Here is a 57,671-nt window from a genome sequence, read left to right on the forward strand (position 1 = left end):
AGTGATTCGCGCAAACAGCCGGTTAAGCGGCAAACAGAATGCAACACTACACTAGATTATCAAAGCCGATTGAAACGATCAGATCCCACTTCGAAAGCTCTTCGTAATCCAGGAACACCTTTACGCCTTCCATCCGTCTAAGTCCCGGAATGGCATCGCTGCCGTTAAGCATTCTCGACATCAAAGCCCTTTCGTGCAGCCCGATCTGAGGTCCATTTGTTTTCATTGCAATAACTGACGGTAGGAAAGCGAGCGCTGGCGTGAGGGAAACATACCAGCACCAATTTGGAAGCCCGCAGCCGAAAGGTTAGCGGGCTTCTTTTTTCCGCGTTCCCTCGTATTGACCAAATTGGGTTACACAGTGGTTACATGGAGCGACGAACGAAACAGAAATGAAAAAAGGATTACAAGCCGAAGCCTGTAACCCTTTGATTTTTATTGTTATTCCTGGTGCCGTTGGCCGGAATCGAACTGGCGACCTTCACATTACGAATGTGCTGCTCTACCAACTGAGCTACAACGGCACGACTTCTACAAAACTCTTGTCAGAAGCGAAGACGGGATTCTACCAGCTAGTTGCAGATTGTGGAAGTGTGCGGGTCGCGCACAACCCGCAATCCCTTCCTGATCAAGCCTGGTGGTAACTGGTCACCAGCTCGACTTCCGCCTTCGAGCCCAAGAACACCGGAACCCGCTGGTGCAGCTTTTCCGGCTGAATGTCCATGATCCGCTGCTGGCCGTTGGTAGCTGCGCCGCCGGCCTGTTCGACGATGAAGGCCATCGGGTTGGCTTCGTACATCAGGCGCAGCTTGCCCGGCTTGTCCGGTTCGCGCTCGTCGGCCGGATACATGAAGATGCCGCCTCGATTGAGGATGCGGTGCACGTCGGCCACCATCGACGCGATCCAGCGCATATTGAATTCCTTGCCACGCGGACCGGTGCCGCCGGCCAGCATTTCGTCGATGTAGCGCTTGACCGGTGGCTGCCAATGGCGGGCGTTGGACGCATTGATCGCAAACTCCTTGGTCTGGTCCGGGATCTGCATGTCGCGCTGGGTCAAGACCCAGGACCCCATCTCGCGATCGAGGGTGAAGCAGTTGACGCCGTGACCGGTGGTCAGCACCAGCACGGTTTGCGGGCCGTATACCGCATAACCGGCGGCGACCTGCTTGTTGCCCGGTTGCAGGAAATCTTTCTCGGTCGGCGTTTGCATGCCCTCGGGCGCCTTCAGCACCGAAAAAATGGTGCCGATCGAGACGTTGACATCGATGTTGCTGGAGCCGTCGAGCGGGTCGAACAACAGCATGTATTCGCCCATCGGGTAGCGGTGCGGGATGAGATGGATGGTTTCCATCTCTTCCGATGCCATCGCGGCCAGATGACCGCCCCATTCGTTCGCTTCGAGCAGGATCTCGTTGGAAATCACGTCGAGCTTCTTCTGCACTTCGCCCTGCACGTTCTCGCTGCCGGCGGTGCCGAGCACGTCGCCCAGCGCGCCCTTGCCGACCGCGTGACTGATGGTCTTGCAGGCGCGCGCGACCACTTCGATCAACAGCCGCAGCTCGGCCGGGATGGTGTTGTTCAGTCGCTGTTCTTCGACCAGATGTTGCGTGAGACTGATGCGTTTCATGTTCGTCCTTTACTTGTCTATGGCGCTCAGGCGGCCAGCGATTTTGACACGACTTCCTGCACGTCTTTCGACAGCTTCTTGCTGTTCGCGACCTTTTGCAGCGCCAGCAGCATCAGCTCCTGCGCCTTCGGTGCGTACTTGCGCCAGCGATCGAGGCTGCGTACCAGGCGCGCGGCCACTTGCGGGTTGATGGCGTTGAGCGCGATCACCTGCTCGGCCCAGAACGCATAGCCGGAGCCATCCGCCGCATGAAAGCGCGCAGGATTGGCGTTGCAGAAGCTGAAAATCAGGCTGCGCGCACGATTCGGATTCTTCAGCGTGAAGGCCGGATGCGTCATCAGCGCGCGCATTGCGGCGACGTCGGTGGCGTGCGCCATGCCTTGCAGCATGAACCACTTGTCGATCACCAGCGGCTCATTCTTGAAGTCCTTGTAGAAACGCTTCAGCGACTTGCTCGCTGCCTTGGTCGCCGCTTTGGATTCGGCATTCAGCAGGGCGCTCAATGCCGCCTGGCGGTCGGTCATATTGTGGGCCGTATCGAACTGCGCCAGCGCAAGCTGGCAGGTCGATTCGTCGGCCCATTCCAGCAGATAACTCAGCGCCAGATTTTTCAGACCGCGCTTACCGCTGGCCTCTGCATCGGGGCTGTACGCGTCCGGCGTCAGGTTGGTTTCGTAGGCATTCAGCAATTCTGTCCTCAGACCTTGCGCCACCATGCCGCGCATGAATTGACGCGCGGCGTGAATCGCTTGCGAATCGACCACGCTGAACTGCTCGGCCACCATCGCTTCCGACGGCAAGGTCAATACCAGTTCGCGGAAAGCCGGGTCGAGCGTGTCGTCCATCAGCACGCCGCGCAGCGCGTCGATGAACATCGGGTCGAGCGTCAGCTGCTCGTTGTTGCGCGCGGCATCGGTGAGCTTGACCAGGCGGCGCATCGCCAGCCGCTGACTCGCTTCCCACCGGTTGAACGGATCGCTGTCGTGCGCCAGCAGCAAGGCCAGCTCGGCGTCGCTGTAGTCGTATTCCAGCACCACCGGCGCCGAGAAGTCGCGCAGCAGCGACGGCACCGGTTGTTCATTGACCTGGGTGAAGCGGAAAGTCTGCTTTGCCTTGGTCAGTTCCAGCACCAGCGTGCCGGCAACGCCCGCGCTGGCGCCATCGTCGCAGTGCAGCACCAGGTCCTTGCCTTCGGCGTCCAGCAGGCCGACCGCCACCGGAATATGGAACGGCAATTTCTTGGCCTGTCCCGGCGTGGCCGCGCAGGTTTGCGACAGCGTGATCTCGAAGGTCTTCGCGAGAGGATCGTAGCTGGTTTCGGCCTTGACCTGCGGTGTGCCGGCCTGGCTGTACCAGCGCTCGAACTGCTTCAGGTTGCGGCGATTGGCATCGGCCATCGCAGCGCGGAAATCGTCGCATTCGACCGCCTGGCCATCGTGACGGGCGAAATACAGGTCCATGCCCTTGCGGAAACCGTCACGCCCGACCAGGGTCTGGACCATGCGCACCACTTCCGCACCTTTTTCATAGATGGTGACGGTATAGAAATTATTGATTTCGACATACGAATCGGGGCGTACCGGGTGCGCCATCGGACCCGCATCTTCGGCAAACTGAACCTGGCGCAGCAGCCGCACATCTTCGATCCGCTTGACTGCGCGACCCGATGCGGTGCCCACCATGTCGGCCGAGAATTCCTGATCGCGGAACACGGTCAGGCCTTCCTTCAGCGACAGCTGGAACCAGTCGCGGCAGGTCACGCGATTGCCGGTCCAGTTGTGGAAGTATTCATGGCCGACGACCGACTCGATGTTGGCATAATCGACGTCGGTCGCGATGCGCGGATTGGCCAGCACGAACTTCGTGTTGAAAATGTTCAGGCCCTTGTTTTCCATCGCGCCCATGTTGAAGTCGCCGACCGCCACAATCATGAAGCGGTCCAGATCGAGCTCCAGGCCGAAGCGCTCTTCGTCCCAGCGGATGCTGTGCTTCAGCGATTCCATCGCGTGCTGGGTCTTGTCCAGATTGCCTTTCTCGACCCACACCTGCAGCAACACCTTGCGACCCGATTTCAGCTGGTAGGTTTCTTCCTGGCACACCAGTTTGGCGGCGACCAGCGCGAACAGGTAGGACGGTTTCTTGAACGGATCTTCCCATTTGGCGTAGTGGCGGCCATCGCCCAGATCGCCCTGCTCGACCAGATTGCCGTTCGACAGCAGCACCGGATACTTCTTCTTGTCGGCGCGCAGCATCACGGTGTATTTCGCCATCACATCGGGACGGTCGGGGAAGAACGTGATCTTGCGGAAGCCTTCGGCCTCGCATTGGGTAAAGAAATTCCCGTTCGATACATACAGGCCCATCAGCGAGGTATTTTTCTCGGGATGCGTCAGCGTTTCGATTTCCAGCACGACCTGATCCGGCGCATCGGGAATCTGCAGGATGCCGCCCTGCAGGGTGTAGCCGCGCTTGGTCAGCAGCTTGCCGTTCATGCGCAATTGCACCAGTTCCAGCGCTTCGCCGTTGAGCACGATATTCTGGTTCACGCTGTCCGGATTGCGCGTCATTGTCAGTCGCGTCGCGACCCGGGTCGTAATCGGATCAAGATCAAAACCGATATCGACTGTATCAACAAGAAAGCTCGGTGCTGTGTAGTCTTTACGGTAAATCGCCTGAGGTAGGTCTGTACGCATGAGTAGGGATCGAAATGTGGAAAGGTAAGAGCGGCATTTTACCAATTAAACTGCCAGCGCCAGCAGAATGTCATTCATCGCTGATTGTGCAATTAAATTGCATCAAAGATCAGGATCGATACCGACGGTCGGGCACCCAATGCGGCACCGATTAATCCGCCGCCTGGATTTAACCGACGCTGGGCATGCCGCGCAAGGCCCGATCGACTACCGGCGCCGGCAGCACGAAATGCGCGGCCTGACGGCGCAACATCTGCGCCAACTCGTCGACACTCACCGTGCAGTGCTCACCGCCCTGACGGTCGGAGAAAATCAGCAGGCTGCGCAATGGGCTGATCCACGCCAGCCTGCGTTTGATCGGCACGCCGTGGCCGGCGAAGGTGACCCAGGCTCCCGGCTCCAGTGCGCTCACGCGTTGCGCGAATTGGTCGAATGGCGCGGCCCGCCGTTCTCGCGCGTGCTTGTCGAGCCGTCGTTCGCTGGCTTTCTGCGCGATATTGACGGCATTTTCAATCTGCAGGCGCGGCGACAGTTCAAACGCGGTGCGCACGTTGGAGGCGTGCCGTTCCGCCAGTTTGGAGAAGAACAAGGTTCGCTCGCTAGCGTCCCAGTCGAGCCCATTCAGCGCCGCGTTCAGCGCCGCGTTCAGCAGCGCCAGCATGGCCGGCAGTTTCCCGATCAATTCCTTGCGTTCGGCCGCCGTGTTCTTCGGCTTCACGCTCCAGATCAGTTCGTCCATCGTGCTCAAGGCGCGCTCGAGTAGCGCCGGCTGCGCATGCTGCACGCGATACGCGTGCGCCAGGATCGGCAACCATTTGGTCTCCAGAAATTGCTCGACGAAACCGGCCACTTCGCCGCTTTCGATGCGGGTCGCGACATCGGTCTCGGCGCGGTCATGCGCGCGCGTCATTTTTTCCTGGCGCAGTGCGGCGGCGATCGGTGCGCGCAATGCGTCCTGCACGGCGCGTTGCTCGGCGGCGATGAAGCATGCGATGTCGGCCACCAGCGTCGAGAACAGCGCGATCTGGCGATCGAATTCCTGCTGCAGCCGGGCGGCCAGGCGCTGGATCAATTGATACAGTGGATCGTCGCGGCCGCGCACAGGGTCCCAGTCGACACCTGCGCTGACCAGCGTTTCGAGCAGGCACCGGGCCGGATGGTCTTGCCGGAAGAAAAAATCCTTGTCGATCAGTGCCGCTTTCAGGGTCGCGATTTGCAGCGGCGCGACCAGGTTGCGGATCTCGGCAGGGATATTGCTATCGCTGAAAATGAGATCGAACACCCGCGCCACCAGCTCGACACTGTTGTTATCGCTCTCGGTCAGCATGCCGGCCGGCGCCTGATCCCTGATCTGGCGCAGCACGGCGCGGGCCGGGGCCGGGACCGGCGCGTCCGGCCCGCTGTCGGTCGCAACCGGTGCCTGCCGCTGCAACCGGTCGAGATAGGCCAGCAGCGCGACATTGAGATCGCCGCCTGCCTGCTGAAATTCCGTCGTCATTGCTGGGTGGTCACCGTGGTGTGCCCGTCTATAGGGTGCCTCTATTAATTCAAATTCCGAGTCGTTCCAGCGAACGCTGGGACAACAAACCAATTAATAGAGATACCTATAGTCTTTCATGGCCGGGAGTTCGGCCATCATTATAGAGCGGCGGCGCGGCGTGGATAGTGTCAGGATAATGTCAGGAGAAATACGCCTGCGAGCCGAAGGTGACCGCGACCACCAACATCACCGCCAGCAACAGCACGATCAGCAGCCGGCCGAATTTTGGCTGGCCATCGGTGTCACGCTGGTGTTCAAGCTTGGGGTCTTTTGCGGGATGTGTCATCGGTCTGCCTCAGGGAACAATTCAGGGAACAAGTATGCTGGAGCCGGTCGTCTTGCGCGACTCCAGGTCGATGTGCGCTTGCGCCGCATCCTTCAACGCATAGCGCTGGTGGATCTCGATCTTGATCTTGCCGCTCTCGACCATCTCGAACAACTCGTGCGCCCTCGCCTCCAGATCCTCGCGCTTGGCCACGTACGAGAACAGCGTTGGCCGCGTGATGAAGAGCGAGCCGCGCGACGCCAGTTCGGACAACGCAAACGGCGGCACCGCTCCGGACGCATTGCCGTAACTGACCATCATGCCGCGCGGCTGCAGGCAATCGAGCGAACCGATGAAGGTGTCCTTGCCGATCGAGTCATACACCACCGGCACGCCCTTGCCGCCGGTGATCTGGCGGACCCGTTCGACAAAATTCTCCGTGTTGTAGTTGATGACGTGGGTGCAGCCATGCGCCTTCGCCAGCGCCGCCTTGTCAGCCGAGCCGACGGTGCCGATCATGGTCACGCCCAGCGCGCGCGCCCACTGGCAGGCGATCAGGCCGACGCCACCGGCCGCGGCGTGGAACAGCATGGTTTCGCCGCTTTTCAGCGGATAAGTGCTGCGCAGCAGATATTGCGCGGTCAAGCCCTTTAGCATCATCGCGGCGGCGGTGTCGAAGCCGATTGCATCCGGCAGCTTGACCAGCACGTCGGCCGGCAGATTGCGCAGTTCGGCATAGGCGCCGCTACCGCGCGCGGCATAGGCAACGCGATCGCCCGGCTGCAGATGCGTGACGCCGGCACCGACCGCCTCGACGGTACCCGCGCCCTCGCCGCCGAGACCAGCCGGCAAGCTCTGCGGATACAGGCCGGTGCGGAAATAGACGTCGATGAAATTGACGCCGATCGCGGCGTGCCGTACCTGCGCTTCGCCGGGACCGGGGGCAGCGACCGCGACGTCGACATATTCCATCACTTCCGGTCCGCCGGTTTTGCTGATCCTGATTGCTTTTGGCATGGTGAATGTCCTTATGCTGAGCTGAGTTTAATCGGATTCCATCGGATTCTAATGCGCATATTGTCCTAACAAACTACGGAGTATATGTTCAAGTACATTTAATTATGCGCGGATGCAGAGATTGATTATGTGAGTATATGGCGGCGCCGTTATGCCTTCTTCGTCGACAACAGATAAATCCCGGTCAGCACCAGCGCCGTGCCGAGCAACTGCCAGCCGGTGATCGGTTCGCCCAGCACCAGCGCGGCCAGGAACAGCGTCGACACCGGGCCGATCATGCCGGCCTGCGACGCCGTCGGCGCGCCGATCCGCACCACTGCCACCATGGTCAGAAACACCGGCATGATGGTGCAAAAAATGGCATTGACCAGCGACAACCAGTACACAGGCATCGGCTGCACCAGCATCGCGGCTGGCCGCAGCACGAAGAATTGGGCGATACAGGCCGCGCTCGAGACGCACATCGCATACGCGACCAGCCGCGTCGAGCCGATGCGCTTAACCAGTTCGCCGGAAAAAATCAGGTATAGCGCGTAGGACGCCGCCGCCCCCAGCACGAACAGCGCGCCAAGCGCGACATTGCTGCCGCCCGCCTTCAGGTCATGCAGGAATACCAGCACGATACCCAGGTAAGAGGTCGCCAGCGCCAGCCATTCGACGCGGCTGACGCGTTTTTTCAGAAAGGTGGCGGCGATCAGCAACACGAAGGATGGCGTCAGGAACAGGATCAGCCGCTCCAGCCCGGCCGTGATGTACTGCAGGCCAAGAAAATCGAGAAAACTCGACAGGTAATACCCGATCAGCCCGAGACCGACCAGACGCCAGCGATCGGCCACCGACAGCGGCGGCGCATGGCGCATCTGCCACAACGCCACCGCCGCGAACACCGGCAATGCGAACATCATTCGAAACGTGATCAGGGTGACCGCATCGATATGATAACGGTACAGCAGTTTGGCGACGATGGCCTTGGTGGAAAACAGGATGGCGCCGGTGATCGCGATCGACAGCCCGACCAGAAAAGCCTTGCGCTGCGCCGCATCGGTCGGCGTGGCGGCAATGGGAGCGGAGGAAATCATGGAGCAGATTGTAAGGCGGTTTGGCGATCGCTGCCGGGGGCGGGAGCGTTATGCATGGTTCGCAGAGGCTCGTTCAAATCAGAAAATCGGAGGAGTATTGGCAATAATATAGATTCAAGCCCTAACAATCATTGGGACTTTAAAAATACTGCGCCTAGTATTATTTCAGCCATTCATGGGCGCTTGGTTGGCAAGGCACTTTGCGAGCAAACGACGCTGGGCCCCAGCGCGGCCGCTGGCCAGCAAGTAGGATGGGTGCAACCCATCATTGCGGATGTGGATGATGGGTTACACCCATCCTACCGTGCCACCCCATCCCAACCTTGCCTTGCCCCAGCAGGGGAAAGGCGCGAGCGGCCCTATCAAGCAACGATCTTCACGCACAGCCGGAGCTATCGCTTCAGAATCGACCCCAGCACACCGCGGATGATCTCGCGCCCGACCTGCGAGCCGATGCTGCGTGCGGCTGACTTGATGACGGCCTCGACCACCGTGTCCTTGCGCCGCGCGATGCCGCTGCCGCCGAACAGGCCGCCCAGCGCATCCCGAAACGAATCGCCCAGCGATGGCCCGGCCGGCGCTTGAGGCGCTTGCCGGGCTTGCGGCGATGGCGGCGCGGCCGGCGCCGGCGCATCGGCAGTGCCGGACGACGCGGGCGGTGCCGGCTGGCGCGCCGCCACCCTGCCCTTGATCTTTTCATAGGCCGATTCGCGATCGACCGTGGTCTCGTAGACACCGGCCACCAGCGAGCCGGCGATCAGCTGTTTGCGCTCATCCAGCGTGATCGGGCCGATCTGCGACGCCGGCGGCAGCACGAAGGCGCGCTCGACGATGCCTGGCCGGCCCTTTTCATCGAGAAACGAGACCAGCGCCTCGCCGACTTCCAGCTCGGTGATCGCGGTGGCAGTATCGAGCGCCGGATTGGCGCGGAAGGTCTGCGCCGCGGCCTGCACCGCTTTTTGGTCGCGCGGCGTGTAAGCGCGCAGCGCGTGCTGGACCCGGTTGCCGAGCTGGCCGAGCACGGTATCGGGGATGTCGAGCGGGTTTTGCGTGACGAAATAGACGCCGACGCCCTTTGAACGGATCAGCCGCACCACCTGTTCTATTTTTTGCAGCAGCGGTTTCGGCGCTTCGTCGAACAGCAGGTGCGCCTCGTCGAAGAAGAAGACCAGCTTCGGCTGGTCGAGATCGCCGACTTCCGGCAAATGCTCGAACAGTTCCGACAGCAACCACAACAGGAAGGTCGAGTACAGCCGCGGCGCATTCAGCAGTTTGTCGGCGGCCAGGATATTGACCACACCGCGGCCTTGGGCGTCGGTCTGCAGCAGGTCGTCGATATTGAGCATCGGCTCGCCGAAGAAGCGGTCGCCGCCCTGCTCGTCGATCCCGATCAAGCCGCGCTGAATGGCGCCGATGCTGGCGGCCGAGATGTTGCCATATTCGGTCTGGAAATCGGCTGCGTTGTCACCCACGTGCTGCAGCATCGTGCGCAAATCCTTGCTATCGAGCAGCAACAGCCCGTGATCGTCGGCGATCTTGAAGACCAGCTGCAGCACGCCTTCCTGGGTGTCGTTCAGATTCAGCATGCGCGCCAGCAACAGCGGGCCGAGATCGGAAATGGTGGCGCGCACCGGATGGCCGAGTTCGCCGAACACGTCCCAGAACGTCGTCGGGCAGCCGGCCCAGGCCGGTTCGGCGATGCCCAGCGTTTCGATGCGGGTCTTGAGCTTCGGCGTCAGCGCGCCGGCTTTTGCCAGGCCGGACAGATCACCCTTGACGTCCGCCATGAAGACCGGCACGCCAATCTCGGACAAAGCCTGCGCCATGACTTGCAGCGTGACCGTCTTGCCGGTGCCGGTGGCGCCGGTGATGGCGCCGTGGCGATTGGCCAGCGCCGGCAACAACACCAGTTCCTGGTCGTTGTTTTTGGCAATCAAAAGGGGTTTGGGCATGGGTTTATGCGCTTTTCGGTGATTTTTGCGGAATTTAGGGGTGGAACGCTATGGTAAAATCTGGAACTTATTATAGCTAACTCGTAAGAAAGATTTGCCATGGCTGGACACAGTAAATGGGCCAATATCAAACATAAAAAAGCCGCCACCGATGCCAAGCGTGGCAAGGTCTGGACCCGCTTGATCAAGGAAATCACAGTCGGCGCCCGCATGGGCGGCGCCGATATCGCGGCCAACCCGCGGCTGCGGCTGGCGGTTGAAAAGGCGGCGGACGCCAATATGCCGAAGGAAAACGTGCAGCGCGCGATCCAGCGCGGCAGCGGCAGTCTGGAAGGCGTCAACTACGAAGAAATCCGTTACGAAGGGTACGGCATCGGCGGCGCCGCGATCATCGTCGACTGCATGACCGACAACCGGGTGCGCACGGTGGCCGAAGTGCGCCACGCGTTCTCCAAGTTTGGCGGCAACATGGGCACCGAAGGTTCGGTCGCATTCATGTTCAAGCACTGCGGCCAATTCTTCTTCGCGCCCGGCACCAATGAGGACGCGCTGATGGAAACTGCGCTCGAGGCCGGCGCCGAGGACGTGATTGCCGACGACGAAGGCGGCTTTGAAGTGCTGTGCCCGCCGCACGATTTTTCGGTGGTCAAGGAGAAGCTGGAAGCCGCCGGCTTCAAGGCCGAAGTCGCCGAAATCGTGATGAAACCGAATACCGAGACCGTATTTACCGGCGAAGACGCGCTCAAGATGCAAAAGTTGCTCGACGCGCTGGAGAACCTGGACGACGTGCAAGAGGTCTACAGCAACGCGATTATTGAGGAATGACAAGATTCGCCCAGCACCGGACGGGCATGCTGATTCTTGCGTTTCTGGCGAGAATTTCTGACCACTCGCGGCCTCCACCATCGGGTTCCGCAGCACCATTTGTAGCCACCCGTCGTTGCCACCCTTTGTAGCCGCGCTGCTCACCGAACAGATAGACAACCGATAGACGCAATCTCATGAAAATTCTGGTAATCGGCTCAGGCGGCCGCGAACACGCCCTGGCCTGGAAAATCGCTCAATCCGAACGGATACAGGTGGTCTATGTTGCCCCCGGCAACGGCGGCACCCAGCTCGACCCGCGTCTGGTCAATGTCGCCATCGACGACCCGGTCGCGCTGGCCGAGTTCGTGCAAAGCGAGCACATCGCGCTGACCGTGGTCGGGCCCGAAACCCCGCTGGCGGCCGGCATCGTCAATGTATTCCGCGATCGCGGCCTGAAGATCTTCGGCCCGACCCGCGAGGCGGCACAACTGGAAAGCTCGAAGGATTTCGCCAAGGCCTTCATGCAGCGCCATGCGATCCCGACTGCCAAATCTCAGACCTTCTCCGACGTCGCTGCCGCGCATGCCTACATCGATCAGAACGGTGCGCCGATCGTGATCAAGGCCGACGGCCTGGCTGCCGGCAAGGGCGTGGTGGTCGCAATGTCGCTGGATGAAGCGCATCGGGCGGTCGACATGATGCTGTCCTATAACAAATTGGGCGATGCCGGCGCCCGCGTCGTGATTGAAGAGTTCCTGGCCGGTGAAGAAGCCAGCTTCATCGTGATGGTCGATGGCAAGAACATTCTGCCGCTGGCCACCAGCCAGGATCACAAACGCCTGAAAGACCACGACGACGGTCCGAACACCGGCGGCATGGGCGCCTATTCCCCGGCGCCGATCGTGACGCCGGCGCTGCATGCGCGCGTGATGCGCGAGATCATCGATCCGACCGTGCAGGGCATGGCGAAGGACGGCATTCCGTTTTCGGGTTTCCTGTATGCCGGTCTGATGATCGACGACCAGGGCAATCCAAAAACGCTGGAATTCAATTGCCGCATGGGCGACCCGGAGACGCAGCCGATCCTGGCGCGCCTGAAAAGTGATCTGCTGTCCGTGATGGAACATGCAGTCAACGGCACGCTCGATAGCGTCGAACTGGAATGGGACCGTCGCACCGCGCTCGGCGTGGTGATGGCTGCGGCCGGCTACCCGGATGCGCCGCGCAAAGGCGATGTCATCTCCGGCATACCGGCCGAAGCGTCCGATTGCGTCACATTCCACGCCGGCACCACGATGGTCGAAGGGAAATTGAAAACTTCCGGCGGCCGCGTGCTGTGCGTGGTCGGTCTCGGCGACAGCGTCAAGATGGCGCAGAAGGTAGTGTACGATGCGGTCGACAAGATCCACTTCGACGGCGCCCAGTACCGCGGCGACATCGGCTGGCGCGCGATCAAGCATCACGGTCATTAATTAGTTACCAACGGACCGATGCATTATCGGTCCGTTTTCACCGCCAGACACGGCCACCGCAGTCCGCCGTGTCTTTTTCATCCCCGATTCGAGTCAGCTGATGTCGTCGCACCCCGATCCTTCCACCGTTAAGACCTATCTGCTGGCGCTGCAAGCGCGCATCGTCGGTGCGCTCGAACAACTGGACGGCAAACCGTTTGCGCGTGACGCGTGGGACCGGCCGGAAGGCGGCGGTGGCATCACCCGCGTGATCGAGGACGGCAATGTGTTCGAACGCGGCGGCGCCAATTTTTCACACGTCACGGGCAACAGCCTGCCGCCGTCGGCCGCGGCCGGGCGGCCGGAACTGGCTGGACGCAGCTGGGAGGCGATGGGCGTATCGCTGGTGCTACACCCGCGCAACCCGTATGTGCCGACGGTGCACATGAACGTGCGCTTTTTTACCACCAGCGCAGCAGACGCGGAGCCGGTCTGGTGGTTCGGCGGCGGCATGGACCTGACGCCTTACTACGGCTTTGAAGAAGACGCGCGGCATTTCCATCAGAGCTGCAAGGATGCATTGACCCCATTCGGCGCCGACCTGCATCCGCGCTTCAAAGAATGGTGCGACGAGTATTTTTACCTGAAACATCGCAAGGAAGCGCGCGGCGTCGGCGGCATTTTCTTCGACGATTTCAATGCGCTCGACTTCGCCCACAGTTTCGCGATGATGCAAAGCGTCGGCGACCGCTTCCTGGACGCCTATCTGCCGATTCTGCAGCGGCGCCAGGCGATGCCGTACGGCGAGCGTGAGCGCGACTTTCAGGCCTACCGGCGCGGCCGCTATGTCGAATTCAACCTGGTATACGACCGCGGCACGCTGTTCGGGCTGCAATCCGGCGGCCGCACCGAATCGATCCTGATGTCGATGCCGCCGCTCGTCAAATGGCGCTACGACTGGCAACCGGACACCGGTAGCAACGAAGCGCGGCTGTACAGCGACTTTTTACCGCACCGGGACTGGGTCTAGTGAAACCGTGTGTTGCCCTGCTAGGCGGCAGCTTCGACCCGGTTCATAACGGTCACATTGCACTCGGCGTTTTTTTCGGACAACTGCTGCAGGTCGACCAGCTGCGCGTGATCCCAGCCGGCAATCCGTGGCAAAAGCAAGGGCTGCAGGCGTCGGCGGCCGACCGGGTTGCGATGCTGCAGCTCGCGTTTGCGACCCAGCCGCTGCCGTTTGTGATCGATCAGCAGGAAATCGCGCGCGCCGATCACACCAGCTACACCATCGACACGCTGCGCGCGATACGCACCGAACTGGGGCCGCAAGCCTCGATCGTGTTCCTGATGGGCGCCGACCAGCTGCAGCAATTTCACACCTGGCGCCAGTGGCAGCAGCTGTTCGACTACGCGCATATTTGCGCCGCGTCGCGGCCGGGCTTTTCACTGGAAGCGGCACTGTTGCCGTCGACGGTACGGCAGGAATTTGCCCGCCGCGCCGCCACGCCGCAGCAGATCCGCGCCGCGCCGCAGGGACTGACTTATCTGGCAACAAACCTGGCGGTCGATATTTCGGCCACAGACATCCGTACCGCATTGCGTGACGGTCACAAGCCAATCTCGCTTGTGCCGCCTATAGTGCTAGACTATATTGAACAACATCATCTATATAAAAGCTAAATAAATGGACATCAAGAAACTGCAAACCCTGGTTATCGACGCGCTGGAAGACGTCAAGGCCCAAGATATCCTGTTGTTCGACACCGTGCATCTGACCAGCCTGTTCGACCGCCTGGTGGTCGCATCCGGTACCTCGAATCGTCAAACCAAGGCGCTCGCGGCGTCGGTACGTGACAAGGTCAAGGAAAACGGCGGCCACATCATCGGCATCGAAGGCGAAGACACCGGCGAATGGGTACTGGTCGACTTGGGCGACATGATTGTCCATATCATGCAACCGGCAATCCGCGCCTACTACCGGCTGGAAGAAATCTGGGGCGACAAGGAAATCAAGCTGGGCGCCGCCAAACGTGTCTCCAAGCGCACCGCGTCCGAGCCAATCGACGGCGCCGACGCGCCGAAAAAAGTAGCACGGCATCTGACCGTCAGCCAGGCCACGACCGACGACACACCGACGAAAGCCGTACGCAAGCCTGCCACCCGCAGCGCCACGACCAGCACGAAGGCCAAGACCGGAACCGCAGGCAGTGCGCCGGCGCCGAAAAAGATCGTCAAAAAAACCGGCACTGCGGTCAAACCGGTCGGCAAAACTGTGAAGGTCGCCGCCACCAAGACCGCCGTCGCCAGCGCCGCTGCCAAAAAAGCAACAGTCAAGCGCGCCCCTGCCAAGACCAAAGCCGCCGAGTAAGCAGGCTCCACGATGCAGCTCATCATCGCTGCAGTCGGGCACAAAATGCCGGCCTGGATTGAAGACGGGTTCGGCGAGTATGCGAAACGCATGCCGCCGGATTGCCGCATCCATCTGAAGGAAATCAAACCGGTCGAGCGCTCCGGCAGCAAGACTGCAGAAACCGCGATGGCGCTGGAACGCAGCAAAATCGAAGCGGTGTTGCCGAAGGGTGCGCGCATCATTGCGCTGGACGAACGTGGCAAGGATGTGACGACGATGCAGTTGTCACAGCTGCTGACGCAGTGGCAGCAGGACGGCCGCGACGTCGCTTTCATCATCGGTGGCGCCGACGGACTCGATCCCGAGTTGAAAAGTCGCGCCGACAATTTGATACGTATTTCAAGCTTGACCTTGCCGCACGGCATGGTTCGGGTATTATTGGCCGAACAATTATACCGAGCCTGGTCGATTACCCAGAATCATCCCTATCATCGGGTCTGATATTCTGCCCATCGAGGCTTCGAGACAGCCAGGCCACCACTGATGAGAGCACGATGAAACCAGCAGATCAAAAAATATATCTGGCATCGAAGAGTCCGCGCCGGCGCGAACTGCTACGGCAGATCGGCGTCGATTTCATCCTGCTGATGTTGCGCGATCAGGGACCGCGCGGGCCGGATGTCAGCGAGGAAATGTATGCCGGCGAAGCGCCGGAAGACTATGTGGTGCGGGTCACGCATGAAAAGGCCGCCGCCGCCTGGCAGATCCTGTTGGCACGCAGATTACCGCAGCGGACAATTCTTGCCGCTGACACCACCGTGGTGCTCGACGGCGACATCCTCGGCAAGCCTGCCGGCCGCACAGAGGCAGTCACGATGCTGCAGAGCCTGTCCGGACGCACGCATCAGGTCTTGACCAGTGTCGTGGTGCACCATGACGGCGAGGCGCAGCAACTCACCCAGACCTCGACCGTGACCTTTGCAGCGCTGTCGGATGACATGATTCGCGCCTACTGCGCGACCAGCGAGCCGTATGACAAGGCCGGCGGCTACGGCATCCAGGGCTTGGCGTCGATGTTCATTACCGACATCACTGGCAGCCACTCCGGCATCATGGGCCTGCCCTTGTTCGAAACCGCACAATTACTGAAACAGGCCGGCATCAAGCTGCTGTAGGCCGCCTGTCCACACCCAATATTCAACGCCAGCCCGACTGCGGCGCGCGTGAACGGAGTTGCATGAACGAAGATATTCTGATCAACATCACCCCGCAGGAGACGCGGGTCGCGCTGATCCTGCAAGGTGCGGTGCAGGAATTGCACATCGAGCGCACCCTGTCGCGCGGCCTCGCCGGCAATGTGTATCACGGCAAGGTGGTGCGGGTGCTGCCCGGCATGCAATCGGCCTTCATTGACATCGGGCTCGAGCGTGCCGCGTTTCTGCACATCGCCGACATCTGGGATGCGCGTTCGCACGACGGCCAGAACGCGCCGCCGACTCCGATCGAAAAGATGCTGTTCGACGGCCAGGCCATCACGGTCCAGGTCATCAAGGACCCGATCGGCACCAAGGGCGCGCGGCTGTCGACCCAGATCTCGATTGCCGGCCGCATGCTGGTCTACCTGCCGCAGGATTCGCATATCGGCATCTCGCAACGGATCGAGAATGAAGCCGATCGTGAACTGCTGCGCAGCCGCGTACAAAGCATGCTGCCGCCCGAGGAAAAGGGCGGCTACATCGTGCGCACCATGGCCGAGGACGCGTCGGACACCGACCTGCAATCGGACGTCGATTACTTGCGCAAGACCTGGGGCGTGATCAGCCAGACCGCGCGCAGCAAACCGGCGCCCAGCCTGCTGTACCAGGATCTGAATCTGGCGCAGCGGGTATTGCGCGACTTCGTGCATGACGAGACGGCCAGCATCCAGGTCGACTCGCGTGAAAATTTCGTCATGCTGTCCGAATTCGCCGCCGCGTTTACCCCCAGCGTGCTGACCCGCCTGCAGCATTACACCGGCGAGCGGCCGCTGTTCGACCTGTACGGCGTCGAGGATGAAATCGAACGCGCGCTGGGACGCCGCGTCGACCTCAAATCGGGCGGCTACCTGATCGTCGACCAGACCGAAGCCATGACGACGATTGACGTCAACACCGGCGGTTACGTCGGCGGCCGCAATTTCGACGACACCATTTTCAAGACCAACCTGGAAGCGGCGCACGCGATCGCGCGCCAGCTGCGGCTGCGCAACCTGGGCGGCATCATCATTCTCGACTTCATCGACATGGGCAACACCGAGCATTGCAGCGCCGTGCTGACCGAGTTGAAGAAGACCCTGTCGCGCGACCGTACCAAGGTCTCGGTCAGCGGCTTCTCGGCGCTCGGCCTGGTCGAGATGACGCGCAAGCGCACCCGCGAATCGCTGGCCCACATCCTGTGCGAGCCCTGTCCCGCCTGCAGCGGCAAAGGCATGGTCAAGACTTCGCGCACGATCTGCTACGAAATCCTGCGCGAGCTGCTGCGCGAAGCCAAGCAATTCAACCCGCGCGAATTCCGCATCCTGGCCTCGCAGCTGGTGGTCGATATGTTTCTGGAAGAAGAATCGCAACATCTGGCGATGCTGGGCGACTTCATCGGCAAGCCGATCTCATTGCAGGTGGAAACCGGCTATCCGCAGGAGCAGTACGACATCATATTGATGTAATGGAATTATTTGTTCAGGATCAATGACTTGATTGATCCATTGATCTTTACTGAATGGTGCCGGATGATAATCTCCAACCTTCAAAGGTAACGATATGATCAATCCATTCGATTTCGACGGCAAGACGGTGTTCGTTTTTGGCGGCACCAGCGGCATCAATCTCGGCATTGCTGACGCTTTCGCTGAACAGGGCGCGCGAGTGGCGGTCGCCAGCCGCTCGCAAGACAAGGTGGATGCAGCGGTGTCTGCATTATTGCGGCACGGGGGCGAGGCCACCGGATTCTGTGCCGACGTACGCAATCCCGATGCGGTCGCGGCTGCATTCTCCGGCGCGAGTCAGGCATTCGGCCCGATCGACGTGTTAGTGTCGGGGGCGGCCGGCAACTTTCCGGCAACGGCGCTCGGCATGTCGCCCAACGGCTTCAAGTCGGTGGTCGACATCGACCTGCTCGGCAGCTTCCACGTGCTGCGTGCGGCGTATCCTCACCTCACCAAGCCGGGCGCAGCGGTCATCAATATTTCGGCACCGCAGGCATTCCTGCCGATGGAATTCCAGGCTCATGTATGTGCGGCAAAGGCCGGCGTCGATATGCTGACGCGGGTCCTGGCGATGGAATGGGGCGCGCAGGGCGTGCGTGTCAATTCGATCGTGCCGGGGCCGATTGGCGGTACGGAAGGCATGGAACGGCTTGCCCCCACCCCTGCACTGAAAGCCAGGATTGCCGCCACCGTACCTTTGCGGCGGGAGGGGACGCCGCGTGATATTGCCAACGCGGCCATGTTCCTCGCCTCGCCGCTGGCGAGTTATATTTCGGGCGTGGTGTTGCCGGTGGATGGTGGTTGGTCGCTGGGCGGAGCCACCGCGTTCATGATGGAGGCAACCGCGGCGTTCATGCCAGGCACCAAAGCTTGAGAATGACGCGCTGGATTCGTCGTTGCGCCAGCGTGTGAATTGCGCTGCGCCTCAGCAGCCGTCTGACAGGCCATATGCCCTACTTCTGGATCACGATCTTTAGGATTTACCGGCCCACTTGCACTCCTGAATTCTCAAGGTGCCGGTAAGCCACTCCGTGCCGACCGTCAGTCGATCCGCCCATCAGCTCTGCGCCGGCTTGACCCGCGGCACCCGTCCCATCAGGAAAAATTCATTGTTCGGCCGCATCGAAATCACGTTCGCAGTACGGTTTGACAGCCTGAAGAAGGCGACAAAGCGCTATCGCGCCCTTTGCAGTAAGCGCGCCTTGCTGCAGCCAAAGGCCTTTCATTTTCCAGTTCACAACGATCGTAAAGTTTGCACGCAGAACCACGCAGAATAAATAAATCCATAACATCAGGGACAAAACCGGTATTGATGTCAGCGGTCATCGACGGCCTGAAACATTACCAAGAGTGGATTTGAAAGGCACGTTCACTCCAGAGAATCTGTTACCAGTGTCAGCTTGGGCGATCGGCACACAATATTATTGTTCGCCGTTGAGTCTACCGTTAGGCAAAAACAATCCGATACAAGCAACCACCAACGGAGATTGAATGTGGTGGATCAAACAAGCAGATTTTAAGCAATAGCCGATACACACATAAATATGTGCTACACTTATTTATGTGCAATAACCAAATGGATATTATCATGGCGACAACTGTCAACTTCACCGGCTCTGTGGATCGCGATCTCCTCAAGCGCGCGAAGGTCATCGCCGCCAAGGCTGATACGTCGATCAATGCCATATTCAATGCGGAGTTGCGCTATCTGGTCGAGACCTTTGAAGCAGCAGAGGCAAGCGGTAATCAGAACTACAAGACCTTGCTTGATTTCTCGCTCGGCCGCACTGATGATCTCACTGCTATGCGTCTGTTGGGCATCACCAGTGCGGAAGACTTATTCTTGCTGATGGCACAGTCGCATCTGCCGATGCCACGGCTTCCCGATGAAACTACACAAAACATGGCAGACAGGCTGCATGCGCTTGTTTCCTGAAGGGGCCAAGCAATGTCATCTAATGCGGACATTGTTCTGCTGCCCGACGCCGGTCCGCTAATTACGCTGGCCTATGCGGATGCCCTTGACGTGCTGTTTCGACCCGCCTGGTCGGTACAGCTAGTGGACATGGTTTTGCATGAAGTCACACGCAACCAGACTCCAACTAGCGAAAAGCTGGGGCTGTGGACGAAAGAGAAGCAACTCACGGTCCTGCCGACCAAGATCTTTCAGCACTACCAGCACATACAGGCCACTTCTACCGCGACGCCAAGGAAGAACAACCTCGGTGAACTGGCGACTCAGGAGGTAATGAATGGTTTCGCTCTAATGGAGCCTCCCAAAACTGGCGTGTTTCTGTTCGAAGACCACAAGATCGCTCGTGCCAGCTTCCTGCTCCCGGACAACTGCCGTAAGGTGAGCACACGCGCTTTTTTGCTGTTTCTTGAGCAAAAGGGATGGCTGGAATCGGCAGCAGAAATCGAACGGAAAGCAATACTGGCAGGCCGAGCGTTTTCCAAGCTACGGTTTCCACAAGAGTAGATATCCGCAGGAGACGATGTCTATGTAAGATCGCTGGACTCAGGAGAAATACTTACCTTCACACGATTCAGCTTGCCTTGGATGCCGGCTAGAGCACCGTCTATCTTTTGCCTGTCAGCTTCTAACTCCGCATTGATTTTTCGTAAAGTAAAGGCATCGTCAATAAGTTCCAGGCGACTGGAAATCCCTCATTTCCAGTTCCACATTTCGCGCATAGCAACGTCGCTTCTGGCTTTGTTTCGGTGAGATGGCGACGATATATGCGGGAAAACAACAGATCGAGGCTGAACGACGAATTTATTTCTAAAGGCCACATGGCAAAGCGGTCCCGCTGATTAATCGTCCTTCGACGTAACGGGCACGGCTACGTTGCCTCGCCCATTGCCATGTAGGAAACCGGAAAATTTTCTTCATCGTTGGAATTTATTTTTGAAGCTGCCACCCTTTATCCATGTGGTCTTTCGTGCGGAAGCCCTTGCATTGCGTGCCGTCAAGATTGCTGGAAAGCACCTGTAATGTTATAATCTCTTTCGCGCAGGGTTTTAGCAGCTTCTCAGAGAGGCTGCAATGTACTCGCCTCCCCCTCCCCCTTAGCAGGGAACCCGACAGAAGCCTTTCTGCGGGCTTTGTAGGGGGATTTTTTATGGTGGAGGCGGGTTAGTGAGTCAAGTCAAAAATGAGGCGTTTGCTTCGAATGCAACGCGCTTGGTGAATGACAGCGCTGATTTGGGATTAATCTCCCAGGCGGCAGTTATTTCTTCACGATTACGTCGCTTCTCCTGGCTTGTCCAGGTTGGCACCGCTAACTCACTTCCAGTGCTGGGCAGGAAATAACGTGCAATCGGCCCGCACCTCCACTGCCATTACGCTTTCCGTCTGGAAAGCGCTTTTCCTCCGCGAAACACTGAGCCACCTCTTTGCCGGGCGCGCGTTCTGGTTCTGGCTGCTGGCCGGGCCCATGTTCTATTTCGGCTTTCTGACATTCATCGACACGGTGATTCGAGTGAAAACCGTGGGCGGCATCGAAACCGCCATCTGGCTCATGGCCGGTCGGCATAGTTACTTTCGATAGCACATAAGATGATTAAAAACAGAACTGGCTGGGAAGTCCTGCAAGCAGCCGTATTTGCCCTCTTCCTACGCGAGCTGAAAACCCGTTTCGGCAAATACCATCTGGGCTATCTGTGGGCATTTCTGTCCCCTGCCTTCCAGGCGTATGCGATGGTGGCAGTGTTTGCGATGATGGGACGGACCGAGAAGGATGGAATTTCTCTTCCCGTGTTTCATGTAGTGGCGGTCGTCACCTGGTACCTGTTTTCCTATATCGCGTTTCGCTCGCTGAATGCAATTGAAGCCAATATCGGCTTGTTCAACTATCGGCTCATCAAGCCCATTGACACCATTCTGACCAGAACCATCCTTGAGTCCTGCATCTATGGCGTCGTTTATTGTGTGCTGCTGGGGCTAATCTGGCTTGTTGGTGACCGGTATGATCTGTCACACGGTATCCTGATCATTGCTATTTTGTCGTTGGTGGTTGTCTTGGCTTTTGGTTGCGGTCTGATACTGATGGTACTGGGTCATCACTTCCATGATTTGGAAAAAGTCATTTCTCTGCTCAGGTTACCCATGTACGCTTTTTCTGGGGTGATGTTCTCCTTTCAAAATTTGCCGGACCAAGCTCTCGGATATTTCAGCTGGAATCCCCTCTTTCATGCGGTGGAGCTGGAGCGTGCCGCCCTGTTCCCTACTTACGACAGTCAACCGGCCAGTCTGATGTACTTGGCCGAAGTCGCGCTGACGATACTCACCCTCGGTTTGTTCGTCTACAAGGGTTTTGAAAAGAAAATGCTGCGATCATGATGATCCTGGACGGTCTGACCAAATCGTATAAAACCAAGCATTCCCGGCACTATGTCTTCAAGGATCTGAGCCTGGAAATTCCCCCCGGAAAGAGCGTCGGTTTATTGGGCCGCAATGGTGCAGGAAAATCCACCTTACTCAGGATCATGGGCGGCATCGACCATCCGGATAAAGGCAAGGTGGTTTGCGATAAGTCCATCTCTTGGCCAGTGGGACTCCAAGGCGGTTTTCAAGGCAGCATGACGGGGCGCGAGAATGCGAAATTTGTTTGCCGACTGTACGCAAACCCACACGAAATCGCCAAAAAAATAGACTACATTCAGGATTTTGCAGAAATCGGCAACTACTTTGACATGCCGGTAAAAAGTTACTCTTCCGGCATGCGTGCCCGGCTGACATTTGGCATCAGCATGGCATTTGATTTTGACTACTATCTGCTGGATGAGATCACCGCCGTGGGCGATGCCCATTTCAAAAAAAAATGCGCCGGCCTGTTGGCTCACAAGCGCAGTAAATCGAATTTTTTCCTGGCGAGCCATGACTTGGCAAACATCAAAAAATTCTGTGACATCGCGTTGTTGCTAGGGCATGGCGAAGCACGCATTTATGACAATATCGACGAAGCAATCAAGGTTTATCTGAAAAATGAAGCGCATCCCACCCCGGCTTGAAGCTGTCTGGAGCAAGTATTTTTCCAAGCTCTCACCCATCACCTTCATTGGCATTCCGATGCTGCTTGGTAGCCTATATTTCGGCGTGATTGCCAAAGACCGGTACGTCAGTGAATCACAAGTGATGGTGCGCCGCTCCTCCGATCCGGAAGGTGCCAGCAGCATTTCAGGTTTATCTTCCATTATTTCTGGCGGCAATTCACCGGCACGCGAGGATGTCACGTTAGTACTGGCGTATATCCAGTCCCTCGACATGTTGCAAAAACTGGATGCGCGCCTGCAACTACGTCAGGCATTCAAACGACAAGGGCTTGATTTTTTCAGCGCTTTGCCCGCTGATGCGAATCAGGAGGATTTCCTGATTTTTTTTAATAAGCGCATCGAAGTCAGTATTGATGACAAAACCGGCTTCCTAAAAATTCGCACGCAAGGTTTCACGCCGGAGTTCGCGGAGAAATTCAATCAGACCATCCTTGCCGAATCAGAGCATTACATCAATGAAATCTCCTACAAGATTGCACGAGAGCAAGTAAATTTCATCGCCCAGGAAGTCGCATTGGCACGCAAAAACCTGGATCACGCCAAGGAAGCCGTACTGGCTTATCAAAACAAGCATGGCCTGCTGGACCCGATAGCAAGCGCCGAGGCGGCAGGCAAAGTCATTGCGGAAATGGAAGCGCGCGAGAGCTTGTCACAAGCAGAGCTGCGTAATCTGAAAAGCTACCTGAACGACAATACACCGCAAGTCATCGCTGCGCGCAATGCACTGGATGCATTGCAAGCCCAAATCAACGCCGAAACAACCAAACTCACCGCACCAGGGCGTGACAAACTGAACCGATCCGCCGCCGATTTCATGGAAATCAAGGCCGATGTCGAATTCAAGGCTGACCTGTACAAACTGGCCCTGTCATCGGTCGAGAAGGCGCGCATCGAAACCGCCCGCAAACTCAAAAACCTCATCGTTATTTATTCGCCGCATCGACCGGAAGAAGCAGAATATCCGGGCCGCATAAAAACGCTCATCACAATGTTGGTGGTGATCAGCATGCTCTATGCGGTATTGAAACTGGTACTCGCCATCATTAAAGATCATCGAGAATAAATATTTATATGAAACAATTTTCCACTTTACTGTGCACGCTCGCTTGCGCCGCACTAGTGCTATCGCAATCCATCCACGCCGCGTCCTTGCTGGACACAGGTGCGCTAACTTCAGATGCCATCCCGGCAGCATTGGCGGCTGACTATTCTGCGAAAATAAAAACCAATGAGCCCAAGCCCGCCAGCAGTATCCAGGCCAGCGATTTCAATAACCCGCCACCGCCACCGCCCATCAGCAGCCAGATGTTCGGCGCACAACTCTTCAATGGCAGCTTCCGTGGTGCGCTCGGCCCCGGCTTCAATCCGGATTACCGCATCAGCGTAGGCGATCGACTGCAAATCAGGATGTGGGGTGCCTATAACTTCGAAGGCACCCTGGCAGTCGATCCGCAAGGCAATATTTTCATCCCGAATATCGGCCCTCTCAGCGTAGCGGGCATTAGCAACGGTCAGCTCAACGACAACGTCACATCCAATGTACGCCGGGTGTATCGCAACAACGTCAATGTCTATGCTGCACTCGATGCCGCGCAACCGGTCAAAGTCTTTGTCACCGGCTACATCCGCCAACCAGGGCTCTATGGCGGCGTCGCATCAGACTCCCTGCTGTCCTATCTGGACAAGGCTGGCGGCGTTGATCCGCTGCGCGGCAGCTATGTGGATATTACGGTAAAGCGCGGTACACAAATCCGCCTGCAAGCCAACCTCTACGATTTCCTGCTCAAGGGGACGATGCAACTGGTGCAGTTCGCCGATGGCGATGTCATCGTGGTCGCACCGCGCAAACATACTTTTAGCGTCACTGGCGACGTATTCAATGCCTATGATTTTGAATTTGACCAACCGACGCTCACCTTGGCCCGCGCGCTGGAAGTCGCCCACGCCAAACCCGGCGCCACCCATGTCAGCATCATCCGGCAGCAAGGCAGTCAGCGCCGCAGCGAGTACTACTCCATCAATCAGGCTCAAGATGCCGTCCTGCAGGATGGTGACATCCTGAACGTGACCACCGATCGCTATGCCGGGACGATCCAGGTCCGGGTTGAAGGAGCGCACTCCGGCGAGCATGCCATCGTCCTGCCCTACGGTGCGACTATGAAAGAGGTGCTGACCCAGATTAAAGCCAACAGCATGTCGCGCATCGATGCACTTCAGCTGTATCGGAAATCAGTCGCCACACGCCAAAAAGAAATGCTGAACGTGTCGCTGGACAAGCTCCAGGAAGCCACGCTCGGTGCTCGCTCGGCCACGGCAGAAGAAGCCAGCCTGCGCACCAAAGAGGCTGAACTGATCGGCAAATTCATTGAACGCGCACGCAACATCCAGCCAAAAGGCCAAGTGATCCTGAATGCCAAAAATCTGGAAGGCACGCTATTGGAAGACGGGGACATTATCCAGATTCCAGAAAAAACTTCCCTCGTCATGATCCATGGCGAAGTTCTCTTCCCCAACGCCGTCAATTGGCAATCCGGCAATGATATTGACGGCTACATCAAGCAGGTAGGCGGTTACTCGCAAGATCCGGATAAAGCCCGCATCATCGTCATGCGACAAAACGGGGAATCGATACCGGCAAAATCATCAACGATCGTCGGGGCAGGCGATGAGATCATGGTATTGCCCAATATCGACAGCAAAAATATCGAAATCACACGTGGCATTACACAAATCCTGTACCAGATTGCAGTGGCAGCAAAAGTGGTCTTCGGACTCTGATATGGCCCGCCGGCGCCGTCAGGTAAATTTATTCATGGCGGCACTGGAATTGCCTCGTGTGTACTCTCTTATTGCATAACGTCTGTGGGTAAAGAGTAAATGTGTATTGCATCAATGAGTCGGAGCACAAAAAATGGTCTTGGCTATGCCTTGCGCAGTCTGCAACGGCATCATCAAGTCACGGCGGATAAATACAACCCTGATGGCCACATTCGCCACCTCCAACAGCGAGCTGGAACTCGCCGGCGACAACATACTGCATATGCCGACCAAGGATGATTTGGTGCGGGCAGCGGCGAAGTACTATTCTCCCAAAGCGATAGCTTTCGACAAGGCGCGGAACATGGATGACTACGTCCGCCCAGACGGCTATATTCAGACCGCCGATGCCGCGAGTCTCGTTGTTGCCCGTCGTCCGACAGCTTTGCCGAAGCGGACGGCGAAAAAGGATTTTGCAGCCTCGGCAATGGCGACATCGCTGTTCGCGCTGGGGATGAAATTTTGGTGCTGCCGGAGATTGAAATGAAGTCGAGGCAGATTTGGAAAGATATGACCCAGATCATTTACCAGATAGCGGTGAGTACGAAGTTGGTTTTGGGCTTGTGACCTAGCCTATCTCGACGCCACACTGAATCTGTGATCCAGCTAAAACTTGCTGTTCTAGGCTCATCACCGCCAAAGTTTGTATAGCGCTGACATGCCGGAGGACTCTATGACTCTCTCATTTAAACCTAATCGGAAGCCTCTATGACTCATTCATTTAAACCTAATGTGGATTCCTCGTTCGCAAGACTGACTCGACTGTTATTGTTTTTTATCGCCTGTTCTGTTGCCGCAGCTTCCAGTCAAGCGGATGTTGACACACAATCGATAGTCGTGGACGTTGAAGGAATTCCCCAGGATTTTGCTTTCGACGATAGCGGTTCCTGGGTTTTTGTCCAGTCTCTGCGAAAGAATGGTGACGATGAAACCTCTCTAGTAACACGTATCCGACTTACTGCTCGCGGATCGGAAACAGTAGATGCAACACTCCCTTTTCACGTTCTTGGTCATCAGGGGATCAGTATCGAGCATCGTACAAACGGGCCTGTTTGGCTGTGGGGTTCCAAAGGGGGCAAGGATGGTGGCAGAGAAGCGATCCGCTTCATGTACAAGCCTAATCAATCAATTTCCGATGTCGAGAGCTATACTCTTTTCGACCAGCGTTTCATGTCAAAAAACGTAACCATGCCCAAAGTATGTTATGGAAATCAGACGCTGGTTGTCAGGGGGCGTACCGCACCCAGAGAACAATATATTCGCATATTCAATCTCGAGCAGCTGAAGCGCGGTGGTCCTGGCGACTACTCGAATCAGTTTGTCGCAGAATGGCCCCTGCCCGAGGCTCTATTGTCTGACGGAAATCCGGTTCAAGGTATTGCTTGTGACGATAAATATGTCTACATACTTGCCGGGCGTTCGGAAATCGATCAGCCGAAAAAGATTTATGTCATGACATTGAATGGTCAAGTCGTCAGAAAAAATATTAACGTCACTATCGGCAGAAACATCGCCTTGTTCGATGGTAAAGGGAAGTTTTATGAGCCGGAAGGGATTTCGGTTCGGCAATTGCCACGTTCGGACCAAACTTCTGCCTACATAGGGGTCTTATCGGGAACAGGCGATCGCAAAACATTCAGGCTGTGGAATTTTCCGGATTTCACGCATTAATATTTATAATATTGTTACCAAGGCGTTAAAATCATGGAAAGCACTTTTATTGACCGCCGCCCTGGTAGTCAGGATGTGTGTATTGCGTTTTCCGCACGCGACACCGCAAAAGGCAAGTTTACCTTTTACAGTATCCTTTCCAGTCTGCCTGCCCATGTGATTTTCGTTAATGATTTTTCCAACGGGTGGTATTTGAATGGCACGCCTGAGTTCGGAGACGAAGCTGGGCTGCTTAATTGGTTGGTTGAAAAGATAGATTCGTTAAAGACTTTCTCTGGCCGCGTCTTCACCCTCGGCTCCAGCATGGGTGCCTATGCCGCCCTGAAATACGGTTCGCTGCTTGGCGCAGACCGCATCATGGCGCTTGGCCCCGAGTCCGAATTGTGTATTCCCCTTGGAAGAAGCGTGACCAGTCTCCAGAGTATCCCGGAGGGGGCCGGGAATATCGCGTCCCTACCCTTTAAGGTCCCGCAGGATGTGCTTGTCTTATCTGGGAATAATGATATTGTCGATTTTTATTGCGCCTGCCAGTTGAAAGCGGCTAACCCCCTGCTTGGCGTATATTTGATTACTAATCGCACCCATGTTGTCGCAAAGTATATCGATGGTCAGTTTGGATTAAGTAAAGTTGTAAATTCATTTTTCATGAATGGCGATACAACATTTCTGATCCAAGCTGAAACGAGCACGACCATCGATGTTGTTCGCGCTACTGCCATCAAGAAATTTAATGAAATCCTGGCTATACAAAAGACGGTCTGCCTAGGGGACAGCGATGCCATCATCACGGTAGCTAACGAAATTCCGGCCTGGTCCATGCCGCAGTATTTTTCCGCCCTGATTTCAGAAAAGCAGGGTGATCTTGGCGCCTGCGAATATTTTCTTCAGCGAGCGTTAGCAGTTCATCCATTATTAGGACGTGCTCGCCTGAAAATGGCCCAAATTCAATTCAAGGCTCGCCGATATCGCGAGTGTGTTGATTTGCTTGAAGATACCCCTGCATCGGGGTATACCCAAAAAATCGGCGAATTGTTGAGCGAAGCATATCTCAACCTGGGAAACACCCAGAAGGCCTGCAGCGCCTTGAATCGCCTCGACCTAGCGTCTGTGGATTCTGCGGCTGCCGATCGTATCGCCCATAAGCTTGCATCACTTCAGGCCCCTTACAGCAACGTTATTTCAAAGCCATTCGAACAATGAGTGTACTGCCATCCATTCTCATGAGAACACGGATTTCAAGGTGGCTCGATATGCTGAAATATCTCGCGCGCATTTTCCCTTCGTTATTAGTAAAGTCGGCCAAGTTGGCGTTCCAATATTCTGCGATTCGATGAATAAGGAAAATACCATGGCCGATATGACCGCTCTAATTCCCTTGGACCTTGCGCGACGTCCTAAGCAGCTTTTTCAGCGAGTTAATAAGCTTGTTTCGACTCTGACGAATGCAGGTATACGTGTGGTTGTTAGTCACAATGACAGGTGTACTCGCTGGGATGAAAAGCTGAAATCTGCTGCGAAATTACTGTGGGGCACCAATGCGATATTGGCATCTGGTCATTTATATGATGGCCTGTCCAACAATGCAATTCTTCGAAATCATGGGTTTGGCGAGATAAAAACTAATTTTTTGCTGTTGCTTGATGCAGATATTTTTCCCGACACCAATCTATTTTTTGAATTATTTAATTCTGTTCACGAATTGAAAGAGCCTTTTGCAATGGCGCCGTGCCTATACCTTACCAATAACGGCTCTAACAAGATTCAAAGAGAAAACAGACCTAAAGAATTAATTGAGGCATATTTAAATTTCCAGAAACAACTAACGCAACATCTCGCAAGTCCGTCCTCTGTGATGGTGTTGTGGTCGACGGATTTTGCGGATATCGGGGGGTTTAATGAAGCCTATAGCGGCCACAGCTATGAAGATTTTGATTTTATGATTCGTCTGGCTTTGAAGAAAAATGTAATTTCTTTTTCGCAAGAAATGCTTGTTGATAAACCATACAGGGCGCCGCTTCTAGCGGAAGGTTTTCGTGCCATGTTGTCGCCGCTTTGTTTTAACTGGATTCTGAAAAAAAAATTTGCATTGCATTTGCACCACGCAAAAAATCGTGATGAAAAATACTACTCTAAGCGCAGTGATAATTCTTACTTGTTTAATAAGAAAATGAGAGCCATGTTGGATGGAAATCAAGAAAACCTTTCTCATAAATCGCCACTCTGGCTAGCAAACATGTTTTTCGAAACCTGCTACCTATATGAAACAGACTCCTCAGAATTCTTCGCGCTGCTTGACGCTCGGCCTGACTTTCTTGATCGAGGTGGCCGTATCTGGAGATCGACCAGGCGATCACTGAGGATTATCCGAAATTTTTTTTCTTAACCATTCATACACATTTATATTTTCAATTCCAATGGCATTCATAAGAAAATTAACCAAGGCAATAACAAAGCCGCGACTGTTTATCACTGATAAAATCAGGAATAATGTAGCGAGACGTAATCATTGGAATTACCGAAACTCGTCTACTATATCGCTTCTGGTTCCGGTTGGGCGTGGGGAATCAAATTTTCGGGATTTCATCGATAATGCGCTACTGCGCGGCGCTGGGCGCCAGATCGGACTCGAAATCATATTCATTATCAATAGTTCTCATCCGTCCATTCCGATCTTGGAACGGTTGGAGCAAGAGTTTCCCAACCAAATCTCACGTTTGGAATATCCGTCCAATGAACTGAGTGCCGCCTTGGATAGAGGACTGATTCGTTGTCGCGGAAATTGGATTGGCTATGCCACCTTACATAGCAAATACACTCCTCTCTTTTTCGCGTCGCTCTGTTCATGGCTATCACCAAATCAGTTTGAATATATTGCTGTTTCGACGGATCTTATTCTGACCGGCGGCACTTTGCCCAAGGCCAATGGGAATATCAAACCTGGAACCATCCATCAGCTTGGGCTCGAGCAGCAGAGAAATATTCCTTTTTTGACTGTTCAAAACACCTTCTTCCCTAAACAATCCCTGTGTCGTAGTGCCACATCTTGGCACGCCAACGCTAACGTCCATTACGAGTGCGCCGAGCTTGCTTTCCTAGATCATTATCTATCGAGCAACGGCAATGGAAAAATATGTGTCGCATCGGATATTGCCGTCGCGACTAATGCTGCCGCTTCAACCGCTCTATTCCCTCTAGGATATCCTGTTAACCTAAAGTCGGATCGTTATTTGAACAGTATCGTTGAGACATCGAAATTTTTTGGTAATCGCAATACTGCGCTACCACCCTGGCTACAGATTAGAATCGCTTACACCGTGCTAAATTTTCACAACGAGCTGCTTTTAAAGCGACGTTCCCTCGAGAATTTATCCTCCAACACTAAGGCTAAGCTGGAAGATAGTTTACGTGTCCTATATTCGTACGTAGATTTCAAGACTGTTGATGTGGGGCGCCAGGCTCTGGCCAAGTGGAATATTCGCTACGGCGTTCAAAGTCGCTACAAGGGAGTGCACCCGAATCAGGTGCCTGTTCATCTGGATGGCATCGATTCAGTATCCGGACTGATCAAATTGAAATGGTTTACAACAATTGAAGAAAAACTAGAATTCTTCAGAAATGGATCGGCAATCGAGCCTGAATTCAGCAAAACTATCAAACATGATGCCTTCGACCGCGATTTCTTGTTTGAGCATATTGCATGGGTATCGGCCTTTGGTCTCACCCAGTTGGAAGTTAAGCTGAATGGTCACCTCTGCAATTTATTCGTCAAGGGTGTAAAAGTAGACACTCTGTCGGGGCAGGTGATGTCTGCGCTTAATGCCAGCGTCAGTGTAAATCATCGTCCATCCGTTTATACCTACATGCTACGTTTACTAACTACCTGTGAATGGACTACGAAACGCTATCAAGATGCTTGGGTTTTTCTGGATAAGGACTCCAAGGCGGATGACAATGCCGAACATTTCTATCGTTGGGTTAAGAATAATACCAGTAATGGCGAAAAATCCTACTTTGTTCTGCGCAAAAATACTGACGACTGGCGACGCCTAAAAAGCGAAGGTTTCAAACTGGTTCCTTTTGGTGGCCTTCAGCACAAGCTGCTATTAATGAATGCCAGTTGGCTATTTTCCTCTCACGCTGCACCTTTTGTGGTCAATGTACTACCGAAAAGCCATTTTGGAGACTTGATCAACTACAAATTCTGCTTTCTACAGCATGGGGTTACCAAAGACGATCAATCGGCATGGCTCAATTCACGGCAAATTGATTTGCTCGTTACGGCCGCCCCAAGAGAATTTGATTCGATGATTTCCGGGTTTTACAAATATAGCCGTCGAGAGGTTTCTTTGACGGGATTTCCTCGCTATGATGCTCTGTTCGCTAGGAAGAGCAAAGCCCCCAAGACCATCGTCGTTATGCCGACCTGGCGTCTCAGCCTTTCGGGGACGCTTATCGGCAAGACCTCAGAACGTACGGCCAACCCGAATTTCAAGTCATCCAGCTATTTCAAGAACTGGAACGCTTTTCTTTCCAACAAAGCGCTACTTGATAAAGCTATAGCGCATGGCTATGAAATAGTTTTCATACCCCATCCTAACGTAAAACAGTATATCGAATATTTCAATCTCCCTCCCTCAGTGAAAATCGTTGATTTGGAACAGGAGAGTATTCAGAATTACTTGGTAGATTGCACGCTTCTTGTTACGGACTACTCATCGATCGCCTTTGATGTAGCCTACCTGAGGCAGTCTGTAATGTATTTTCAATTTGACTTCGATGAGTTTTTCTCATCCCATACCTACGGAAATGGTTACTACGATTACTGTACCGATGGTTTCGGCCCTGTGGCAACGACAATCGATCAACTGGAAAGTGAATTCTCTGCTGCCATAGAGAATAGATTCTCTCTCGGCCAGAACTACCGGCAACGCATCGATGACTTCTTCGCTTTCAATGATGGAGAAAATTCTCGCCGTCTGTTCGATGAAGTTATACGTAGATCATCGACCATGGTTAAGTTTGAGGGTAGCCCTGAACAAGTCTCCCAATCTGCAACATGATGGACATCATCAATCGTCTCATTCCGTTCATGAAAAATTCAGTTTATTTCGTTCGAAAAAAGGTCTTAAGTCGCTATACGTCGAAATCCTAGATCCCGAATGATGACTTGTTCAAGTTTTCTCGGCTTACCAATTCGCCGGAAGCGCTTAATTATTCGACGTAAAAAATATTTTTATATTGGTGGAAGAAAAATGTGGGGAAAAATAAAATAATGGAAAAATTTCCAAAAATTCTAGTGGTTGGCGGTGCAGGTTACATCGGCTCGCACATGGTCAAAATGTTGCGTGCTGCAGGCTACGTGCCGGTCGTTGTGGACGATCTGAGTAGCGGTCGGCGCGAAGCGGTACTGGGTGCGGAACTGGTAGTGGGAGATATAGGCGACGCCAACCTGCTCGATGAGGTGTTGGAACGCGTAAGCCCAGCGGCGGTTATGCACTTTGCCAGCTTTATCCAGGTTGGGGAGTCGGTGCAGGAGCCGGCCAAGTATTACCGCAACAATGTAATCGCTACGCAAGTGTTGCTGGATGGCATGCGAGCGCATGGTGTTCGGAATTTTATTTTTTCTTCCACGGCGGCGATTTTCGGGAATCCGAAATACGATCCCATTGATGAAGCTCATCCCAAGGAGCCGATTAATCCCTATGGTCGCAGCAAGTGGATGGTGGAGCAGATATTGGAAGATTACGACCGTGCTTATGGTCTCAAGTCCATTTGCTTGCGCTACTTCAATGCTGCCGGGGCGGATGCAGATGGTGAGTTGGGTGAGTGCCATGAACCTGAGACCCATTTAATTCCGCTTATCCTGCAAGCGGCATCCGGCCGGCGTCCACATGTCACTATTTACGGCGAGGATTACGATACTCCGGATGGTACCTGTATTCGCGATTACATCCATATCGAAGATTTGTGCAGTGCTCATTTGCATGCATTGGATCACTTGCTGCAAGGGGGCGATAGCGCCCGCTATAATTTGGGCAATGGCAACGGGTTTTCTGTGCGGGAAGTAATTGATGCCGCCCGCCGCGTGGCTGGGAGGCACATCGCGGTAGAGAAAGGGGATCGACGTGCCGGCGACCCGCCACGCCTCGCGGCGGATGCGCGCAAGGCCAGGGCCGAGCTGGGCTGGACGCCCAAATATGCCGATCTCGATACCATTGTCGCTCATGCCTGGGCGTGGGAGTTGCGGAGATTTCAATGACGATAGTGATCATTGCGAGCAATCCATCGTCGGCGACATGATGATGATCGCATCGGTGCGCACGGCGCACCCTACTTCTGATGCATTTTGCGGTAGTTCTATAAATGATTAATCAGATATGGCTCTTAACGACTGACAAGCCAGGAAAGAAATGAAGAAAATTACCAAAGCAGTTTTTCCCGTTGCCGGTTTCGGCTCCCGTTTCCTTCCTGCCACCAAGGCCAGTCCAAAGGAAATGCTGCCGGTCGTCGACAAACCTTTAATTCAATACGCCGTTGAGGAGGCAATCGCAGCCGGCATTACCGAACTTGTTTTCGTCACCGGCCGTAACAAGCGCAGTATCGAAGATCATTTCGATGTGGCCTATGAGCTTGAAACCGAACTGGAGCTCAATAACAAGCACAAACTGCTGGAGTTGGCCCGAGACATCCTGCCACCGCATGTTTCATGCATGTATATCCGCCAGGCCAGGGCGCTTGGCCTCGGTCATGCGGTGCTTTGCGCTCAGCCGGCAGTGGGTGATGCGCCTTTCGCCGTGATCCTGGCCGACGATCTGATTGACGGCGAACCGGGTGCGATGGCACAGATGGTTCGTATCTATGAACAGACCGGCAGTTCGGTGCTGGGCGTGGAAACCGTGGCACCCGAGCAAACGGGCTCATACGGCATTGTTGAGGTCAATCAGTTGCACGATGCCTATCAACAGATATTTAACGTCGTTGAAAAGCCCCATCCGGATATCGCACCATCGAATCTGGCGGTTGTTGGCCGCTATATCCTTACACCGCGGATCTTTGACAAGTTGCGTGATGTCCGGCCAGGTGCCGGAGGAGAAATTCAGCTAACCGACGGCATTGCTAGTCTACTCAAGGAAGAAGTTGTTCTGGCGCATCCATTTGTTGGGACTCGGTACGACTGCGGATCGAAGTTAGGTTATCTTAAAGCCACGGTAAGTTATGGTATTAAGCACTTCGAGGTGGGAAGTGCATTCTCTGACTATCTCCAACAAAGGCAATTAGCCCAGTGATCGGAATTTTTTCACCCGGCATTTGGCGTATTCCGCATTTGCCGTCATTTCTTGGCACGGAAGTACACCGGCTTGGCGGGCTGACGAACGCCGCTTTATCCGGCATTGATGCAATAGCAGGCTGGGGACAACGTCAGAGTACGAAAAGATCCCGTGCATTTGCAAACCGCCGTCAATTGTCGTTTGTTTGCCTGGAAGACGGATTTCTGCGTTCGTTGGGCACCGGCGAGCATTTCCCGCCGCTGTCGCTGGTGGTGGATGGTCAGGGCGTTTACTACGACAGCACCCGGCCTTCGGCGCTGGAATCTTTGCTGGCTTCACCTGTCGATCTGCTGGATGGCATTGCTGCCGACGTGGCGCGGGCCAAGGCGCTGGTGCTTGGGCGCCGGTTGAGCAAGTACAACCACGCGCCTTTACTGGATGCCAGCGTTCTGCGCTCAGGTGATGTGCAGCGCGTGCTGGTGATCGATCAGACCGTTGGCGACATGAGCGTGACACTGGGCGGTGCCGGTGCGGAGACCTTTGCCGCGATGCTGGCTGCTGCCCGCGCAGAAAACCCGCAGGCCACTATTTACGTCAAGACGCATCCGGAGGTGACTTCTGGTCGCAAGGGCGGTTACCTGACCGATGTGCAGGACGGTTTGGTGGACGGTGTGCGCACCGTGGTGCTGCGCCAGGCGATCAACCCGCTGAGTTTGATCGAGCAGATGAACCGGGTCTATGTGGTAACTTCCACCATGGGCTTTGAGGCCTTGGTGGCCGGCAAGCCGGTGACGGTGTTCGGTATGCCCTGGTATGCGGGCTGGGGGGAGACGGATGATCGGCAAACCTGTGTACGTCGTACTCGTCAGCGCTCGATGTATGAGCTGTTTGCTGCATCCTATTTTCATTACTCCCGCTACCTGAATCCGGTGACGCATCAGCGCGGAACGATTTTTGACGTGATCGATTGGCTGGAGCGGCAGCGTGATATGGCAGCCCGGTATCCGGACCGGATGATCTGCGTGGGTTTTCGGCGCTGGAAGGCGGCCAATATCAAGCCGCTGTTGTCGCTGGATCAGAAACAGGTGGTGTTTGTGCCCAACGTCAAGGCGGCAGCAGCCTTGGGGCCAAAGTCTGGCGACTGTCTGGTCTACTGGGGGCGGCAGGCTCCGGCGGGGTTGCTCGCATTGGCCGGGGAGAGTTCAGCGCGTGCGCTGCGCATGGAAGATGGTTTTGTCCGTTCGGTGGGACTGGGTTCGGATTTGATTCGTCCCTTGTCGCTGGTGCTGGACCAACGTGGCATTTATTTTGACCCCACCCAACCGTCTGATCTGGAGCACATTCTCGACACTGCGCAGTTTTCTGAAGAAGAGCTCGATCGCGCCCGCCATGTGCGTGCATTCATCGTTGAGCACGGCATTACAAAATACAACCTGGAGCCGCGCGAGAAGGTTGTGTGGCCAACCGGTGCCAAAGAAGTGGTGCTGGTGCCCGGCCAAGTGGAGGACGATGCCTCGATCCGCTACGGCTGCACAGACGTCAAGACCAACCTGGCCCTGCTGCAGGCCGCGCGCCGGGCGCATCCAAATGCCTTTATCGTCTACAAGCCGCACCCGGATGTCATGTCGGGCAACCGTGCCGGAAAGTTGGTCCTGGCCCATGCGCGGGAGTTTGCCGACCACATAGAGACGCGGCTTTCGGTGGTGAGCTGCATCGAGGCGTGCGACGTGGTGCATACCATGACCTCGCTTACGGGTTTCGATGCCCTGCTGCGCGGCAAGCGGGTGGTGGTGTACGGCCAGCCGTTTTATACTGGTTGGGGGCTGACCGAAGATGTCTTGAAAGAGGGGGCTGTCTTTGCGCGCCGCCGGCGGCGTTTGACGCTGGACGAGTTGGTGGCGGGTACGTTGCTGCGCTACCCTATCTATTGGGACTGGGACTTGAAGGGTTACACCACCTGCGAAGCGGTATTGCATCGCATTGTGGAAACCCGGAATGCGCTGGAGGCCAACGGCGGACTCGAGAAGCTGCGGGTGGGGATTGTCAGGCGGCAGTGGCGCAAGCTGGCGATCTTGGCGCGCGCTTGGGTGTCGCGGGACTAAAGTGTGCCTCTGTTAATTCAAAATCCGAGTCGTTCCAGCCCCTTCGGCTGGCTCAGGACAAGCTGGCCTATGGCCGCGCTGGAATCCAGCGTCGTGCGTCACTCACGGTTAGTGCTTGATATGACAGGAAACATGCCGTTTTGAGGCTAAACGAGGGGCAAGATGCATCGTTGCGCAACATACGGTGCGAGGACCCCTCGCACGGGTCCCAGCGTTCGCTGGGACGACAAACCAATTAATAGAGATACCTTAAATTCAAAATCTGAGTCGTTCCAGCCCTTCGGCGGGCTCAGGACAAGCTGGCTGCGGCCACGATGGAATCCAGGGTCGTTCGTCATGCACCGTTAGTGCTTGATATGACAGGAAACACGCTGTTTTAAGGCTAGACGAGGGGCAATATGCATCTTTGCGCAACATACGCGACTGGGTCCCAGCGTTCGCTGGGACGACAACCCAATTAATTGAGATACGGCAGCCTCAAAAACCGAGTGCAACGCCTCTTGTTGTCTTAATTCAAAATCCGAGTCGTTCCAGCCCTTCGGCGAGCTCAGGCCTGAGCCCGCCGAAGGGCTGGAACGACAACCCAATCAATAGAGATACCCTTAAAACGTAAAAATTAGCCCCGTACTCACTAGTCCATACCGCTGATTGAACCGATCCGCCGTCAAACTGTTGTAAGCCAATGGCACTTCACCGTTGAACTGATTTGCCATGTACTGACCCCGCAGAAACACGATCGTATTCTTGAACGCGTGGTAGCTGACATCGCCGATCAACACATGATTATGCTTATACGGAGTGTTGCCCCGGCTGACGATAATGTCGTCGACTTCACTACGATTGATCGTCTGATACTGATAGCCTGCCCGAATACGCCAATCCTGACTGTGCCAAGCCGCCATAAAGCCTGCCTGATAATAAGAAGCAGTGTACCTAGCCTCTTTGTAGACATCGACAGTAGCGCTAGCCGGCTGCGTAAACCTGGTGATAACTACTTTAGCGCTACAAGGCTGCGCGAGTGTAGCCACCGAGCCATCCTGGCTGAAAGCGACGTTGTATTCGCAGCCGTTCGCGGTTCTCGAGGTAGCGCTGATCGAGTCAAATGTGATCCTGCTTGCACCCGCACCCGCAAAGATCGACACCTCGGTCTGCTGCGACAGGGGCCAGGTACCAATCAAATCAAGCTGATATTGAGTGTCTTTCGGTTCCGTTACTGTCGCCGATGTGAATTTGGTTCCGACCACGGTCGTATTGGTGAATTTTGTCAGCGAGTCCGCAGAGTTACCCCAGGCACCCAGACGAACCGCGACGCTCGGCACGTATCCCGCGCCCTCAATCACCTTGTACTGACCAGCCAGTTGCCACGTATTGAGTTTTGCCAGGAAGCTGCGATAGTCGATTTGCCTCTGCCACAATGCGCCGTCCACCCAAAGTCGCGGGGTGATTGCAACGCCGCCACGCACGTGACCGCCTTTGTAATCACCCACATTGGTGGTCGACCCGTTCTTTTCTCGGAGATTCAGGAAGTCGAGCGAGTTGTTGATCAGGTCATAACTGACTTCAACTTCACCCTTCCCCGGCATGTTGTTCTGGTTCGCCGTGAGAAGAGCGTCCAGCGGAGCGGCTCCCACGGATGAGCAAGCAAGCGCACTTGCGAGTGCAGCACCAATGACGCAGTATGACGTATTCATTGAAAATTCCGGTCCGACTCAGACATGAGCGAGTAGCGAAGGTGACAATTCACTGACTATTATTGAAAAGAGAGCGGCCAACAGCGCCGCTCTCTATCTGATGCAACAATGTTAGTTTGCTACGATCACTGAATCGTCAAGGTGCCTGAAACGCCCACACCATTTACCGACTGGACCGGGCTGCTGCCGGTCACTGTGATCGCGGTAGACGGCAGCGCTGCAGCACCGTCGAGATTCCGGACTCTCAAACCATCAATCGCCACCTTGATCTTGAATTCACCGGTAATGCTGGTGAATTTTTGCGCCGTGGTTTGGGTAGTGTTGTCGACACTGGCGAGAACCTTATTGACCAACGACTTGTAGTTCAAGGTCAGGGAATTGTTGGTGACGGTAATCGGCTTGAAGGTCAAATCATTCAAGGTCAGATTGATGTCATTACCGCTACCCGTGTGGCCGTACACGTAGACCTTCGCGGTGGCGTCAGGAACAATCGACAGCTGACCGTTGACGTTCTTGATATTGACCTTGTCGATCATCAGTTGCAGCACACGGGATTGACCGCCCACTTCCACCAATTCCAAAGCCAGATTGGCTACGGTATCGATCGCAGGTGCGCCAGTGATGCTGAAATCAAGTCCGAACGTAGTAGGTGTGCTGATCGACGCACCAGCCGTCAAGGATGCATAGGAAATTTGATTTCCGTTGATACGGACCGAGTCGCTCTGCAGCGCCAGATAGGCAGTCGTTGCCGTAGTATCAATTGGCGCAGCCGCCGGGTTTTGAAGCTTCGAGGCCAAATTAGCGAGGTCAGCGTCGGAAGCATTCAGGAACTGCTGGGCTTGCGCACCAATTTGCGCAGCCATAGCTGCCAGATTCGCATCGCTGATCGTGAACACATTGAATTTGGAATCGGCCGCCATTGACGCAACCGCGCCTTTGGCCGCTGCGGTCAACACGGTAAGGTTCACTGAACCGTCTGCGCCGAACATAGGCAGGCTAGGGTTAGCCAGCAGTGTCGCGGCAACCGCATTGGCTACTTTGGTATAAATACCGGAGGTATCAGAGCTCGCGGCAAGCGTACCAAGCGTATTTGCCAACTGTTGGACGATTTGCTGCACAGCGAGAGTGGTTCTCAACAAATTCTGATGACTACCGTCTGCCGGATCAAGCTTGGTTACGTCGGTTCCTGCTGGCAATCCCAGCGCGGTGGCCAGTTGCGCAGCAGTCATGCCGGTGTCGGCAGTCAGGGACGTTAATGGAGTCGCTACCGCACTTCCTGCCGGAGCTTTCAAGGTGCCCTTGAAAGCGTAATTTGTCGTGGCATCAGTACCACCGGTAACCACAACCGTGCCGCTGCAACCGGCCGCGAACGTGAACGCGCCGCCTGCGAGAGTGGTGGTCGTAGTTTCTGTAGCTGCGTCGAAAACGCCATTCTTGTTGACATCGCAGAACACGGTCGAGCCGACGAGGTAGCCGTCGACTGCCTTGCCAGAGCTTGGCGTCGCTTGGGTAGTGGTAGCGGTGGAGGTAGTTGCAGGGCTAGGACTAGAGCTACCGCCACCGCCGCATGCCGTGAGGGCCGCGGTCATGGCCAACCAAAGAATGGAGTTTTTCTTTTTGAACATTTTAGAATACCTATATGTGAAATGCTGCTACAAGATTTGGTGGTAATTGGTGACAACTATTGGCGAATGGTAACATCGATTTTGTTTCTGAAAAAATACTTTTCCCTGTGTTTGCCCGGTCTAATTGGCCACAAAAAATCTTGCTGCACGCGGCATCGAGTATCGCGCTATGCACGTTTAGCGACGTGCGAATCTGGTACCAGATCCCGCAAATGTCCAACCGGGTACTGGTCCCGAATACCCGGCTTTACGGAACTGCCAGGCATCGACACGTCTATTGCATCGTTCTTGAAGAAACTTTTTGCCGGGAGGGGGAAAAGCGGGCTGGCAACTGAAAATGGCTCCAACCCGTGAAAGCTGCCGTTGATCTGCGTGGTAGCGATCACGTGGCGGTGAAATGCGTCAAATAACGGCTTGGATACTTTACCCGGCGCGACCCAGAATTTTTCCAGCGACGCCTGACAGGTGAGTCCAGCCATGTCATAGATCGCATCGCCCATTACCTTGACCGGCGCCTTGTGCAGTAACGCTGAAAGACCGACCGTACTATTTATCGCGACCACACCGCGCGCATGATCGAGCGCGGTTGGCAAATGAATCTGGTGCACATAGGCGATTCGGTCGGCGATGTTGTAGCGAGCGCAAAGACTGTCGATCAACCGACCGTAATGCCTGGCCCCGCGATCCATCGGGTGATGCTTGAGAACAAGGAGCGACTCCGCTGGCGCATGCGTCGCAAACGATTCAATGACTTCGCGGATAAAATCCCGAACGTCTTCGTAGTGACTGTGAAACGCAACTTGCGCATCATTGTGTACTTGCAAAACCGCAAGAAAATAATGTTTCGACAAATCACTGGCGAGACGTTGAGTGAATGCATGATCCTTCCTGCTGTACAGCAACTTTCGCACGCCGGAGCGACACCAGCTGAAGCCCTTGTGCACCATAGAGAAGCTCTTGTGATGATTGTAGTTCCAGAAATAAGGACGCAATAACGCGCCAGCAAGATAGTAGGCCATTGCAGTCCATGCCATGCGCTTGAAACTGAGGCTTTCCGGTTTCGGCTTAGGCACCAGGGCGGTCGCTTGCTCATTCAGGTAAAAGAGAGGATCGCGCGGCAAGGAAGAAAAGCCATTCACGCCGTTCTCTTCCAAGGTGATGTAATACGGTCGAACGTAACCTTCTTCGAAGACAAAAACACGAATACCGGCGGCGCGAGCGATTTTGATGGCTTCCCAATGGTACGAGCGGCAATCGCCGAATAGGAATATTCGATCGATGCGTTTCTCTTGAATGACTTGCAGAAGATATGCCGGCCACGCTTCCAAGGTTCCGCGGTAGTTAAGGGTATTCTGGCCGAGCGAGAAAAGCCAGTCGCCACCGTTGAAATTGACCTTCCACACGGATACGCGATGCGCCTTGATAAAGGCAGCAAATCGCGAGAAAAATGAGCCCATAGGCCCTTGTAGCAACAAGACGCGGCTAGTGCTATTGATGACGCGATGCATTGCTTCCCTTTACGATCGCAGCAATAGAGGTCATTAAAATATTGTGACGAAAAAAATCTCTAATATTAAAAATTGGCAATTGCATAGTTGATATACAAATCTACCAAATGCAAGACGAGTAATTTTTTACTTAGGAAAGACAAATTTGAACCGGATGCTACACATTATTTCCGACAAGACTTAATTGCTTAACGTCATTCGCTAATTTCGTATAACGCTGCATACCGCGCCTTGGCATGAAAACATTCGAGACATTAATTAAAGACGCAAGCATTCGTAATGATTCAACTAACCAGCAGGGCGATTGCATGAGGGATCGTTGCTGGCTAAGGCTTTTAGCCCCTTCCCCCTTGCAGGGGGAAGGTTGGGATGGGGTAGCGCGTACAAATACTGCTGACCAGATTTAACCGTACGACCCCCACCCTAACCCTCCCCCTGCGAGGGGGAGGGAACTCAACCCAGCAGCTCCAATGTTCATGCAGATCTTCATGCGATCGCTGACTAACCAGGCTTCTCATCTTGATTAATTGCAATGATTTCATTGAGGAGATTCTTTAATTCCTGCCAACTGCAATTGTTTCCATGCGGAATTTTTGCAAGCGGCCAGCGGCATTATACTGAACATTGATTGGAAATCTTGCAGATTATTGCGAAAACGCAATGTTGACCGTGGTAACTGTTGTTTCGAATAAACGAGGGGAAAGATCTGGCCAATGGCAGAAGGTGAAGTCATGCGCCACGAGCGCGTGCGAGCAAGGTCGGGCGAGACACGCAGTTGCGCGTGCGAGTAGTGCTGTGCCGTACCGTCGCGAAAGTCGACTCGATCGGGTGCGGGCAGTGCTCGGCCGGGATGTCGGAAAATGTCAGCAGGATGTCGCGGCCAGCGTCTCGACATGGAATTTCAAGGCTTGATGTGCGGCACCCGGGCGCGCCGGGAACTAAAAATACAGCATCAATGTTTGACCGCAGCGGTGGAACTCGGCGAAGCCGGGACCCTTCGCCTTCCTTAAATAAGTCTAGACTTACGCAAACCAGAAAAAAGTAGGATGGGTGCAACCCATCGTTCTCCCTTGGCGCTCAATAATGGGTTGCAGCCATCCTACGAAATTACGCATTTCGCGTAAGTCCCATAAATAAGAAATTTAGGGTCGCTGCGCTGTATTGCAAGAACTCGCCCAGATGCAGGGTGGTTACCTTGACCGTAATCGGCAACAACAGGGTCTAATCATCATGCACGGCGATATTGCGAAAGCCCACCATGTGCTTGAGCGCTTCGGCCAATGTCCCATCGATCCAACCGGCTTGTGCCAGCAATGCAAACACATCGCGCGCGCTTTGAGGCACACCCAGCTTATCGCGGCGGATCAGGTGCTGGCCCATATCGAGAGCGGCTTCGCAGGCGCACTGGATGTTCAGAACGGCTGCATCCTGCCGGGTAAAATCGGTGCCAAATGCTGCGCCGGCGGCCACGTACTCCTGCCGCGCACGCGCCACGCAGCGCTCTATGATGGCGGCCTTGTTGATCAGCACATCATCCATAGATTCTCCCGTCCTTCGCAATGCCGGCGAGCCACCCCTTAGTTCTGCGCCGGCTTTACCCGCGGCACCCGTCCCATCAGGAAAAATTCATCGTTCGGCCGCATCGAAATCACGTTCGCGATACGGTTCGACAAGCCGAAGAAGGCGGTGATCGCGGCGATGTCCCAGATGTCCTCGTGGTCGAAGCCGTAGCCGTTGAGGACGGCGTAGTCCTCGTCGCCGACCTGGTCCGACTGCAGGCAGACCTTGATCGCAAAGTCGAGCATGGCCTTCTGGCGCGGCGTGATATCGGCCTTCAGGTGGTTGACCGCGACCTGATCGGCCACCAGTGGCTGCTTCGAATAAATCCGCAGCAGCGCGCCGTGAGCGACCACGCAGTACAGGCAGCCGTTCTTGGCGCTGGTGGCGGTCACGATCATTTCGCGGTCGGCCTTGGTCAGGCTGCCAGTGTCCTTGATCATCAGCGCATCGTGATAGGCGAAGAAGGCGCGGAACTCGGCGGGCCGATGCGCCAGGGTCAGGAACACGTTCGGCACGAAGCCGGATTTTTCCTGGACGGCGAGGATGACCTGGCGGATATCGTCGGGCAGGTCGGCCAGCTCGGGCACCGGGAAGCAGGAAATCGCGGGGGCGTTTGACATGGTGAACACTCCTTCAGGTGGCAATCATTGCGATCAGTACGATTTCGGTCGGGTCGGATGCATTGCTGCGAATCCGACCCGACCGATCATGCATAGTCGAGTGAAATGTTATCCGCTTTCAACCACTCCACCAGTTGCTGCTGCAACGCGTCGTCCGGATTGACGCGCCAGTTGTCGCTCAGCAGCAGTTCGGTGCTGGCGCTCGCATTCTTGTATTGAATCACGACCGGGCAACCCTGCTGCAGCTGGAATGGCCGCAGCACCTGTGCCAGCGTGTCATGGCCGACCGAGGCGTCGATCGTCAGGCGCAAGGCTTTCATGAAATTGATGCGCGCCGCGCCGATGTCCATCACCTTGTCGGCGGCGATCCGCAGGCCGCCAGAGAACCGGTCTTCCGACACCTTGCCCAGCACCGCCAGGAATTCGTCTTCCTTGAACAGGCGCTTGTTGGCGTCGTAGATTTCGTTATAAATCGTCACGTCGACCGTCGCGCTGCCGTCGTCGAGCGTGACGATGATCATCTTGCCGCGCTGGGTCATCTGGGTGCGCAGGCCGGAAATCACGCCGGCGATCCATTTCGGCTCGCGTGACGGCGCCAGGTCGGCCAGCCGGGTGCGGGCGAACTTGCGCGCCTCGACTGCGTAGGCATTGAACAGATGGCCGGACAGGTAGAAGCCGAGCGCCGATTTTTCTTCGGTCAGCTTTTGCTTATCGGTCCAGGGCGCGACCTTCAGGTATTCCGGCGGCGGCACCATGTCGCTGTCGTCGCCGCCGAACAGGCTGACCTGGTTGCTCGATGCTTCGGCCTGCTCCGCCACGTCCATCGCAAAGCCGACCGAGGCCAGCAGGATCGCGCGATCGACGCCGAGGCAATCGAAGGCGCCGGCCTTGATCAGCGAATCGATGGTGCGGCGATTGATCTGGCGCTTGTCGACCCGCTTGCAGAAGTCGAACAGGCTGATGAACGGTCCGTCCTTGCGCGCCGCGACGATGGCCTCGATCGCGCTCTGGCCCGAACCCTTGACGGCGCCGAGGCCGTAGCGAATCTGTGTGACCTTTTTCTTGCTGACGCTGGGCGGCTCGCCGACCGGGATGAAGCGGTAATCGGACTGGTTGATATCGGGCGGCAGCAGCGTCAGGCCGCAGACATCGAGCGCATCTTCGACCAGGATCTTGATCTTGTCGGTGTCGTCCATCGCCAGCGACAAGTTGGCTGCCATGAACGCGGCCGGGTGATGCGCCTTCAGGAACGCGGTGTGATACGACAGCAAGGCGTAGGCGGCGGCGTGCGACTTGTTGAAGCCGTAGCCGGCGAACTTTTCCATCAAGTCGAAGATCTCGTCGGCCTTGGCTTCCGACAAGCCATCCTTGGCCGCGCCGTCACGGAAAATCTGGCGGTGCTCGGCCATCTCTTCCGCTTTCTTCTTGCCCATCGCGCGTCGCAGCAAGTCGGCGCCGCCGAGCGAGTAACCGCCGACCACCTGCGCCATCTGCATCACCTGCTCCTGATACACCATGATGCCGTAGGTTTCGGACAGGATGCCTTCGGTGCGCGGATCGGGATATTCGAAACGCTCGCCGTGCTTGCGCTTGCAGAAATCGGGGATCAGGTCCATCGGTCCCGGCCGGTACAGCGCGACCAGCGCGATGATGTCCTCGAAACGGTCGGGCCGCGCATCTTTCAGCATGCCTTGCATGCCGCGGCTTTCCAGCTGGAATACCGCGACCGTCTTGGCCTTGGTCAGCAGCTCGTACGAGGGCCGGTCGTTCAGCGGCAGCTTGGCCAGATCGAACTCGGCCAGCGCCGGATCGAGTTGCTTGATATAGCGTACCGCGCGGTCGAGAATCGTCAGCGTGGTCAACCCCAGAAAGTCGAACTTGACCAGACCGACCGCCTCGACGTCGTCCTTGTCGTACTGCGACACCACGCCGGAATCGCCGCCCTGGGTGTACAGCGGACAGAAATCGGTCAGCTTGCCGGGCGCGATCAGCACGCCGCCGGCATGCATGCCGATGTTGCGCGCGATGCCTTCGACCTGCTGCGCCAGGTTCAGCAGCTGCTTGACCTCTTCCTCGTTTTCCAGCCGCTCGGCCAGCGCCGGTTCTTCATTGATGGCGTCGGCAATCGTCACGTGCTTGCCCGGCTTGAACGGGATCAGCTTGGAAATGCCGTCGCAGAAGTTGTAACCGAAATCGAGCACGCGGCCGACGTCGCGGATCGCGCCCTTGGCCGCCATGGTGCCGAAGGTGGCGATCTGCGACACCGCCTCCTTGCCATACAGATCCTTGACGTGCTGGATCACGCGGTCGCGCCCTTCCTGGCAAAAGTCGATGTCGAAGTCGGGCATCGAGACCCGTTCCGGATTCAGGAAGCGCTCGAACAGCAGGTTGTACTCGAGCGGATCGAGGTCGGTAATCAGCAGCGAATACGCGACCAGCGAACCGGCGCCGGAGCCGCGGCCGGGTCCCACCGGCACGCCGTTTTCCTTGGCCCAGCGGATGAATTCGGCCACGATCAGGAAGTAGCCGGGAAAGCCCATCTTGATGATGGTGTCGGTCTCGAACTTCAGGCGCGCCTCGTAGCGCGGGCGCTCTGCGGCGCGCCTGGCCTCGTCGGGATACAGCTGCAGCAGCCGCTGTTCCAGACCCTGCTGGGCTTCCAGCACCAGGAATTCGTCGATGGTCACACCGTCCGGTGTCGGGAAGTCCGGCAGCTTGGGCTTGCCCAGCTCCAGCGTCAGGTTGCAGCGTTTGGCGATCTCCAGCGTGTTCTGGACCGCGGCCGGCAGATCGGCGAACAGCGCGACCATTTCAGCCTGGGTCTTGAAGCATTGCTGCTCGTTGAAGCGGCGCACGCGGCGCGTATTGGCCAGCATCTCGCCTTCGGCGATACAGGTGCGGGCCTCGTGCGCGGTGAATTCGTCCTTCGACACGAATTGCACCGGATGAGTGGCCACCACCGGCAGGCCCAGCTTGGCAGCCAGCGCGACCGCCTGCCGCAGATGCGGCTCCATGTTCGGTTGGCCGGCGCGCTGGATCTCGAGGTAAAAATGGCCCGGGAAAATCTGCGCCCAGCGTTCGGCGCAACGCTGCGCCGCGGCCAGGTTGCCGTTGTCGATCGCGATGCCGACGTCGCCGGACTGGGCGCCGGACAAGGCGATCAGGCCGGCTTCCTGGCCCTGCTGTTGCAGGTCCAGCAGCCCCTGCAACCATTCGGCGCGGATTTCGGCGCGGCCGCGATGCTGGTTGTCGAGCCAGGCGCGCGACAGCAATTCGCACAACTGCAAATAGCCGGTGCGGTTCTTGACCAGCAGCAACAGACGCGACGGCTTGTCGCGGTTGTCGTCGTTGCTGATCCAGACATCGCAGCCGATGATCGGCTTGATGCCCTTGCCACGGGCGGCTTTGTAAAACTTGACCATGCCGAACAGGTTAGCCAGATCGGTGATGGCAAGCGCTGCCTGACCGTCTTCAAAGGCAACTTTGACCACTTCATCGAGGCGCACCAGGCCATCGACGATCGAATATTCGGAATGCAGGCGGAGGTGGGTAAATTGCGGAGAGCTCATCGCGCTATTTTACCCGTTCGACCCGTTGCGCTGGACCATCGGAACGCGGTGGCGGACAAGTTTATAATGCGCACTGCCCCTTTACCTGTCCCATCTTATTGAAATCGCATCATGCAAGCCACTGGCACCACCACCGCACTGCAGCACGACCCCGGCGCCGCGCCATTTGTCAACATCGCCGCCTACAAGTTCGTCAGCGTCGACGATAGCGTCGAAAAGCGCCCGCAATTTCTCGCTTTGTGCAACGAACTGGGCTTAAAAGGGACGATTCTGCTCAGCCCGGAAGGGATCAACCTGTTTCTGGCAGGCGCGCGCCCGCAGATCGACCGATTCCTGGCCTGGCTGCGGGACGATCAGCGCTTTGCCGATATCGAGGTCAAGGAAAGTCTCTCCGCCGAGCAGCCGTTCAAGCACATGCTGGTCAAGCTCAAGCGCGAGATCATCACGATGAAGATGCCGCTGATCAAACCCGAGCTGGGCCGGGCGCCGGCGGTCGATGCGCCAACGCTCAAGCGCTGGCTGGATCAGGGCCATGACGATGCCGGCAAACCGGTCGCGATGCTCGATACGCGCAATGCGTTCGAGGTCGACGTCGGCACTTTCCGCAACACGATCGATTACCGGATCGACAAATTCAGCGATTTCCCGGCCGTGGTCGCGGCGCGCAAGGAGGAACTGGCAGGCAAGACGCTGGTGACCTTCTGCACCGGCGGCATCCGCTGCGAAAAGGCGGCGATCCACATGAAAAACGTCGGTTACGACAGCGTGTATCAGCTCGATGGCGGGATCTTGAAATATTTCGAGGAAGTCGGCGGCGCGCATTACGACGGCGACTGTTTCGTGTTCGACCATCGGACCGCGCTCAATCCGAAGCTGGAGCCGACCCTGAGCGCACACTGCGTGGCGTGCGATGCCGTGGTCACGCCACGCGAGCAGTTGTCGCCGGACTATGTGGCCGGCCTATCCTGCCCGCATTGCGCACCAGCGGCTGCTTGAATGCCCGCTGACATGGGTCCGGGTGTGCTGTCGGCAGGATTTCAGTAAAACAAATACTGGCATCAGTATTATTTTTTCCGCAATGGATACATGGGCCTCAGGCCATGTATTAAGCATACTCCCTTCATAATTTCTTATCGATGCAAAAAAGCCCACCTGGCATTGCCGGCGGGCTTTTTTTCGGGTAACGCTGCCACGGCCTTTACGACCGCATTTTCACCACTTATTTGTGCACTTATTTATGTAACTTACCGGCCGTCTCGGCGACCCGCTTGCCGAACTGCCTTGCGGTTTCCAGATCGCCTGGCAGCGGGCCTTCTTCCGGCGATGAATCGGACGGGCTTTGCGCCATCGCGCCGGCGAACGAACCGACGTAGTTGAGGTCGTTGCGCTCGGCAGCCTTGCTGTTGGACGGCATCATGCCGGTACCGACCCAGATCATGCTGTGCTGCATCGACAGCGTGAACATGTAGTGCAGCGTCGACAGCTTGTCGCCGTTCATGGTCGCGGAATTGGTGAAGCCGGCCGCGATCTTGTCTTTCCAGACCTGTGAAAACCATTGTTTGGACGACGCGTCGGCGAATTTCTTGAACTGCCACGACACCGAACCCATGTAGGTCGGCGAACCGAATACGATGGCGTCGGCGGCCTTCAGCACGTCCCATTCGCTTTCGCTCAGATTACCGTCAGCGTCGATCGCGATCAGCGCGGCGGTCGTGACCGACGCGGCGCCGGCGAGGACAGCCTCGGCCTGCTTTTTGGTGTGGCCGTAGCCGGAATGGTAGACGATGGCAACTTTACTCATGGTTTTTCCTTTTTCATCAAATTGGGGACTTGCGGGGGTAACGCCGGTCGCTCACGAATGAGGACGACCGGACGGATTTCTGGAATTGCTGGGGAAACGGTCCGGGGCGGTGGCCGCCCCTGACACATCAAGAAGGACGACGCCCGTCCACACTCCAGGCGCCGGCGCCGAACGCGAACAGCTGCAACATGCCGCCCATGATGGCCGCGTTCTTCAGCAGCATGACCATCTGGGTCGGATCGGCCGCCACGTTATGGAAGGTCAGGGTAACCGGGATCAGGAACAGGAACATGACCAGCGCCACCCAGCGAGTCTGCCAGCCGATCACGAGCAGCAGACCACCGCCGAATTCGATCAAGATCGTCAACGGCAGCAGCAGGCCGATCATGGGCAGGCCGGCGCTCGCCATATAACTGGCGGTGCCGCTGTAACCGGTGATTTTTTGAAAACCGGAGAGCACGAATAGCAGTGCCAGCAGCAAGCGGCCCACGAGGGCGGCGCCATTTTTCAGATTGGGGTTCATGATTTTTCCTTGTTGATTATGGTTCATGGATATTGCTTGATTATTGGGCGTCCCTATTAATTCAAAATCCGAGTCGTTCCAGCGAACGCTGGAACCCAGCGTCTTTCGTCACTCACCGTTAATGCTTGATCTGACAGGAAACGCGCCGTTCTAAGGCTAAACGAGAGGCAACATACGCCACTGGGTCCCAGCGTTCGCTGGGACGACAAACCAATTAATCGAGATACCTATTGTTGATTGTTGTTGCAAATCGTCAGACCAGATCGAACACCAATACTTCCGCCTGCCGGCCCTGGCTCAATTCCAGTTGCGCCTCGTCGCTGAGCGTCACGGCATCGCCGGCCTTCAGCGCGATGCCGTTGACGTCCAGTTCGCCGCGCGCCAGATGCACATAGGCGCGGCGTCCGGCCGGCAATTTCATGCTAGCACGTTCATTGCCGTCGAACAGGCCGACATACAGGCGCGCGTCCTGATGGATAGTGGTCGAACCGCCCTGCCCGTCCGGACTGGCGACCAAGCGCAACTGGCCGCGCTTGTCGGGCCGCTTCAAACCGCTTTTCCTCGTATTCCGGCGTGATCCCGGTGACATTCGGCTCGATCCAGATTTGCAGCAAGTGGGTCCGGTTGCTGCTGGACGGGTTGAATTCCGAATGACGCACGCCGCTGCCGGCGCTCATTTTCTGCACGTCGCCGGCCGGATCACGCTGCCGTTGCCCATGCTGTCCTGGTGCCCGATCTCGCCTTCCAGCACATAGGTGATGATCTCCATATCGCGATGACCGTGGGTGCCGAAACCCATGCCGGGGGCGATGCGATCGTCGTTGATCACGCGCAAGGCGCCGAAGCCCATGTGCTGCGGATCGTAATAATCGGCAAACGAAAAACTGTGATCGGATTCGAGCCAGCCGTGTTGGGCATGGCCGCGATCTTCACTCTTGCGTAACTCGATCATATTTTTTGCTCCTGTTGTCTGTGCTCTGATTTCAGTGCCTTCACAGCGATAATCACACACTATAGCGGTTGATCCGGTTCAGCAAAAGGTCCTGAATTCGGATAAATTATTGAAATTATTTGAATAAGAACTCTGCCATGAACCTGACTCTTGAAGCGCTCCAGATCATCGACACGATCGACCGCAAGGGTAGCTTTGCCGCTGCCGCGGCCGCGCTCGACCGGGTGCCGTCGGCGCTGACTTACAGCGTGCGCAAGCTGGAAGGCGACCTCGACGTGCTGCTGTTCGATCGTCGCGGCCACCGCGCCAAGCTGACGGCGGCCGGCCAGGAATTGCTGGCCGAAGGGCGCCATCTGCTGCACCTGGCAGAGGAGCTCGAACAGCGCGTCAAGCGCACCGCAACCGGCTGGGAAGTCGAGTTGCGGATCGTGCTGGACGGTATTATTCCGTTCGCACACGTGCTGCCGCTGATCGCCGCCTTCGATCGGGAAGCGGCCGGCACCCGACTGCGCTTTTCCTATGAGGTGCTGGGCGGAACCTGGGAATCGCTGCTGTCCGGCGCCGCCGATCTGGCGATCGGCGCCGGCTATGGCGGGCCGGACCTGATCCAGATGAGCGGCAAGTTCCAGACCCGGGCGCTGGGCGAAATCGAATGGATTTATGCGGTCGCACCCGAGCATCCGCTGGCGCGCGAACCGGAGCCGCTGACCGCGAATGTGATGCAGCGCCACCGTGCGGTCGCGGTCGGCGACACCAGCCGCAACGGGCCGGGCATGACTGCCGGCCTGCTGAGCGGCCAGGAGACGCTGACCGTGCCATCGATCAACGACAAGCTGGCGGCGCAACTGGCCGGCCTCGGCTGCGGGCATCTGCCGCGGATCCTGGCCGCGCCGCATCTGGCGGCAGGCCGCCTGATCGAAAAAAAGACCATCGAATCCAGGCCCGGCGCGGCCAGTCAGTACGCGTGGCGCAGCAGCGCCGCGCGAGGCAAGGGGATGAAATGGTTCCTGACCCAGTTGGCCGATCCGGTCACCCAGCGCCGCCTGCTGGGTCTCGATCCGGCGCTCTGATGCGGATGGCTGCACGCCGCAAACAGTGACCCGAAATCAGGCATAATCCTTGCGCAAAATTCCGCAGCAGCCACCATGAAAGATTACATCGGACGTTTTGCCCCCTCCCCACCGGCCCCTTGCACCGGGGTTCGCTGGTGACCGCCATGGCGAGCTATCTCGACGCCAGGGCGCACCGCGGCCGCTGGCTGCTGCGGATCGAGGACATCGACCAAGCGCGCACCGTGCCCGGCGCGGCAGCAGCGATCATGCAGACGCTGCGGGCGCTGGATATGCGATGGGATGGCGCAGTGGTGTGGCAGAGCCGGCGTCAGGAACTGTATCGCGCCGCCCTGACGCGCCTCGGTCACGCCGTTTATGCCTGCGGTTGCAGCCGGCGCGAAATCGCCGACTCGCAGCTGAGCATAGCGTTCGACGGCGCCGCAGTCTATCCGGGCACTTGCCGCCATGGTCTGGCGGCCGGCAAGGTGGCGCGCGCTTTCCGTCTGCGGGTGCCCGATGAGGGTGACGACTGCATCAGCTGGACGGACCGGTGGTACGGGCCGCCGAGCCAGCACCTGGCCATGGAGTCGGGCGATTTCGTATTGAAGCGGGCCGACGGCTTCTGGGCTTACCAATTGGCGTTCGTGGTCGATGACGCGGAGCAAGCGATTACGCACGTCGTGCGTGGCGCCGACCTGCTCGCTTCAACGGCGCGCCAGATCCATCTGCAGCGCCTGCTGGGCGTACCGACGCCGCGCTATCTGCACATGCCGGTAATGGTCAATGAGGCGGGAGAAAAACTGTCAAAGCAGACCGGCGCGGCGGCCCTGAACCTGGCGCACGGTCTGGCGGAATTGCAATCGGCGGCGCGATTTCTCGGCCTGACGATCGACGCTGTGGAATCGATTGCGCAATTCTGGCCGCTGGCGATTGCGGCCTGGAGCAAGCGGTTCGGGGACTAGCCGCCGCGCTTTGGACTGCCGCCCAGCAATGCGGCGACTTGATTCTTTTGCGGCTTGTCCGCCGTTGCAGCACCGGGTAGTGCGGCATTGCCTTGGTCGCGGTTGCTGGCGGGTACCGCGGCAACCGATGGTTCGTACGGTTTCAGGAACCACGGATCGACTTTGTCCTGGCGCGGCACGAAGCCGGTTCGGTAGGAACTACGCTCGGCCGAACCGCGCTGCTGATAGGATGATGACGAAGGAGACGAGGATGACGAGGGGGACGGAGACAAGCGCGAGTCACCGTCGTCACGGCGCGGGCGCGCGCTGCTTCGGTCGTTGCGTTCACCGCCGCGCTCGCTGCCGACACGGCGGCTGCCACGGCTGGGGGCGACAAAGCCCGGTATGTCCAGTTTCGCGATATTGTGCTTGATCAGCTTTTCGATATCGATCAGCAGACGCTCATCCTTGTCGGAATACAGCGAAATCGCATCGCCCGACGCGCCGGCGCGACCGGTACGACCGATCCGGTGCACATAGTCTTCGGCGTTATATGGCAGATCGAAATTGATCACGCACGGCAGCTCGGTAATATCGAGGCCACGCGCGGCGACGTCGGTCGCCACCAGCACTTCGATCGTGCCCTGCTTGAACGCTTCCAGCGCCGCCATCCGTTCCTGCTGCGACCTGTCGCCATGGATCGCGGTGGCTTTGACGCCTTCCCGCTCCAAATGGCTCGACAGCCGCGACGCACCGATCTTGGTGTTGGAAAACACCAGCACCTGCTTCAGGCCACGCTCGCGGATGATGTGCGACACCGCGTCGCGCTTGGCTTCTTCTTCGACCTTGTACACGATCTGCGTCACGTTATCGGCGGTCGCATTGCTGCGCGCGACTTCGATCGTGACCGGGTTTTGCAGGAAAGTCGATGCCAGCTTCTTGATCTCGGGCGAGAACGTGGCCGAGAACATCAGGTTCTGCCGCTGTTTCGGCAACAGGTTGATGATGCGCTGCAGGTCCGGCAAAAAGCCCATGTCGAGCATGCGGTCCGCTTCGTCCATCACCAGAATCTCGGTCTGCGCCAGGCTGACGGTCTTTTGCTGCACATGGTCCAGCAAGCGGCCCGGGGTCGCGATCACGATCTCGACCCCGGCGCGCAAGGCCACCGTTTGCGGCGCCATGTCCATGCCGCCGAACACGACCAGCGAACGCAGCGGCGTGTGCTGCGAATATGCCTTCACGTTTTCCGCGACCTGCACCGCCAATTCACGCGTCGGGACCAGGATCAGCGCCCTCACCGGATGGCGCGCCGGCGACGCGCTGTTGCTGGCTTTGGCCAGCAGCAACTGAATGATCGGCAGCGCAAAGCCGGCGGTCTTGCCGGTCCCGGTCTGCGCCGCACCCATCACATCGCGACCCTGCAATACGATAGGAATCGCCTCGGCCTGGATCGGCGTTGGATGGATGTAACCCTGATCGGCAAGCGCGCGCAAAATATCGGGCGCAAGCCCGAAATCTTCAAAACGGACGGCTGGCGGAATGGATAGCGTCGTGACTGGCTGTGTTTCCGGCATATATAAGTAATGGCACTGGTGAGTGTTGAGGCGCGGCCGTCGTTTCCGGCCGCCTCAAGATCACGCGTTGGCGTGGTTTGTGGTGTTTTTGACTGTTATTTGGAGCAAATTCGGAACACTTCGGTTCCAGCGGCATTATACAGTTTAAATCTGGCCGCTCCCCGGCACCGATAAATCGGGGCCGCAGACCATCCAGGGGCTGCTTTTATTGCAATCAATGAATGGCACCAAATTCCGTTGCTGCTCTGGTGCTGGCCCAACGGCAGCGCAATCCCGCCAGCGCCCACAGGCGCGCGGTGTTTGCTGCTGCAGGTATTCAAGCCCCGCCGAGTTACGGCGCACGCCACGGCATCACCGGCACCGTCGAGATGCTGTTGGCCGGCGCACCGTCAATCAGCTTGCGGCTGATCGCGACATAGACCAACGTCTTGTGGGTCTCGTCCCACAGCCGCACCACGCGGGTTTCCTTGAACAGCAAGGACGTGTCTTCGCTGAATACAGTCTCTTCCTTGGCCAGCTTGGCCGGCAAGGTGATCGGTCCGGTCTGGCGACAGGCCAGTGAAAATTGCGACGGATCCTTGGCCAAACCCAGCGAGCCCGCGACGCCGCCGGTCCTGGCCTGACTGACGTGGCACGTCACACCCGGCACCTTGGCATCGTCAAAGGCGTCGACGCAGACTTTGTGGTTGGCGCCGATCAGTTTCCACGCGGTGGTGACGCAGCCGACGGTATCGGCCAGCGCAACGGAAGACAGCAGCAGGCCGGCAATGAGCAGCGGAATTTTTTTATGCATGGCGCGCTTTCTGGACGTATTGTGGGATTGGACGATACCGCGGCTGGATGCTCATCTTAACTGAACGACGTCGGATCATTCCAAACGCCGCGCCCCTTGTGATCAGTGCACATTATTTCAGAACACGCCGCTGCAATCTACAGATAATCACGCTGGAAATCACGCAGGACCAACGGCGCGCATGCGGTCGGCAGAATTCCTGGCGGACCGCGATCGCGGTTCGCTCCCCTCACCAGCCAATTCTATAATTATTGGCAGTATCTTAATACTTCGCAAGTATTACATGCGCCATTAGGTCGGCATCACGGGAGTATAAAATTCCCCACAACAACTGCCGGCCAACCAGTACCATGCAATCAGGAAATATTACCTGTCGTGTATTTGTTTTTTTCTGCAACATTGGGAGTCGTCACCGTGAAGCATTCGTTCGCTCTGCTCGTGAAATTGCTGGCGCTGTCCGCACTGTCGGCCGGTGCGTTTGCCGCACCCGCCAGCCAACAGGGCAGCAGCTGTCACCTGCCAGGCTACGATCAGCCGCTGCGCTGCGTCACGGTGCCGGTGCCGGTCGATTACCAGCATCCGGACGGCGCCAAGATGGGCCTGCATGTGACGCTGGCGCCGGCACTGAAGGAGTTGGCCAGGAGCGATCCGGTATTCGTGCTGGCGGGCGGACCGGGTCAGGCCGGCAGCGATATTTTGCAGGTACTCGACATCGCGTTTGGCAAGGCGCGCGCGACGCGCGACATCGTGCTGATCGACCAGCGCGGCACCGGGCGCTCCGGCAAGCTGTCGTGCGACAGCGAGCGCACGGCCACCGAATTGCCGGAGCACGAGCAGGGAAAAGTGGTGGCAGACTGCATGCGCAGCCTGCACAAACCGTTCGCAGCCTACAACACCGAAAATTCGGCGCGCGACCTGGAGCAGATCCGCGTTGCGCTCGGCTATCCGGTCGTCAATGTGTGGGGCGCGTCGTACGGCACGCGACTTGGCCAAGCGTACGCCAGACTGTTTCCTGCCAGCGTACGCTCGATGATACTGGACGGTGTGGCCGCGCCGGAGCAGATCATATTTGCCTGGGGCAAGGACGCGCAGGCCTCGCTCGATGCGGTGTTCAAGCGCTGCCATGAAGATGCTGCGTGCGCTGCAGCTTATCCGGCGCTGCCGAGCCAGTTCGCCAGCTTGCTGAAACGCGTGAATGGCGGCGCGGTAACACTCGACTTCGCCCATCCGCGCAGCGCGCGGCCGATGCACATGAAGCTGGAGCCAGTCAATTTCGTGCAGACCGTGCGCGCCGCGTTGTATTCCGCGACCAGCAGCAGCCGCCTGCCGTTCCTGATCGATGCCGCAGAAAAAGGCAACTGGCGGCCGTTCCTGGCGCAGATGTATAGCAGCAGTGATTTTGCGGTCGGCGGCATGGCGACCGGCCTGATGCTGGCGGTGACCTGCGCCGAAGATCTGTCGCGCCTGACGCCGCAGATCGTGGCAGAGGAAGAGCGCAGCTCGTTTCTGGCTGGCGCGGAAGTCAAGATGATCCCCGGCTGGTGCCAGTACGTGAAGGTACCGGCGATTACCTATCGGGAGCCGAGCGAGTTGCACATGCCGGTACTGCTGCTGTCCGGCGCACTCGATCCGGTAACGCCGCCGTATCGCGCCGACAGCGCCCGCAAACACATGCCGCACGGGCAGGCGTTCGTGGTCGCGAATGCCGGCCACGGCGTATCGCAGCTCGGTTGCGCGCCGCGGCTGCTGCGTGAATTTCTCGATCAGCCGCAACAAGCATTGCAGGCGCAATGCCTGGCCGATATTTCGCGGCCGTCATTCCAGCTCGGCGCAGCCGGCCCGCATCCGTGATGCCGCCAGCCTGGCGCCAACCTGAAGCCAACATAACGCCAACCAACCAGAGAGTTAGCGATGATACAAGTCGATGAAGTACGGAAGCGATTCGGCCAGGTACAGGCCTTGGCCGGCGTCAATTTCACGCTGGCCGATGGCCACACCACCGCGTTGCTGGGCCCGAACGGGGCCGGCAAGACCACGCTGCTGCGGCTGCTGGTCGGCCTGCTGCAGCGCGACCATGGCGCCATCGCGATCGACGGTGTCGACCCGGCGCGCGAGCCGCTCAAGGCGCGCCGCAGCATCGGCTTCCTGACCGATCAGGTCGGCCTGTACGAACGTCTGAGCACGCGCGAGCATCTGGCATATTTCGGGCAATTGCATGGCATGGATACGGCCGCCATCAAGCGTCGCACCGACGACGTGGTCGGCATGCTCGCGATGGACGACATCATCGATCGCCGCGCCAAGGAATTCTCGCAAGGCCAGCGGCTGAAGGTGGCGCTGGCGCGCGCACTGCTGCACCAGCCGCGCCATCTGCTGCTGGATGAACCGACCCGCGGGCTGGACGTGATGAGCACGCGCGCGCTGCGCCGCGCACTCGACACGCTGCGCCACGACGGCTGCTGCATCTTGCTGGCAACCCACGTGATGCAGGAAGTGACGCATCTATGCGATGACGTCATCGTGATCGCCAAGGGCAAGACGGTGGCGCAGGGCTCGCCGCAGCAACTGTGCGAACGGACCGGCATCGCCAATCTGGAAGATGCATTTGTCAGCCTGGTGGGTACCGAAGAGGGAATCGCCCTATGAGAACCGCATTTTTTGTCGTCCTGCACAAGGAATTGAAGGAAGCCATGCGCGACCGCCGCGCGCTGGTGCTGCTATTGCTGTTCGTCGTGATGTACCCGGCGATATTGTGGTCGGTCCTGCACAACCTGATCGACAAGGCGGGCAAGACGGAGCGCGAGAGCGTCGAGCTGGTCGTGATCGGCGGCGCGCAAGTGCCGACCCTGGTGACGCGGCTGACGCAAAGGAACGTCACCGTCAACCAGCGCGGCGATATGTCCGACAGCGCCATCACCGATTTGCTGAAGGAGCGCACGCAGGTCGCCGTGGTCAAGGTATCGGACCAGTTCAGCGACAACTACAAGGAGATGCGGCCGGCGAAAATCGAACTGTGGTACGA

Annotated in this window: 46 protein-coding genes, 1 tRNA gene and 4 pseudogenes (1 of these 51 running past the window's edge); 30 read left to right on the forward strand and 21 right to left on the reverse strand. The window is 57.0% G+C overall.

All coding sequences use genetic code 11. From position 1 onward, the window contains the following. Window positions 1–448: 448 nt before the first annotated feature. The 8 genes from ACFOFO_RS25175 to ACFOFO_RS25210 form a co-directional block, all read right to left on the reverse strand. Window positions 449–524, reverse strand: a tRNA-Thr gene (locus ACFOFO_RS25175). Between the two features lie 104 nt (window positions 525–628). After that, a complete protein-coding gene (locus ACFOFO_RS25180) occupies window positions 629–1,630 on the reverse strand; it encodes a class 1 fructose-bisphosphatase (protein WP_390322689.1) in 1,002 nt (333 codons plus the stop codon). 26 nt (window positions 1,631–1,656) lie between these two features. Continuing rightward, complete coding sequence (pepN, locus tag ACFOFO_RS25185; RefSeq protein ID WP_390322688.1) at window positions 1,657–4,323, reverse strand: aminopeptidase N; 2,667 nt, start codon at window positions 4,321–4,323, stop codon at window positions 1,657–1,659. 169 nt (window positions 4,324–4,492) lie between these two features. Then, window positions 4,493–5,821: a DUF1631 family protein gene (locus tag ACFOFO_RS25190; protein WP_390322687.1), complete on the reverse strand. Its 1,329-nt coding sequence runs from the start codon at window positions 5,819–5,821 to the stop codon at window positions 4,493–4,495. A 181-nt stretch (window positions 5,822–6,002) separates the two neighbouring features. Then, window positions 6,003–6,149, reverse strand: coding sequence for a hypothetical protein (locus ACFOFO_RS25195; protein WP_390322686.1), 147 nt, complete (start codon window positions 6,147–6,149; stop codon window positions 6,003–6,005). A gap of 21 nt (window positions 6,150–6,170) precedes the next feature. Next, a complete protein-coding gene (locus ACFOFO_RS25200) occupies window positions 6,171–7,145 on the reverse strand; it encodes a quinone oxidoreductase family protein (protein WP_390322685.1) in 975 nt (324 codons plus the stop codon). Window positions 7,146–7,294: 149 nt separating this feature from the next. Then, window positions 7,295–8,224: a DMT family transporter gene (locus tag ACFOFO_RS25205; RefSeq protein WP_390333378.1), complete on the reverse strand. Its 930-nt coding sequence runs from the start codon at window positions 8,222–8,224 to the stop codon at window positions 7,295–7,297. 392 nt (window positions 8,225–8,616) lie between these two features. After that, window positions 8,617–10,176: a helicase HerA-like C-terminal domain-containing protein gene (locus ACFOFO_RS25210; RefSeq protein ID WP_390322684.1), complete on the reverse strand. Its 1,560-nt coding sequence runs from the start codon at window positions 10,174–10,176 to the stop codon at window positions 8,617–8,619. A gap of 99 nt (window positions 10,177–10,275) precedes the next feature. Here ACFOFO_RS25210 and ACFOFO_RS25215 point away from each other — a divergent pair, with 99 nt between their 5' ends. From ACFOFO_RS25215 to ACFOFO_RS25255, 9 genes are all read left to right on the forward strand, one after another. Next, window positions 10,276–11,001, forward strand: coding sequence for a YebC/PmpR family DNA-binding transcriptional regulator (locus ACFOFO_RS25215; protein WP_390322683.1), 726 nt, complete (start codon window positions 10,276–10,278; stop codon window positions 10,999–11,001). Between the two features lie 176 nt (window positions 11,002–11,177). Continuing rightward, window positions 11,178–12,455, forward strand: a complete 1,278-nt coding sequence (purD, locus tag ACFOFO_RS25220) for a phosphoribosylamine--glycine ligase (protein ID WP_390322682.1) — start codon at window positions 11,178–11,180, stop codon at window positions 12,453–12,455. Window positions 12,456–12,555: 100 nt separating this feature from the next. After that, window positions 12,556–13,464, forward strand: a complete 909-nt coding sequence (gene hemF, locus ACFOFO_RS25225) for an oxygen-dependent coproporphyrinogen oxidase (RefSeq protein ID WP_390322681.1) — start codon at window positions 12,556–12,558, stop codon at window positions 13,462–13,464. Continuing rightward, the gene (locus ACFOFO_RS25230) at window positions 13,455–14,117 is read left to right on the forward strand and encodes a nicotinate-nucleotide adenylyltransferase (protein ID WP_390327892.1); all 663 of its coding nucleotides are present in this window, start codon (window positions 13,455–13,457) and stop codon (window positions 14,115–14,117) included. Before hemF ends, ACFOFO_RS25230 begins: the two co-directional genes overlap by 10 nt. Before the next feature lie 4 nt (window positions 14,118–14,121). Then, entirely contained in the window at window positions 14,122–14,805 is a 684-nt protein-coding gene (gene rsfS / locus ACFOFO_RS25235; protein WP_390322680.1) for a ribosome silencing factor, read from the forward strand. 12 nt (window positions 14,806–14,817) lie between these two features. Further along, window positions 14,818–15,288: a 23S rRNA (pseudouridine(1915)-N(3))-methyltransferase RlmH gene (rlmH, locus tag ACFOFO_RS25240; RefSeq protein ID WP_390322679.1), complete on the forward strand. Its 471-nt coding sequence runs from the start codon at window positions 14,818–14,820 to the stop codon at window positions 15,286–15,288. Window positions 15,289–15,341: 53 nt separating this feature from the next. Next, on the forward strand, window positions 15,342–15,962 hold the full coding sequence (locus tag ACFOFO_RS25245) for a Maf family protein (protein WP_390322678.1): 621 nt from the start codon (window positions 15,342–15,344) through the stop codon (window positions 15,960–15,962). Between the two features lie 62 nt (window positions 15,963–16,024). Continuing rightward, window positions 16,025–17,488, forward strand: coding sequence for a ribonuclease G (gene rng, locus ACFOFO_RS25250; protein WP_390322677.1), 1,464 nt, complete (start codon window positions 16,025–16,027; stop codon window positions 17,486–17,488). A gap of 94 nt (window positions 17,489–17,582) precedes the next feature. After that, window positions 17,583–18,401, forward strand: coding sequence for an SDR family oxidoreductase (locus ACFOFO_RS25255; RefSeq protein WP_390322676.1), 819 nt, complete (start codon window positions 17,583–17,585; stop codon window positions 18,399–18,401). 183 nt (window positions 18,402–18,584) lie between these two features. Here ACFOFO_RS25255 and ACFOFO_RS25260 read toward each other — a convergent pair. Further along, window positions 18,585–18,692, reverse strand: a pseudogene (locus ACFOFO_RS25260) (peroxidase-related enzyme); the annotation flags it as partial. A gap of 423 nt (window positions 18,693–19,115) precedes the next feature. On the opposite strand from ACFOFO_RS25260, the gene ACFOFO_RS25265 reads away from it, so the two are divergent. The 15 genes from ACFOFO_RS25265 to ACFOFO_RS25335 all read left to right on the forward strand — a co-directional run bounded on the left by ACFOFO_RS25265 (window position 19,116) and on the right by ACFOFO_RS25335 (window position 36,440). Beyond that, a complete protein-coding gene (locus ACFOFO_RS25265) occupies window positions 19,116–19,463 on the forward strand; it encodes a hypothetical protein (protein WP_390333380.1) in 348 nt (115 codons plus the stop codon). 12 nt (window positions 19,464–19,475) lie between these two features. Then, window positions 19,476–20,006 carry a hypothetical protein gene (locus ACFOFO_RS25270; protein WP_390333382.1) on the forward strand — a complete coding sequence of 177 codons (531 nt, stop codon included), beginning with the start codon at window positions 19,476–19,478 and terminating at the stop codon, window positions 20,004–20,006. An 835-nt stretch (window positions 20,007–20,841) separates the two neighbouring features. After that, window positions 20,842–21,078, forward strand: a complete 237-nt coding sequence (locus ACFOFO_RS25275) for a hypothetical protein (protein ID WP_390322673.1) — start codon at window positions 20,842–20,844, stop codon at window positions 21,076–21,078. 8 nt (window positions 21,079–21,086) lie between these two features. Beyond that, entirely contained in the window at window positions 21,087–21,869 is a 783-nt protein-coding gene (locus tag ACFOFO_RS25280; protein WP_390333385.1) for an ABC transporter permease, read from the forward strand. Next, window positions 21,866–22,540: an ABC transporter ATP-binding protein gene (locus ACFOFO_RS25285; protein WP_390322670.1), complete on the forward strand. Its 675-nt coding sequence runs from the start codon at window positions 21,866–21,868 to the stop codon at window positions 22,538–22,540. Before ACFOFO_RS25280 ends, ACFOFO_RS25285 begins: the two co-directional genes overlap by 4 nt. Then, window positions 22,515–23,645: a KpsE/RkpR family capsule polysaccharide export protein gene (locus ACFOFO_RS25290; protein WP_390322669.1), complete on the forward strand. Its 1,131-nt coding sequence runs from the start codon at window positions 22,515–22,517 to the stop codon at window positions 23,643–23,645. The genes ACFOFO_RS25285 and ACFOFO_RS25290 overlap by 26 nt, the downstream gene beginning before the upstream one ends. Before the next feature lie 242 nt (window positions 23,646–23,887). Beyond that, window positions 23,888–25,360, forward strand: coding sequence for a polysaccharide biosynthesis/export family protein (locus ACFOFO_RS25295; protein ID WP_390322668.1), 1,473 nt, complete (start codon window positions 23,888–23,890; stop codon window positions 25,358–25,360). Between the two features lie 202 nt (window positions 25,361–25,562). Further along, window positions 25,563–25,886: a hypothetical protein gene (locus ACFOFO_RS25300; RefSeq protein ID WP_390322667.1), complete on the forward strand. Its 324-nt coding sequence runs from the start codon at window positions 25,563–25,565 to the stop codon at window positions 25,884–25,886. A 221-nt stretch (window positions 25,887–26,107) separates the two neighbouring features. Continuing rightward, entirely contained in the window at window positions 26,108–27,070 is a 963-nt protein-coding gene (locus ACFOFO_RS25305) for a phage baseplate protein (protein ID WP_390322666.1), read from the forward strand. Between the two features lie 33 nt (window positions 27,071–27,103). Then, window positions 27,104–28,270: a tetratricopeptide repeat protein gene (locus ACFOFO_RS25310; RefSeq protein ID WP_390333386.1), complete on the forward strand. Its 1,167-nt coding sequence runs from the start codon at window positions 27,104–27,106 to the stop codon at window positions 28,268–28,270. A 148-nt stretch (window positions 28,271–28,418) separates the two neighbouring features. Then, the gene (locus tag ACFOFO_RS25315) at window positions 28,419–29,453 is read left to right on the forward strand and encodes a galactosyltransferase-related protein (protein WP_390322664.1); all 1,035 of its coding nucleotides are present in this window, start codon (window positions 28,419–28,421) and stop codon (window positions 29,451–29,453) included. A 31-nt stretch (window positions 29,454–29,484) separates the two neighbouring features. Next, the gene (locus ACFOFO_RS25320; RefSeq protein ID WP_390333387.1) at window positions 29,485–32,130 is read left to right on the forward strand and encodes a CDP-glycerol glycerophosphotransferase family protein; all 2,646 of its coding nucleotides are present in this window, start codon (window positions 29,485–29,487) and stop codon (window positions 32,128–32,130) included. A gap of 212 nt (window positions 32,131–32,342) precedes the next feature. After that, entirely contained in the window at window positions 32,343–33,329 is a 987-nt protein-coding gene (gene galE, locus ACFOFO_RS25325; RefSeq protein WP_390322662.1) for a UDP-glucose 4-epimerase GalE, read from the forward strand. 151 nt (window positions 33,330–33,480) lie between these two features. Beyond that, window positions 33,481–34,356 carry a UTP--glucose-1-phosphate uridylyltransferase GalU gene (gene galU, locus ACFOFO_RS25330; protein WP_390333389.1) on the forward strand — a complete coding sequence of 292 codons (876 nt, stop codon included), beginning with the start codon at window positions 33,481–33,483 and terminating at the stop codon, window positions 34,354–34,356. After that, complete coding sequence (locus ACFOFO_RS25335; RefSeq protein ID WP_390322660.1) at window positions 34,353–36,440, forward strand: capsular polysaccharide biosynthesis protein; 2,088 nt, start codon at window positions 34,353–34,355, stop codon at window positions 36,438–36,440. The genes galU and ACFOFO_RS25335 overlap by 4 nt, the downstream gene beginning before the upstream one ends. 602 nt (window positions 36,441–37,042) lie before the next feature. Here ACFOFO_RS25335 and ACFOFO_RS25340 read toward each other — a convergent pair. The 7 genes and pseudogenes from ACFOFO_RS25340 to dnaE all read right to left on the reverse strand — a co-directional run bounded on the left by ACFOFO_RS25340 (window position 37,043) and on the right by dnaE (window position 47,013). Then, entirely contained in the window at window positions 37,043–38,131 is a 1,089-nt protein-coding gene (locus ACFOFO_RS25340) for a hypothetical protein (protein WP_390322659.1), read from the reverse strand. A gap of 125 nt (window positions 38,132–38,256) precedes the next feature. Next, window positions 38,257–39,756, reverse strand: coding sequence for a hypothetical protein (locus ACFOFO_RS25345; RefSeq protein ID WP_390333391.1), 1,500 nt, complete (start codon window positions 39,754–39,756; stop codon window positions 38,257–38,259). 167 nt (window positions 39,757–39,923) lie between these two features. Further along, window positions 39,924–41,264, reverse strand: a complete 1,341-nt coding sequence (locus ACFOFO_RS25350; protein ID WP_390333392.1) for a capsule biosynthesis protein — start codon at window positions 41,262–41,264, stop codon at window positions 39,924–39,926. A gap of 747 nt (window positions 41,265–42,011) precedes the next feature. Then, window positions 42,012–42,143: pseudogene (locus ACFOFO_RS25355) on the reverse strand (IS256 family transposase); the annotation flags it as partial. 342 nt (window positions 42,144–42,485) lie between these two features. Continuing rightward, on the reverse strand, window positions 42,486–42,803 hold the full coding sequence (gene hepT, locus ACFOFO_RS25360; protein ID WP_390322656.1) for a type VII toxin-antitoxin system HepT family RNase toxin: 318 nt from the start codon (window positions 42,801–42,803) through the stop codon (window positions 42,486–42,488). 38 nt (window positions 42,804–42,841) lie between these two features. Continuing rightward, a complete protein-coding gene (locus ACFOFO_RS25365) occupies window positions 42,842–43,444 on the reverse strand; it encodes a peroxidase-related enzyme (protein WP_390333395.1) in 603 nt (200 codons plus the stop codon). A gap of 86 nt (window positions 43,445–43,530) precedes the next feature. After that, window positions 43,531–47,013, reverse strand: a complete 3,483-nt coding sequence (gene dnaE, locus ACFOFO_RS25370; protein ID WP_390322655.1) for a DNA polymerase III subunit alpha — start codon at window positions 47,011–47,013, stop codon at window positions 43,531–43,533. A 111-nt stretch (window positions 47,014–47,124) separates the two neighbouring features. Here dnaE and ACFOFO_RS25375 point away from each other — a divergent pair, with 111 nt between their 5' ends. Then, a complete protein-coding gene (locus ACFOFO_RS25375) occupies window positions 47,125–48,009 on the forward strand; it encodes a sulfurtransferase (RefSeq protein WP_390322654.1) in 885 nt (294 codons plus the stop codon). Between the two features lie 235 nt (window positions 48,010–48,244). Here ACFOFO_RS25375 and ACFOFO_RS25380 read toward each other — a convergent pair whose 3' ends face one another. The 3 genes and pseudogenes from ACFOFO_RS25380 to ACFOFO_RS25390 all read right to left on the reverse strand — a co-directional run bounded on the left by ACFOFO_RS25380 (window position 48,245) and on the right by ACFOFO_RS25390 (window position 50,289). Then, entirely contained in the window at window positions 48,245–48,814 is a 570-nt protein-coding gene (locus ACFOFO_RS25380) for a flavodoxin family protein (RefSeq protein ID WP_390322653.1), read from the reverse strand. Window positions 48,815–48,941: 127 nt separating this feature from the next. Continuing rightward, window positions 48,942–49,337 carry a DoxX family protein gene (locus ACFOFO_RS25385; RefSeq protein WP_390322652.1) on the reverse strand — a complete coding sequence of 132 codons (396 nt, stop codon included), beginning with the start codon at window positions 49,335–49,337 and terminating at the stop codon, window positions 48,942–48,944. A 253-nt stretch (window positions 49,338–49,590) separates the two neighbouring features. Beyond that, window positions 49,591–50,289 (reverse strand): annotated as a pseudogene (locus ACFOFO_RS25390) (pirin family protein). Between the two features lie 137 nt (window positions 50,290–50,426). Here ACFOFO_RS25390 and ACFOFO_RS25395 point away from each other — a divergent pair. Next, window positions 50,427–51,359 carry a LysR substrate-binding domain-containing protein gene (locus ACFOFO_RS25395; RefSeq protein WP_390322651.1) on the forward strand — a complete coding sequence of 311 codons (933 nt, stop codon included), beginning with the start codon at window positions 50,427–50,429 and terminating at the stop codon, window positions 51,357–51,359. A gap of 75 nt (window positions 51,360–51,434) precedes the next feature. Next, window positions 51,435–52,303: pseudogene (gene gluQRS, locus ACFOFO_RS25400) on the forward strand (tRNA glutamyl-Q(34) synthetase GluQRS). Here the strand turns inward: gluQRS and ACFOFO_RS25405 are convergent. Both ACFOFO_RS25405 and ACFOFO_RS25410 read right to left on the reverse strand, forming a co-directional pair. Continuing rightward, window positions 52,300–53,856 (reverse strand): DEAD/DEAH box helicase, encoded by a 1,557-nt coding sequence (locus ACFOFO_RS25405; RefSeq protein WP_390322650.1) that lies wholly within the window; start codon window positions 53,854–53,856, stop codon window positions 52,300–52,302. The pseudogene gluQRS and the gene ACFOFO_RS25405 overlap by 4 nt on opposite strands. Window positions 53,857–54,187: 331 nt before the next feature. After that, a complete protein-coding gene (locus tag ACFOFO_RS25410) occupies window positions 54,188–54,649 on the reverse strand; it encodes a CreA family protein (protein WP_390322649.1) in 462 nt (153 codons plus the stop codon). Between the two features lie 414 nt (window positions 54,650–55,063). On the opposite strand from ACFOFO_RS25410, the gene ACFOFO_RS25415 reads away from it, so the two are divergent. The 3 genes in view from ACFOFO_RS25415 to ACFOFO_RS25425 are tightly spaced (at most 60 nt apart) and all read left to right on the forward strand, a layout consistent with a single transcriptional unit that may run on beyond the window. Further along, window positions 55,064–56,500: an alpha/beta fold hydrolase gene (locus tag ACFOFO_RS25415; protein WP_390322648.1), complete on the forward strand. Its 1,437-nt coding sequence runs from the start codon at window positions 55,064–55,066 to the stop codon at window positions 56,498–56,500. Window positions 56,501–56,560: 60 nt separating this feature from the next. Then, window positions 56,561–57,295: an ABC transporter ATP-binding protein gene (locus ACFOFO_RS25420; RefSeq protein WP_390322647.1), complete on the forward strand. Its 735-nt coding sequence runs from the start codon at window positions 56,561–56,563 to the stop codon at window positions 57,293–57,295. Continuing rightward, window positions 57,292–57,671, forward strand: partial view of an ABC transporter permease gene (locus ACFOFO_RS25425; RefSeq protein WP_390322646.1) — the beginning only. It continues 805 nt past the right edge of the window; 380 of the gene's 1,185 nt are visible here — the first part of the coding sequence; the start codon lies at window positions 57,292–57,294; its stop codon lies beyond the right edge, outside the window. The genes ACFOFO_RS25420 and ACFOFO_RS25425 overlap by 4 nt, the downstream gene beginning before the upstream one ends.

Source organism: Pseudundibacterium arcticum, assembly GCF_042646465.1.
Classification (GTDB): Bacteria; Pseudomonadota; Gammaproteobacteria; order Burkholderiales; family Burkholderiaceae_D; genus Undibacterium_A; species Undibacterium_A arcticum.

Bases quoted from the DNA above. Each gene is read 5' to 3' on its own strand.
- ACFOFO_RS25310 (WP_390333386.1), top strand. From the start codon at position 27,104: ATGGAAAGCACTTTTATTGACCGCCGCCCTGGTAGTCAGGATGTGTGT.
- ACFOFO_RS25350 (WP_390333392.1), bottom strand. From the start codon at position 41,264: ATGCATCGCGTCATCAATAGCACTAGCCGCGTCTTGTTGCTACAAGGG.
- ACFOFO_RS25300 (WP_390322667.1), top strand. From the start codon at position 25,563: ATGGCCACATTCGCCACCTCCAACAGCGAGCTGGAACTCGCCGGCGAC.
- ACFOFO_RS25245 (WP_390322678.1), top strand. From the start codon at position 15,342: ATGAAACCAGCAGATCAAAAAATATATCTGGCATCGAAGAGTCCGCGC.
- ACFOFO_RS25380 (WP_390322653.1), bottom strand. From the start codon at position 48,814: ATGAGTAAAGTTGCCATCGTCTACCATTCCGGCTACGGCCACACCAAA.
- ACFOFO_RS25320 (WP_390333387.1), top strand. From the start codon at position 29,485: ATGGCATTCATAAGAAAATTAACCAAGGCAATAACAAAGCCGCGACTG.
- purD (WP_390322682.1), top strand. From the start codon at position 11,178: ATGAAAATTCTGGTAATCGGCTCAGGCGGCCGCGAACACGCCCTGGCC.
- galE (WP_390322662.1), top strand. From the start codon at position 32,343: ATGGAAAAATTTCCAAAAATTCTAGTGGTTGGCGGTGCAGGTTACATC.
- ACFOFO_RS25295 (WP_390322668.1), top strand. From the start codon at position 23,888: ATGTTCGGCGCACAACTCTTCAATGGCAGCTTCCGTGGTGCGCTCGGC.
- ACFOFO_RS25395 (WP_390322651.1), top strand. From the start codon at position 50,427: ATGAACCTGACTCTTGAAGCGCTCCAGATCATCGACACGATCGACCGC.
- ACFOFO_RS25280 (WP_390333385.1), top strand. From the start codon at position 21,087: ATGATTAAAAACAGAACTGGCTGGGAAGTCCTGCAAGCAGCCGTATTT.
- ACFOFO_RS25255 (WP_390322676.1), top strand. From the start codon at position 17,583: ATGATCAATCCATTCGATTTCGACGGCAAGACGGTGTTCGTTTTTGGC.
- ACFOFO_RS25215 (WP_390322683.1), top strand. From the start codon at position 10,276: ATGGCTGGACACAGTAAATGGGCCAATATCAAACATAAAAAAGCCGCC.
- ACFOFO_RS25385 (WP_390322652.1), bottom strand. From the start codon at position 49,337: ATGAACCCCAATCTGAAAAATGGCGCCGCCCTCGTGGGCCGCTTGCTG.
- ACFOFO_RS25190 (WP_390322687.1), bottom strand. From the start codon at position 5,821: ATGACGACGGAATTTCAGCAGGCAGGCGGCGATCTCAATGTCGCGCTG.
- ACFOFO_RS25340 (WP_390322659.1), bottom strand. From the start codon at position 38,131: ATGAATACGTCATACTGCGTCATTGGTGCTGCACTCGCAAGTGCGCTT.
- ACFOFO_RS25410 (WP_390322649.1), bottom strand. From the start codon at position 54,649: ATGCATAAAAAAATTCCGCTGCTCATTGCCGGCCTGCTGCTGTCTTCC.
- rlmH (WP_390322679.1), top strand. From the start codon at position 14,818: ATGCAGCTCATCATCGCTGCAGTCGGGCACAAAATGCCGGCCTGGATT.
- ACFOFO_RS25290 (WP_390322669.1), top strand. From the start codon at position 22,515: ATGAAGCGCATCCCACCCCGGCTTGAAGCTGTCTGGAGCAAGTATTTT.
- ACFOFO_RS25200 (WP_390322685.1), bottom strand. From the start codon at position 7,145: ATGCCAAAAGCAATCAGGATCAGCAAAACCGGCGGACCGGAAGTGATG.
- hepT (WP_390322656.1), bottom strand. From the start codon at position 42,803: ATGGATGATGTGCTGATCAACAAGGCCGCCATCATAGAGCGCTGCGTG.
- rng (WP_390322677.1), top strand. From the start codon at position 16,025: ATGAACGAAGATATTCTGATCAACATCACCCCGCAGGAGACGCGGGTC.
- ACFOFO_RS25375 (WP_390322654.1), top strand. From the start codon at position 47,125: ATGCAAGCCACTGGCACCACCACCGCACTGCAGCACGACCCCGGCGCC.
- ACFOFO_RS25285 (WP_390322670.1), top strand. From the start codon at position 21,866: ATGATGATCCTGGACGGTCTGACCAAATCGTATAAAACCAAGCATTCC.
- galU (WP_390333389.1), top strand. From the start codon at position 33,481: ATGAAGAAAATTACCAAAGCAGTTTTTCCCGTTGCCGGTTTCGGCTCC.
- ACFOFO_RS25345 (WP_390333391.1), bottom strand. From the start codon at position 39,756: ATGTTCAAAAAGAAAAACTCCATTCTTTGGTTGGCCATGACCGCGGCC.
- ACFOFO_RS25180 (WP_390322689.1), bottom strand. From the start codon at position 1,630: ATGAAACGCATCAGTCTCACGCAACATCTGGTCGAAGAACAGCGACTG.
- ACFOFO_RS25405 (WP_390322650.1), bottom strand. From the start codon at position 53,856: ATGCCGGAAACACAGCCAGTCACGACGCTATCCATTCCGCCAGCCGTC.
- hemF (WP_390322681.1), top strand. From the start codon at position 12,556: ATGTCGTCGCACCCCGATCCTTCCACCGTTAAGACCTATCTGCTGGCG.
- ACFOFO_RS25315 (WP_390322664.1), top strand. From the start codon at position 28,419: ATGGCCGATATGACCGCTCTAATTCCCTTGGACCTTGCGCGACGTCCT.
- ACFOFO_RS25205 (WP_390333378.1), bottom strand. From the start codon at position 8,224: ATGATTTCCTCCGCTCCCATTGCCGCCACGCCGACCGATGCGGCGCAG.
- rsfS (WP_390322680.1), top strand. From the start codon at position 14,122: ATGGACATCAAGAAACTGCAAACCCTGGTTATCGACGCGCTGGAAGAC.
- ACFOFO_RS25420 (WP_390322647.1), top strand. From the start codon at position 56,561: ATGATACAAGTCGATGAAGTACGGAAGCGATTCGGCCAGGTACAGGCC.
- dnaE (WP_390322655.1), bottom strand. From the start codon at position 47,013: ATGAGCTCTCCGCAATTTACCCACCTCCGCCTGCATTCCGAATATTCG.
- ACFOFO_RS25365 (WP_390333395.1), bottom strand. From the start codon at position 43,444: ATGTCAAACGCCCCCGCGATTTCCTGCTTCCCGGTGCCCGAGCTGGCC.
- ACFOFO_RS25270 (WP_390333382.1), top strand. From the start codon at position 19,476: ATGTCATCTAATGCGGACATTGTTCTGCTGCCCGACGCCGGTCCGCTA.
- ACFOFO_RS25265 (WP_390333380.1), top strand. From the start codon at position 19,116: ATGGCGACAACTGTCAACTTCACCGGCTCTGTGGATCGCGATCTCCTC.
- ACFOFO_RS25305 (WP_390322666.1), top strand. From the start codon at position 26,108: ATGACTCATTCATTTAAACCTAATGTGGATTCCTCGTTCGCAAGACTG.
- ACFOFO_RS25210 (WP_390322684.1), bottom strand. From the start codon at position 10,176: ATGCCCAAACCCCTTTTGATTGCCAAAAACAACGACCAGGAACTGGTG.
- ACFOFO_RS25195 (WP_390322686.1), bottom strand. From the start codon at position 6,149: ATGACACATCCCGCAAAAGACCCCAAGCTTGAACACCAGCGTGACACC.
- pepN (WP_390322688.1), bottom strand. From the start codon at position 4,323: ATGCGTACAGACCTACCTCAGGCGATTTACCGTAAAGACTACACAGCA.